This window comes from Maribacter sp. 6B07 (assembly GCF_002700155.1).
Taxonomy (GTDB): Bacteria; Bacteroidota; Bacteroidia; order Flavobacteriales; family Flavobacteriaceae; genus Maribacter; species Maribacter dokdonensis.
Genome location: NZ_PDUT01000001.1, coordinates 1 through 57,671, shown reverse-complemented (window position 1 = coordinate 57,671; position 57,671 = coordinate 1). Strand labels below are relative to the sequence as shown.

Here is a 57,671-nt window from a genome sequence, read left to right as displayed (position 1 = left end):
TTAATGACTTGGATAACAAGATTCAAGAATTAGGGGACATAAAAGATGCACAGGCCTATGAAGCTTTTATCATGTTTCAGAATTTTCTGGAGTACCAAGAAAAACAGTTCGATAAAATTAAAAGAATCAAGTGGTTATTAAGTGATCATGATGTTGCGTCTGAAGAGTTTATAGATAAAGAAATATTAAAACACTTTTTAATTTCCCAAGATTATAGTCCGCGTATTTTGTTGCGTAACCTAAGCTTTAGATCTACCATTTTTAGGCATTCGTTGCGCATGGCAATTACCTTAATGATCGGTTTTGTTTTGGGTAACCTATTTTCTTTTCAGAATGCGTATTGGATCTTATTGACCATTATTTTAATAATGAGACCTAATTACGGTTTAACCAAAGCACGCTCCAAAGATAGAACTGTAGGAACAATCATTGGCGGACTCATAGCCACTGTCATTGTGTTTTTGGTACAAGATGTTTATGTATATGCGATTTTGGCGCTCATCTCTTTTGTAATAGCCTTATCTATGCTTCAAAAGAATTATAAGGCATCGGCAATATACGTAACACTCAGTATTGTTTTTATTTACGGTATTCTTCAACCGGACGTAATGACCGTAATACAATACCGTATTTTAGATACCCTTTTGGGGGCTGTGCTCTCGTACCTAGGTTTTTTGTTTTTATGGCCTAGTTGGAGTTTTCAAGAGATACGTAAAGATGTTGTCAAAAGTGTGGAGGCGAATAGGACATATCTCTCTGAGATTGCAAATTTTTATATTCATAAAGGCAATGTACCTACAAGTTATAGATTGGCACGCAAAAATGCATTTTTAGAGACTTCCAATCTTAGTTCTGCTTTTCAAAGAATGACGCAAGAACCGCATTCCAAGCAGAAGAACTTAAATGAAATTTATCAATTGGTAGAGCTAAACCATAATTTCTTATCCTCTTTGGCATCATGGAGTATTTATATACAGCACCATACAACTACAGAGGCTTCTGAACGTTTAAACAATATTATTACTAAGATCGATGAGAACTTAGAATCGGTATTGAAAATGTTATCTATTGATGCTGCGGATAAACAAGTTATAAATTTAGATGAGGTAATATCGTTTGAGAAACAACTGCCCAAATTTCAATCTGAAGAGGTGAATTTAAGTGCAGACGATTCACATAAATACAAAAGAAACCACCAAGAAGAACAACTGATTTGGGAACAGTTACGATGGTTGTATTCTTTAAGTGTCAATATGATGAAATTGACTTCAAGTTTATAAACAGTGTATTTAGAAAATAGGTTTAATAATAATTATCAAAATCCATAAGTTCCTGTAGTTTTTCAAAGAATTGACCAACATGTAGACCATCTGCCAAACCATGATGAACATGAACCGATACGGGCATTTTTTGCATGCCATCTATTGTAGTCATTTTACCAAAACTAATTTTTGGGCAGCTGTCCGGAAAATCATAATGCCTGGCATGGGAAAGTGATGTGAAATCTATCCAAGGTAATGATGAAAAATGAATTACATTTTCTCCCGATAAAGCTGGCATTAAACTTTTGGAGTTTTTTACTTCTTCAATTCTAGGTGCTGCCAGTTCGCAAAAAGTATTAAAATCTTCATGATAATCAACGTAGGAAAACCCAAAAGTTCCATTTGATCTGTTAATAGTGGGCGATGCATTTATTACATCGTATTCATAAACCTTATCTCCCTCAATACGGTATTTAAATGCCGTAATACTATTTGCGGCTTTTAATGACTTATGCAAATAATACATGAAAAAGGAGTATCCGTTTTCTTTTGATTTTTTGTAGGCAGTTGAACAATCTATTTTAGCGGTAATGCCATAGAACGGTTCACTGAATTTTGAAAAAAAATTAAAGTGTTCTTTTCTAGACCATTCATGGATATTAAGTTCTTTTCGCATAGTATAATTTTTGCTCAATGAGATATTGAACTGCAAGATATTGGTTATTTTAAGTACTAAAATGTTTATTCTATGGTGTGTCTAACAAGAACTTCATTATCTAAAATGACATTGGTAGTCCAAATAAATTGGGCATCCATATTGGGGTCATCAAATAGCGTGGTGAAATTAGTATACGAAGGTTTATTGTCCACACCAATGGTCTCATTTGTGTATGTTGATGCATCTTGCCAATCAGAGTCATCGAAATTGGTATGCATCCATCCTTCTGGTATTTGCCAATGTAAGGCGTAAAATTTGCTGCCGTCATTTCCGCCATTGGTATTACAGTTTTTAGAATATCTATATGCACCATCTTCAGAAGTACAATTTAAATCTATGATAGGAGCCGTATAAAATGTTTGTGCTTTCCAGTCTTTGTTCGTAATGGCAATTGTTTCTTCTTTTTTATTTTTAATGACAGCCACCATACCGCCATCACCTGCATGAAAGGATTTTCCCCTATTTTCTTCACAACCAATACCAAGGTGCTCTTCCCAATCTACCAATTTCATGGCAACGGTAAATGGTCTATGTACTTTAAATTTAATAACGCTTGAATTGAATTGCGTGAACGGAACTTTATCCTTGCCTACGGGTTTACCATTGACATACATTTCAAAATAATTGTCGGCAAAGATATATGCGGTAAAAACTTCCCCATCATTATCTATTTCAACAATATCCAAATCATTGTAATGAGACATAGCTTCTTGAGCAGTATTATAATTTTTTCCTTCGCACGCGTTGTATAGATCTACGGCAAACGGAAAATTTTCATTAGTGTAGTTGGTTTCTGCTGGCACGGTCCATTTTTTTCCATCTATAGAAGTAATTTCACCAACATCTGTTTTTCTACCACGATCACATTCGTAAATATCTTCTAGCAGGGTAGTGGCAATACCCTGGGTAATGCTTGCGGTGCCCGTATATGCTTTCGCCGCTAAAACGGTTGTGCTTTCATCGGTTTTGTTTTTTGGTTTATTTTCTCCACAACTATAAACTGATAATAAAACTAGAAAAGGTAAGATAATTTTAAAAAGATTAATATTCATTTTTAATGTGTTGGTTATTTTAGCTTGTTTAAAGTTATCGGTATTTTTAGAAATATAGATTGATATTTAAGATTACTATAGCATTTTTCTAGCAGAAAATTCATTGTTTTTTATGGCAGATTCTAATTTTCGAATTCTTCTGTTGTTTTATAATCAATGCTTTTACCCTTTAAATATTCCCATATTTCAATGGTGTTACCTGCGTTTTTTAACTCTATAAAATCAGGTTGCGAAAGGCAATAGGTGAGAAAGCCTTCAATATTGCTTACCGGGATCTTAAAATTTACACTCATGATCTGTTTTGAAAATTTATCAATGATTTCCTTTTCAAATTGCTTTTTTTCATCACGTTCCACCATTTCTTCCAAAGACTTGGTTCTACCAGAAACCCTGTTCATGATTTTATGGGTGTTGATCTTTACAGTTATACCTACGTAACTCAATATCTCGTTTAATTTTCCATATTCATCCATTGTTTGTAGACTAACATATTTTCCTCTATCAGCTTCTTGTAACAGCCTTTCGCTTTGGGTCATTTTGGTGACATCCGCATTTTGTAATCCTAAAGTGTATGATGTTATTGTGGGCTTTACGTCAAGTCTATCTATATCACGATCCAATTCGCCCGTTAAATTATAGGGTGTAACCGTAACTTCTTTAAGGTCTATTATATTTTCAATTAGGTGAATAGTTACAAAACTGCTATTTAGGTAAGATTCATTGATGATAATTTCTTTGGGAAGATATTGTACGGCAGAAATACGCAGTGAATCTTTTAATCTAACTTCAATGCTGAAAAGACCAAAAGTGTCGGTAATGGTTGATTGTTGGGTGTTTAAATTAACGATAAGTACATTAGATACATCGTTTTTGGCATTGGACACCGTTCCTTTTAAAATTACAGTGTTATCTTGTCCATATCCGTAGAAAGAAGTTAGAGAAATAGCAATTAAGATGAATATATATTTAGGCAATGGTCTGGTTTGCTATAAATATAAAACGACGTTATTTATTAAATGAAAATATTAAGTTAAATGTAACTTGTTATTATTTAGTGTTTTAGTTTGTTCTAAACAGACCTTTAAAATTACTTTTTTAAAGTTTATGCTTCCATTGTTGATAAAAGTCTTCAATTTTTAATTTATCATCTGCGGACAATTCTTGTGTCTTTAAAAAGTAATACACCCTACGGGAAATTAAAAAATCATCTGCTCTCAAAAGTGCTGTTAACTGAGCAATGGTATTGGGTGTAGTTAGATTTTTTTCTTTTAGTATGTTCAAGAATATATCAATTTCTTGATAGCTGAATTTGGCAATCAAAGGGTTTGTTGCATTGATAAAAGCAGTGTTTAATTTTTGTTCAGTTTGCAAAATATCGGTTAGGTATAAGACACGATTGGTAGAGTTAACAGCAGGTAATAATTGTTGGGCACCGTATTGATAAATATCGCCGGGAGCACTATTCCAATACCGCATACTGGTTCTCAATAGCTGAGGGTTTGTTTTAATGGCATTTATTATGGCGTTGACCGTTTTCTTAGAAAAATCTTTCTTTCTGATCAATTGTTCTATTGCAAATAGTTGATAATTATCTTTTTGTAAGAAAGACTGCAATTTGCTTTTTGAATATGAATTTCCGGTAATATCCCTAATGTGCTGCTTTACATCTCCGTGTGCCCAATGCCATAGGGAGTAGCAGGTCCAGACCGCTCCTTTTACATAAGTCGATTTTTCTAGTAAAATAGTCTCACCAGACATTGCATCTACGCCCTCACTGCCCACCGTACCTACAATTTCATCTTTATATACATTTTTTAGGGCAGAGTTTTCATTCTTTAATATTTCATGTAGTTTTTTATAATCGGCATTGGTAAAGCTTTTTCCTTCGGATTTTTCCAATGAAACGTCATCAGGTAACACAAGCTTGTTAAAATGTCCTAATTCATCCCAATAAATGCGAACCACATCTATCTTACATTGATTATCGCCACATACTACAGATTCTACATCCATGTAAAACTCATGAGGTAATGCCTTTTCATTAGTTATTTCCACCAATGTGCAGGCTACCGGTTCGGTTAAACTGATGCCTTTATGTATAACATGTAATGTATGCTTTATTTCATCTGTAGAAATAAAGCTGACCCATGGAAAAAGGCAAAAAGATAAGGCGAAATAGATGATGTGCTTCATATGTTATATCCAAGTTAACTATAACATCTTACTTCAAATAATTTGGCATGATCTGCGCCATAGGTACTTTTTAAATTAATACGGACGGCAGTGGTTTCTATGGTTTCAAAATTAAATTTGATTAAACGGGTTTTGTTTTTATCTATACTGCCTATTTTAACCCAATTGCCATCCATGCGAGCTTCTATATCCAAGGATCGTAATAGTTCTTTAGGAACTTTTGTGGTATACACATCATTTTCTAAACTATCTCTGCGTAGCATCAAGTTTCGTTTTACATTGGTATCACATTTTAATTCAAGCTGAGAGATATTTATACGGTCATCCCATTCAATTTGAACATGCGCAGGCAGTCCGTCAGATTGCCAATGATGTGGATTGTCATTGTAATCTCTTGACCAACCATCGTTCAATAATTTTGCATCGCCAGAAGATGTACTAGAGCCAAATATCAATGCTGCTCGTTTAACCAGATCTGTGCTGTCATTTGCAGGTTTGTTTGGAATAAATGCATCGTCCCTAATTAATTGTTCTTGCAATTCTTCAATATACGTTTTTCCCAATTTACGTGGTAATACTTTCTTTTTTACACACAAGGCTGCCGCCGTACCTACTGCTTGCCCTTCAAGCGCACATGTAGCCATTATACGGGAAGATGATAAGGCTATATGTGTCTGACTTATATTTCTACCTGCAAATAAAAGATTAGGTACATTTTTAGAATACAGGGAACGAAATGGTATTTGGTACGGCTCTTCAAAATCTTCGTGAAAATAACTGGGCGGTTCGTTAAGGTTCTCAATTCCGCCAGGGTTGTGTTCATCTAAGGACCAACCGCCAAATGCCACTGCATCTTCAAATTGTTTGTTCTTTAATAAATCTGGTTCGCTAAGAATATAATCGCCAATAAATCTGCGGCTTTCTCTTTTGCCGGGTAATGAAGAAACCCAATCTAAAGCATAGTTTTCTGTTTCAGGAAATTTACCTGAGTTTTTCATATAGTCCCAAACGCCGTAGGCATATCCTAAAAGTTTATGTTTATTATCTTCGAATTCACCAATAATATCTTCATCACTACCTAACTCTACCCACCAAAAACCTAATTCAAAAGGTTTTAACTGTCTTCCTTTATGAGATTTTTCCGCGTCATATTTAAGGGTGAAATGTGGCGGTTCAAAAGGCATAGGTCTACCCATGTCTTTTGAACCTAAAAGCACGGTAGAGCCCATTTGCCAACCATCTGCCTCTTTGGGCGCATATTTCTCATTAAATTCAGAAGAAGCTTCCCTACCGGTTCTGTATAGTGCGCCAGCGGTAGCACCCAATAAGCCATCACCTGAGCAATCTATAAAGATAGATGCCTCTATGGTAAATTCAGTTTCAGTGGTCAATTGCCAACAATAAGCGGCTTCAATTTTTCCGTCGTCTGATATTATGGCTCTAATTGCCGTGGTATTCAGTTTTAGATCAAGGTTTTCTTCCTTGGTGATAAAGTCATACAAAATATGGTCCCAAACAGGGTAGGAGTCTTGTGGGTTATGAAAGCGATTGTGTAATAGTATTTCTTCAATGATACCGGTTTCTCGTTCAGGCAAACCGTTTCTTAAGTGATTTACCCCGTTGAGGTGAACACGGATTTCGCTTGAAGAGTTACCGCCTAATACAGGGCGGTCTTGAATTAAAACTACTTTAGAACCATTTCTTGCAGCTGCTATGGCGGCACACATGCCTGCAGCTCCGCCACCAATAACTGCAACGTCATAGGTTTCTGTTTTTCGTCTGTCCGGTCTTGGCTTTTTGCCGGTACCCATTTGGTGCCATTGATTGGGGTCCGTATTACCAAAAGGCTTTTCTGATGTTAGGTCTGTACTATTTGCTTTTTCTGGGTCGTTTGAATATCCGGTTAATGGTATAACACTTGCGCCTAGAGTTGCTTTCACAGATTTTTCAAAAAACTTTCTTCTTTTCATTTTGCGTTAAATGGTTGAGTTGATCTTAAGTTTGTTTTGATATTTTAAATCGCATTTATCTTTTTTAGTATAATTGATTAGCGAAAAGCAAAATTTTGACAATTAGCTGCACATCTTATAAAAAAAAATGAGATTGTTCAAAGCAAAAAACAGGTTTAGATAATACGAGAAAAACTATCTCTTTTCTGTTATTGTTAAATAGTAATAATATGAATTTTCACCTTATGAAGTAAGTGTAATCATTGGGTTTTAGATACCTGTCTAGTTTTTTATGAGTGTGTTTTATGTAAATTTCTTTTCTGTTAGATCATTATGGGTGTAGATGCTCTATCTAAACGGCCTTAGAATAGGTTGTTTAGGAGATTTACATTCATTTGAAAAAAGGAAAGTTTAATAGAATAGCAGATTGTAGAAACTGCTATTCTAATTTTCAAAAGTTTGTCTTTATGCCCTCTATGTTATTTCATGGAGTGCAACCCTATAGTATTACCATCTCTATCCATTAAAATGGATACAAAACCAAATTCGCCAATAGACATTTTTGGTCTTATAATTTTTCCGCCTGCTTGTGCTACTAAATTCTCTTCAGTAGTACAGTCTTTAGATTCAAAATAGACAACAGTATTGTTACTGCTTGCTATAAAATCTTCTTTTTCTACCAATGCCCCAGTAATATTTAAACCTTTTGGGTCAAATGGAAAACCAGATTGCTTGCCAAATTCAATAGGAAAATCAATAAGTTTAATATTAAAAACTGTTTCATAGAACTCTTTGGCACTTTGTAAGTTTGAAACATGGATATCAAACCAGTTTACAGGATTTACGTTTGTCATTTTAATTTCTTTTATATTTTGTTGCTTTATTGCACAACAAAAATGCCTTTACTTTAAAATATAAAATTGTAAAAATGGGACAAGCTTACTTTTTGTTGTCAAAAATCATGGACATTTTTAAATCATCCCCATAAAACTCTTTAGGGGTAAGCCCTGTAAATTCTTTAAAATCTTTAATGAAATGTGCTTGGTCAAAATATTCGTTTTCATAAGCCAAATCGGTAAGACTCGTAACTTCTTCAGTTAATAATTTTTTTAAAGTATTCTGAATTCTAATAGTTTTGGAAAGTTGTTTGGGACTCAACCCAATGGTAGATGAAAATTTTCTGACCAACTGTCTTCTATGAATGTTATTTTGTTTTGAAAGTTCATTCACAGAAAATTGTCCATTGGCCTCTAAAATGGTCTCAATAGTAGATTTTACAATATGGTCAATATTTTTTTTATCTATTAATCGGTCAAGTAAAAAGGTTTCTATTAGCGCTATTCGTTCTGCAGTAGAGTGGGCTTCTAGAATTTGGTTTCCAAGTATTTCGCCTTCCTTGTCAAACAATACATTTAACGGCACTGCAGTATTTTGTATTTCTTTAATATTGATGTCTGCAAAAGGGAAAAATCCGTTTGGCTGAAATCTAACTACAAAAGTACCGGTAACACCTAGTGGTTCTACAATATACGGTTGTGTTAATTGCCCAATTAAGAAACATTTAGGTAATATGAAACTTTCTTTTGAATTTGGGTGATGTCTATAGGTATCTCCGTAATGAAAAATTAGTTTCATTGTACCATCGGGTATTATAGTATTTTTTACAGGTGTGTCTTCAATAGCACTTTCTAATGTCCAGTAACATTGAACCCATTCCTTTAAATTCTGTTGTGGTTCAAATATTTTCGGATTCATTGCTAGCTATTATTTGTTTTGAGAAGTTTTAGAAAAAAAAAGAACGATTGATAAGTTACAACCATCCTAAGTTTATTTTTTGTTGCTTTTAATCTAATTAATAACACCGAGATTTCAATAATTAATCTGGTAAGAAAGATACTATAATCTTTGAAAATCAATAGCATAGATGAGATAAAAGTACGAAGCTATGGATCAGCGAAAATTAATTTTCAACGGCAGAAATAGAAACGGGAATTTCATAAACCTGTAAATGAAAATAGGGTAGTGCGGCCAGTAAATGGTCAAAGATATCTGCCATAACATACTCATAGTTTTCCCAACGTTTATCTGAGCTAAATGCATATATTTCTATGGGTATGCCTTGTGGCGTAGGTGGTAATTGACGAACCATTAAGGTCATTCCCTTATTTATGGCAGAGTGGGTTTCTAAATAATCGTTCACATATTTCCTGAACACTCCTATATTGGTCAAATTTCTACCGTTAATGGCAAGGTCTTTATTGATGTTGTTAGAGGTGTTGTAAGAATTGATCTGCTTGTTTCTGGTTTTAAGGTATGGCGCTATTAATTGTATTTTTTCAAATTCCTCCAGATCTGTTTCAGAAAGAAAACGTATACTTTTTTGACTTATGATCAATGCGCGCTTAATTCGTCTTCCGCCAGAATCTTGCATACCACGCCAGTTCTTGAAAGAATCTGATATCAAGGCATAGGTAGGAATGGTCGTAATTGTTTTATCAAAATTCTGAACCTTTACCGTCGCCAATGATATTTCTATAACATCGCCATCTGCACCAAACTTATCAAAACTGATCCAGTCGCCAATACGCACCATATCATTGATACTTACTTGTATACTGGCGACCAACCCCAGTATGGAATCTTTAAAAATAAGTAGAATAACGGCTGAGCCGGCACCCAGTGCGGTAAAGAACTTCCAAACTTGAATTTCGGTGATAATGGCGAAAATAGTGAAGATGCCTACGATCCAGGCAAAAATCATAAATACCTGTATGTAACTGCCCATAGGCTTATCTCTAAACCTTGGCTTGGTCTTTAAATAATCATTAATACTGGTAAAAACACTTTTAACTACATACAATGCAAGCACTACAAAAAGTACATGTAAAAACTTTAATACAATTTCTGCGGCATAGTCAAAACCAATAAAGGCAAAGGGTACAAATTCTATTAATATGCTTAACGGAACAATATGAGCCAAGTATCTGGGCACCCTATTGGCTACCAAAAAATTATCGAAATTGGTTTTTGATTTTCTTGCTAGCCTTAATGAAACTGAACGTAGAACTTTCCAGATCAAAAGATCCAAAAACCAAGCCAACACTAATGCAACAATTAATAATATGGCTAAATTCAGATATGATGCGGTAGTAGTGCTTAGTCCAGCTTCTGTAAGATAATTAAAGAGTATTTTATGAAAATCGTCGTTCATTTATCATGTTCTTTCAACCTTACAAAGGTACTATTTGTGAAAGCAACAAGTTAAACTGTTAAGGTAATTTTATTATTTACTATGTATGGCCAGTACGGGTACTTCTGCATAATAGCCCAGGTTGTTCAATGATAGTCTCCCAAAACTAAATCTTTCCCAAAATGACGGTTTTTTGTCTACATAACTGATCATATTTGAATGCCTTATAGCAACAAAACAATTTAATGCAATAGCCATTTTAACATTGCGCAAGGTGTTAAAGCTATGGGCTACGTCTTTTAGCTGATTACGTAATTTTACTTTGTTCCTCTTTTGACCAAAACTTAGGTTGCTCGGCTGTTCTAAACTAAGTACTTGTATGCTTGCGTTGCTTAGTTTGGCAATAGTAACCAAATATTCAATTTCAGATTTTTTAATGTTCGTATTAAAATTAGTGGTCAATACAATTTCTTTGGGTTGATTGAAATCTACATTGCCGGGAACAATTAATATTGGATTTTCCTTTACGTTCTTTAAAATTTCCAAGGTATGTTGACCATATGCTGCTTCGTTTTTGTTTGCCGAGCCTTTAGCTCCCAATACAAGTAAATCAAATTGTATCTTCTTGTTCAGGTTTTTGACTGCACTTAAAAGTGACATAGACTCAGATACGGCATAGAAACTATGCTTGGTATTTTTGTTTAAGCTATGTAATCTGGCAATGGTTTCTCTTAAACCTTTTTTAGAATTGTTTTCTGATGTTTTATTGAACGCTTCATCTGGATCAAGAAGGCTTAAACTATCAAGACCATATGTTTCTTTGGCATAGGCATGCAATATGTAAAAGCTACACTTTCTATCTTCAAACAGCTTTATGGCGTAAAGCATGGCATTCCATGAATTTTTTGAGAAATCTGTGGGTATTAATATACTACTTTCCATACTGTACGTTTTAGTTATTGTTAATATTTTTTTATTAAATTCAATACATGATTAGTATACTTGTCTTAGGCAATCATAATGTTTAAATTTTGTCTATCAACATAAAATGGTTTGTTGTAGTCATAATGCCATATTCAGGTTAATATGTTCGTTTTCTTGCTCCACTTTTTCAATAGTAAGTTTTTGTTCCCCGACTGGAAATTCCCATTGAACGGTATCACCTTCACTATATCCCATAACTGCTGCACCCATTGGTGTAAGAATTGAGATTTTATTGTGTTTAATATCGCTGTCCGTAGGCATTACCAGTTTAAACTTTTTGTTCCAACCGCTATCAGAAACTATGGTGACCATGGTATTTAGCCGTATTACATCTTCATGCATATCGTTAGCGTCTAAAATAATAGCAGTTTCTAGTTCTGATGCCAGCTTTTTAACAGATTTACGCAAGGTGTCATCTTTGTAATACCCAGATAGGTTCATTAATCTTTTAAGTACTACAAATTCTTTTTTTTCTATAACCAGATTTCCGTACTTCATATGCTGTGTTTTATGGTTGTACATTTAATTTTAATAGCTTGTCCATTGCCATTCTAAGCGCAGCCGAGAACATTGGCTAGCTTATTTCAAATAATTTCGACCACGCTCGTTGTGGCAGTAATACGTATTAAAATTTTTTATTGTTCGTTGATCAACTATGTATATCAAGGAAAAATACCTCGTTGTACATAAGCTTCTTCCAATCTTTCAATAGCAATGATGAATGCGGCGGTACGCATATCCACATTTCGCTTTTTAGAGGTCTCGACAACCGTGGTAAAAGAGGCTGACATTTTCTTTTCTAATTTCTCCATAACCTCGTCTAACGACCATATTTCGCCATTACGGTTCTGTAGCCACTCAAAATAACTACCTATTACACCGCCAGAATTGCAAAGTATATCAGGTATAATTTCAATCCCTTTTTTTAGTAGTATGTTTTCGGCGTCTACATCGGTCGGTCCATTTGCACCTTCAGCAATTAAATACGCTTTAATCTTATTGGCGTTCTTTGCCGTTATCTGGTTGCCCAATGCGGCAGGAATACATATATCACAATCTAACGAGAAAAAGTCTGCGCTATCAATGGTTCTTGCTTTAGAGAAACCTAAAATACTTCCCTTGTTACCTTGGCTATAGGCCAGCAATTGGTCTACGTTTATACCTTCTTCATTGGTAATACAGCCATATGCGTCTTGTACGGCAGTTAAGATAGCGCCTTCTTTTTCTAAGAAATACGCAGCCCAGTACCCTACGTTACCAAAACCTTGAACAATGAATTTTTTGTCCTTTAGGGCAATGTTGTTATTTTTTGCCCAGAATTTTATAGTTAGAAAAACACCGTAGCCCGTAGCTCTATCCCTTCCTTTAGAACCGCCTGCACCAATTGGTTTACCGGTAACTACATGCATATTGGTGGAGCGTTCCGCCGGTGATTTTGTAGACATGTAGGTATCAAGTATCCATGCCATGGTTTGCGAATTGGTATTCACGTCTGGAGCAGGAATATCTAACTCAGGTCCAATATTGTCGCCTAAGGCATAGGTGAATCTTCTGGTAATACGTTCCAATTCGGAATCTGTATATTTCGTGGGGTCTAACTGTATTCCTCCTTTGGCTCCACCATAAGGCAAACCTGCTAAAGAAGTTTTCCAGGTCATCCACATTGCTAAAGCCTTGGCAGCATCTATATCTACTGTTGGGTGGTAACGTAGCCCACCTTTGTATGGGCCAAGAGAGTTGTTATGTTGCACTCGGTAACCGGTAAAGATCTCAACTTCACCATTGTCCATTCGTACAGGAAAATGAACAACAAACTCATTGTTGGTAACCTCAAGAATTTTTCTAATGTTCTTATTAAGGTCAATAATGTCTGCGGCATTATCAAACTGTCGCATTACATTCTCTAGCATACCTTGTTTGGGTGCTTTTTTTGGAGCTACTTTTGCTATCATTATATGTAGTTTAATACTAATTCATTATTTAATTCACTGCTAGACATTTCATTGGATATCACGGTAATGGGTTTGTTGGTGAAATCCATAAAATGAACATATTCACTGCACGAATGAATGTTATATTTATCTTTTGTGATCGAACAATAAGAATGGTGTGTACAAGTGGAGCATATGCTGCGCATATAATTTTTCATCGAGCTCATATTATGATGTATTAAAGTGTTCTTACTGTTGTTTGTTATTCTAAAACCGTCTGAGGTTTAAAAGGATAAAAAATTAACGCCAAAAGGGTAATGCCAATAAGTACTAATAGGGCAAATGCCAGTTTGGACATTAGAATATTGTTGTCTAAAGTTTTATTGGAAAGTTGAGTGAGTTGTTTGCTTTCTTCTAATTGTATTTTTGCTAGTATATTTAAATTATCATCTATTTCGGAAAGAGTTTTTAATGAGGTTGACCTTATGCTGCTTTGAATACCGTTATTGGATTGTAGCTCTTTATCTTCCAATATTCTTAGCTTTTTAAATTTGTCGGTCAGGGTATTTAAGGTATTATATTCGGTAGCGGTCAGTTCTGTAAGTGCCACTTCATTCAATAGATTTTCTACTTTTTTATTTTCTTCTTGGTTTAAAATAAAATCATGAGCTGTAAGTCTTAGTTCTTTTTCATGGAAAATGTTATTTAGCTGATAAATAAAATCTTGAACCTTAACCCTATCTTCATACACAGTATTTACCGTTGTTTGCAACGTAGTAAAATGTCTTTGGTACAATCTATTTGAACCCAAAACCAACAAAAAAGTGATGCCTAAAATAAAGATGGCATGCATTCTTTGCTGTGTTTTTAATTTTGAGAACATAAGTTTTATAGAGTTTATATTATGATTGTACATTTTACGTTAATAGGAATCCACTTGGTGTTTTCTTAATAAATCAGCCAACCTATTTATAGAAGCCAAGTGGATTACATCAACCAACTAAAAAAAAAATTAAAGGACTTGTAATTCGCCTGAGTTGATAGCGTCTTTGTAGTCTGCAGTTACTACTGTATGACTACCAAAAAAACGACCACCATCATTTCTTTTAATTTTAATTTGTGTAGTACCATCCTTTTTTTCCTTAACTGAGGTAACTACAACTTTCTCGCCATGGGCCTGCCTATAATTGGCAATACCACCACGTTTGATTATAAAATTTTCTCTTGGAAAATCTATGTGTTTGTACTTGTGCGATTCGGGTTTTCCTATTTCAAAAACATCACCAACACGAACCTCTGGTTGTGTAGAAGTGTTGTCTTGAGCGGTTAACATACTTACTGAAAATAACAGGGCAATTGCATATTTTATCATAACTGAATAATTTTAGAATTAATTAATATTTGTTTTTAAATGGTTGAAACTTTAGGAGTGATTTTGTTGGCTTGGTTTGGTTGGATAACTTTTTCTATGACCAGGGACATCATTTCACCTGGTAGCCCAAATGAAATTCTATCACCGACGGCGCGACCTATTACCGATGCACCTAAACTGCTGATTACTGAAACTTTGTGCTGTTTAGCATTGCTTTGCTCAGGTGGTACTATGGTAAAAGTTTGATGTACGCCCGATGCTCCAGTAACTTTTATGGTTGAATTAATAGTTACTATGTCAAAAGGGATATCTGCAGTATTCAAAACCATGGCTATGGCCATATTTTGAGCTAGAAGTTCTAACGCGTTTTTATGCGCATAATCTTCTATAGAAAGATTATTCTCTAGATGATTTTTAATAGCGATGAATTCGCTCTCTTCCAAAACTAGACTACCGTATTTCATCTACTGCATTTTTAATTGTACTACGTATTACCAAACAAGTGGTAGTAGCTTTATTGTTCGCAATAGAAAATGCAAAGGGTATGCCCTTAAAGTGATTATTTGAAAATATGTAATGTAAATTATTGGTAATCAATAATTTATAATTTTAAAAATAATTTTTGATAAAACCTGAAGTGGGGAGTATTTACCCGATTGGGTAGAATTTCCCCGATTTTATTGGCGCCGCCAAAGGGTATAATACGCTGAGGCTTGCCTCGAATTTAAAAGTTTGTTTCCTTTTGAATGCCTCATGGGCATGCTCTGAGATGTTTTATTTTAGTTTTTCGCGTAAAGTTTTACGATCGATCTGAAGAATTTGGGCGGCTTTGGTTTTGTTTCCTTTCGTATGAACCAATACACGTTGTATGTATTCTTTTTCCATTTCATAAAGTGGACGTAACCCATTATCAGGAAAATCAATTTGATATTTTAAGGCTTCTGGCAAATCTTTTACTTTAATAATACCATCGGACATTATTACGGCACGTTGAATAATATTTTCAAGCTCCCTAATATTGCCGGGCCAATTATATCTTTCAAGAATTTGAAGCGCTTCAGGGGCAATACGCAGAAGGCGGTCCTTAAACTCTATGCCATATTTTCGTATAAACTTATCGGCTAAAATAGAAATATCGGATTTTCTTTCCCTAAGTGGTGGCACGTTGATTTCTACAACGGTTAACCTATAGTAAAGGTCTTCTCTAAATGAGCCGTTTTTTATTTCATCTTTTAAATTAGCATTCGTAGCGGCAATAATCCTTATATCTACTTTTTCAACTTTTTGAGATCCTACCCGTGTAATTTCCTTTTCCTGTAAGGCACGTAATAACTTGGTCTGTACTGCCAGTGAAGCAGTGCCTATTTCGTCTAAAAAGAGTGTACCGCCCTTGGCCGCTTGAAAAAATCCGTTTCTATTTTCATTTGCACCGGTAAAGGCACCTTTTATGTATCCAAACAGTTCTGCTTCTTGTAAGTTTTCTGGAATAGCCCCACAGTTTACTGCAATGAAAGGTTCTCTTGAGAATTTACCAGAATAATGTATGGCCCTTGCAACCAGTTCTTTTCCTGTTCCACTTTCACCGGTAATTATAATGGTAGCTTTGTTGTCTTTGACCCTTTCTATAATATTCGTCACTTTTTTAAAAGCGACTGATTCTCCTACCATATCTGAATATAGGTTAGGGGAGGCCGTGGCAACTTTGCTGTTTTTTCTATGGGCATTTTGTTCAAAGGCTTTCTCTATAGCTTCTTTAAGTTCGGATTTGGTAAAAGGTTTGGTCAAATAGTCTGTAGCACCAGATTTTATGACTTCTAAGGAGTCTTCTACAGAAGGGTAGCCGGTTACCACTAATTTAGGAATCTCCGGGTAATGTTCATTTGCAAACTTCAGTAATTGTAATCCATCAATTTCTGGCATTTGAATATCAGTAATAATAAGATCTATAAAAGTATCCTTTAAGATAAACAAGGCCTCTTTAACTGACACAGCCTTATAAGTATGGTATCCCATAGCTTGTAAATGCCTTTGCAAAAGCTCTAGAATATCTATATCATCATCTACTATGAGTATGTTCTCTTTGCGCAAATCCATAATTACAATTTAGGAAAGTTGACCGTAAAAATAGTTCCTTTAGGCGTATTCTGTTCATGCTCTATGGTACCTTTATGGCTCGTAATAATACCATGAACTACACTAAGGCCTAAACCAGTACCTTCACCAATAGGTTTGGTAGTGAAAAAGGGTTCAAAAACCTTATCTTCCAATTCTTTTGGTATACCTTCTCCTTGATCGGCAATTTTTAAAAGAATATGATTTTTTGTGTCTAGGACCTTTACTGAAATAATACCATTTTCTGGGGAATAATAAATGGCGTTCATAATTAGGTTGAACAATACTTGGGTCAATTGTACTGTATCTGCCTGTAAAACCAAGTCTACATTTTCATAAGTTGTTACTAGTTTAATTTTTTTATCACGTAATGATGGTGCTAGTAATTTTATAACGCTTGTTACAATAGGAATTAATTGAACCCTTTTCATTTCCTGCGGCATTTCGCAAGCAAAGAACATAAGTTTTTTAACGATTTCTCTACTAAAAATGGCACTGTCCATAATTTTTTCAAGATCTCTTACAGACTGCTTATCCGTCATTTTATCGGTAAGAAGTTCGGCAAAGCCAAGTATATTGGCCAATGGGGTATTTAATTCGTGAGCTATACCGGCTGTAATCTCACCTAATATGTGCAAACGATCGGTTCGCTCCATTTTTCGTCTTGTAAGAGCTTCACTGTCACGAATTTGTTTACGTTCTATAAGATTGCCAACATCTAATGCAACGTTGTTCAACAACGTTTGTTCCTCTATTAAAAAGTCATCAATACTATATTTTTCTGAAGGATAGCCAACCTTTACCTCGCCCTCTAACTTATTAAAGACTTTTATTTTTGAAGATAAGCAGACCATATTTGGCTTAAAGTCGTCTGTTTGTACAGTGTATTCACCAACTTTTAGAAAAACTTCGGTTACTTGCTCAAATTGCCATGCCCGTTTTAAGCAATAAACAATGGCTTCTAAAGATGCATCAATTTGATCATAATCTGCATTCACGATAATAGAAGTTACCTCATATAAACAGGTTAGTTCTTTTACGCGTTCCTTTAATTTTGCCTCTGCCGATGTCATATCTATTGTTGTTCAATTTGCTTTATAAAGGTCAACAATATTTGGCAGAAATGAAATGTGCAATAGGTTAAACCATGCTATTTTCATTAAAATTAGGGTAAACTGGATATTTAAAAATTTTAAAAGATCTGTGAAGGTTTATGAGGCTTTTACACCATTAAAAATGAAATCCATAAATTGCTTTTCAAGTTCAATAGGGTTAATACTTGTATTGCTATTGTCTACATACTTGTTATAAGACCATCTCAATGATGATACTATACTATTTGTGGCAATTTCAATGTTCATAGGTCTAAATTCTCCTTTCTCTACACCGTCTTCCAAAATAGAGGCAATTTTAGAAATATAGTCTGATCTTTTGGCTACATATTCACTAAGTGCAGGCTCCTTTAAATTTCTCCATTCATTTGCCATAAGTGCCAGCTGGTATGGTTTTTCAAATGTGAACTGTATGTGTTTGGAAATTACCATTCTCAGCTTATCCTTTGGTGAAAAAGTTGAATCTATGATATTATCCATATAGGTTTGAAATTCTTTGGTAATCCCAATCACATAATTTTCTAAAAGGGCATCTTTAGAGTCTATATAATTATAAATATTAGCCACCTCAAAGTTCATGCGTTCCGCAATATCTCTCATGGTGGTGGCTCTAAATCCTTTTTCATGAATCAATTTCAATGTTTCCTTGAAAAATAAATCCTTTTTCACACTCTTCGCCATCATAGTACAAACATTATAAAAGTAATTAACAAACGTTATTCTTTTAATTAACAGTGTAAATATAATTTTATTTCATTTTAACATTTAAATATGTAAGAAATTATTTGATTTTTATCCGTTTCATATGAAATGATCACTAAAACAATAATTATTGTCTGTATGCTTTTGTAGGAAAATACATTATATCTTAGATTCACATACAGAAAGGGCTATTTGACAACAAATAATAATACCCTTATAAAACCATTGTTATTTTTGATTTATCATTAATTTTTTAATGAACGCTTGTTCATGTAAAAATTAAGACAATAATCTTTTAAGTAAAGAATTCGCGGAATATGAAACTAATGCACGCTTACTTCACAAGACAGAGAAATTCACAGAAGACGAAAATGAACAGATTTAATTTTTTGTTTAGTAGACTTTTAAGTCTATGTGCTAATCTGTTAAAGATAAATACATATTCTAAATATAAAAGCCCTGCATACTTACAATCTTGTCTGGTTGCATTTGTGCTGTTTTTTGCAATTGATGCCAATGGACAGAATTTTGAAAGCGTATCTATAACGGGTGTTTCAAGTGGTACCGTTGAAGATGCCTATTTTAATGCTACTTCACCTACTATACCGGCATTGGCTTTTGTAAGAGTTCAAAAAATTGGCGGTGCGCCAGGTAATGGACAGATTGCATATTCTAATACTGTAGATAATTTCTTTTATTTGAATCCTTCGAACAGTAATACCAATGCACCTTCAAGAATAAGAATTAGTTTTTTACAAGCGGATCAGACGACCTTGATACCTGTAAATGATTTTAGGATAATTATAAATGATATAGATGGTACCCCAGCTCCTGCTGATCCTAATGTACCTATAGAAAATGAAGCGGTGGGTACAGACTGTAGTAACTCCGTACGTTTTACGGCTACTGATATTCCCACGAATATTGCAATAGATACAACGCCGCCAACACTTTTGTCTGCAGGTACGGAATCAGAAGCAAATGGTCCTGAAAGTAATTTAATGTTCGAGTTCAATGATGTAAATTTTATCGAATTTGATATTTACGCTAACCCTGGATTTATAAAAGAATTTGATCTCAACCAAAGTGAATATCAGATCAATACATTTTTATACTCTGTTTGTGTTGGTGATTCTGACGGTGATGGTGTGTTTGATAATGTTGATATTGATGATGATAATGACGGAATTTTGGATATTGTTGAATCTAATGGTAATGATCCCAATGGAGATGCTGATGGTGACGGCCTACCTAATTATCAAGATGTTTTAGATAATTCTGGGGATGGGGTTCCTACATATAATGCAAATGCTGATGGTAGTGTTACCAATTATACAGATGCAAATTCTGATGGTGTACCGGACGTTTATGAGGCTAGTCAAGATAATGATAGCTTTCCAAATCATTTAGATTTGGATTCTGACGATGATGGTATTCCAGATAATATTGAAGCTCAATCTACAGGTACTTATGTAGCACCGTCTGGTAACGATTCCGATGGCGATGGTTTAGATGATAATTATGAAGGAACAGGTAACCAAGGATTAATACCTGTTAATACAGATGCTGCTTTTGTAACATCGGATAATGTTCCAGATTTTTTAGATCCAGATAGTGATAATGACGGAATACCAGATACGGTAGAGGCATATGATACCAATGGAGATGATATTCCGGAGATAACATTGTCAGGTAATGATACAGATTTAGACGGTATTGATGATAATTTTGATCAGAATTCTGGTGGAATAGATGACCCAGATGCAGCAACGAACAATAACCAAACTCCAAATACTTTTCCAGATGATGACCCAGCTGGTGGAGAAAGAGATTGGAGAGATCCAAGAGATAGTGACGGTGATGGTACAACGGATAACAATGATACGGATGATGACAATGATACCATTTTAGATGTAGATGAATATGCGGGTCTTGATCCTTTTGGTGATGAAGACGGTGATGGAATCTTAAACTTTAAGGATGTAAGCCAAGATGTAGGAAATACCGGTGATGGTACCACTACAATATATACAGATGCAGATGGCAATGGAGTTCCTGACGCTTATGATGTAGATAATGATGGTTTGCCTAATCATTTAGATATAGATAGTGATGGTGATGGTCATTTAGATGCCACGGATCCAAATCCGTATGCACCAACGGCTCAAGATGAAAGTGCCAATGCTACCTTAGGCGTAGCTACAAATATTAATATTTTAAGTAATGATGATTATTTGCCAAATAATGACGCTAATAATCAAGGAACAACTGCAATAACCAGAGTTGGTGGTACTGCAGGCGGTACGGCAATTTTAGATGCTCTTACTGGTGAATTGGCATATACCCCTTTATTGACAGAGAATGGGTCAACAGTGACAGTAATTTACGAGGTATGTAATACCGATCCGGACCCAGATGTTTGTGAAACCGCAACGGTTAATATTACGGTAACCAATGATCCGGATACCGATGGTGATGGTTCGCCAGATTCTAGTGATGGCGATGATGATAACGATGGTGTCCTAGATGGTGATGATAATGCACCTTTTGATCCAAGTAGCTGTCAAGATTTGGATAACGATGGTTGTGATGATTGTTCTGCTACAGCTAATAATGATTTTTCTGTAGGCGCTAACTTTGATCCTGCAAATGACGGTATGGATACGGATGGTGATGGATTATGTGATGCTGGTGATCCAGATGATGATAATGACGGAGTTTTAGATGGTGATGATAATGCACCGTTAGATCCAAGTAGTTGTCAAGATTTGGATAGCGATGGCTGCGATGATTGTTCCGCTACCGCAAGTACGGATTTTTCTGCGGGTAATAATTTTGATCCGGCCAATGACGGAACGGATACCGATGGTGACGGATTGTGTGATAGCGGTGATGCAGATGATGATAATGACGGAGTTTTAGATGTAAATGATAATGCACCTTTAGATCCTAGTAGTTGTCAAGATGCGGATGGTGATGGTTGTGATGATTGTTCGGCAACGGCTAATACCGACTTTTCTGCAGGTGCTAATTTTGACCCTGCAAACGATGGACTTGATACAGATGGTGACGGAATTTGTGATACTGGTGATACAGATGATGATAATGACGGAGTATTAGATGTAAATGATAATGCGCCCTTAGACCCAAGTAGTTGTCAAGATGCAGACGGCGATGGTTGTGATGATTGTTCCGCTACGTCAAGTACTGACTTTTCTGCAGGTAATAATTTTGATCCATCAAATGACGGACTTGACACAGATGGAGATGGATTATGTGATGCTGGCGATTCTGATGATGACAATGACGGTGTTTTAGATGGGGCTGATAATGCACCTTTAGACCCAAGTGTTTGTCAAGATGCAGATGGTGACGGTTGTGATGATTGTTCCGCTACATCAAATACCGATTTTTCCGTAGGTAATAATTTTGATCCATCAAATGATGGTATAGATACTGATGGTGACGGAATTTGTGACTCTGGTGATGATGATGATGATAACGATGGCGTATTAGATGGAGCTGATAATGCACCTTTAGATCCTAGTAGTTGTCAAGACTTGGATAACGATGGTTGTGATGATTGTTCGGCTACGGCAAGCACTGATTTTACTGCAGGTGCTAATTTTGATCCTGCCAATGACGGTACCGATACTGATGGAGATGGTACTTGTGATTCTGGTGATGACGATGATGATAATGATGGTGTTCTTGATGTAAATGATAATGCCCCATTAGATCCTAGTAGTTGTCAAGATTTGGATAACGATGGTTGTGATGATTGTTCTGCCACGGCAAACAACAATTTTTCTGCAGGACCTAATTTTGATACTGCCAATGACGGTACGGATACTGATGGAGATGGAATTTGTGATTCTGGTGATGACGATGATGATAATGATGGCGTACTTGATGTAAATGACAATGCACCTTTAGATCCTAGTAGTTGTCAAGATTTGGACGGTGACGGTTGTGATGATTGTTCGGCAACGGCAAGTAATGATTTTTCTGTGGGCAATAATTTTGATCCATCAAATGACGGTATAGATACCGATGGTGACGGAATTTGTAATTCTGGTGATACTGATGATGACAATGATGGTGTTCTAGATGGTGATGATAATGCACCGTTAGATCCAAGCAGTTGTCAAGATTTGGACGGTGACGGTTGTGATGATTGTTCGGCAACGGCAAACAATGATTTTACTGCAGGAGCAAACTTTGACCCTGCCAATGATGGTGTAGATACTGATGGTGACGGAATTTGTGACTCTGGTGACCCTGATGATGATAATGACGGTGTAGAAGATGGTTCAGATACTGCACCTCTTGATCCTTCTATTTGTCAAGATTTGGACAGCGATGGTTGCGATGACTGTTCAGCTACCGCAAGTAATGATTTTGCTGCAGGTAATAATTTTGACCCTGCCAATGATGGTGTAGATACTGATGGCGATGGTATTTGTGACTCTTCGGATTTAGACGATGATAATGACGGTGTGGCAGATGGTTCAGATACTGCACCATTAAACCCATCGATCTGTCAAGATTTAGATAACGATGGTTGCGATGATTGTTCCGGCACCTCAAGTACCGATTTTTCTCCGGGAGCTAATTTTGACCCTGCCAATGATGGTACGGATACAGATGGTGATGGCTTATGTGATTCTGGTGATGACGATGATGATAATGATGGTGTTTTAGATGTTAATGATGATGAACCATTAAACCCATCAATTTGTCAAGATTTGGACGGTGATGGTTGTGATGATTGTTCCGCTACGGCAAGCAATGATTTTTCTGCGGGTGCTAATTTTGACCCTGCAAATGATGGTACTGATACTGATGGTGATGGTTTGTGTGATTCTGGTGATACCGACGATGATAATGATGGAGTTCTTGATGGCTCGGATACCGATCCATTAGATCCTTCGGTTTGTCAAGATTTGGATGGTGACGGTTGTGATGATTGTGGGGCAACGGCAAGCAATGATTTTTCTACAGGAGCTAATTTTGATCCGGCAAATGACGGTATTGATACTGATGGAGACGGAATATGTAACAGTAACGATGAAGATGATGATAATGACGGTATACTTGATGCTGTAGAAGGTACCGGTGATTTTGATGGTGATGGCATTCCTAATAATGAAGACCTGGACAGTGACAATGATGGTATACCTGACGTTGTGGAAACAGGCAATAGTAGTCTAGATCTTGACGGAAACGGATCTATAGATCCTGGTGAAAGTAATCATGGTTCTAATGGTATTCCAGATGTTGCTGAAGATGGTGGTACGGATGGAGCAGGTGTTTCTGGCACTCCTTTGAATAGCGATAATCAAGGCGGTCCAAACTTTTTGGACATAGATTCAGATAATGATGGTATAAAAGATTTAGTAGAATCACAGCCCGATGCTGGTTTGGTTCAAGCTTCTGGTGATGATACGGATAATGATGGTATTGATGATGCATTTGATGTAGATCAAGGAGGAAGTTTTACCAATTCACCGGTAAACACAGATGGAGATGTTCATCTGGATTATTTAGATTTAGATAGTGATAATGATGGTATTATAGATAATATTGAATGGCAATCCACTTCTGGTTACCAATCACCTGGTACAGATTCAGACGGAAATGGTTTAGCTGATAATTATGAAGTTCCGCCAGCCGGTTCTGGACAATCCATTAATGAACCTGAAAATTCCGATGGTCAAGGTAGTCCGGATTTTAGGGATACTGATTCAGATAATGATGGTGTTAGTGATACGGTTGAAGCATATGATATAGATGGAGATAATATTGCGGATACTACACCGTCAGGTACAGATGCTGACAATGATGGTCTAGATGATGCTTTTGATTTGGTTATTACGGGATCAAATGGTATTGAAGATACTAACGGGGCAACAAATAACAACCAAAATGTTAATGATTTTCCTAATGATCAAGATCCTTTTACGAGTGAAGTAGATTTTAGGGATGCCAATGTGCACTTGACTCCTATAGATACAGATGGTGATGGTGTTAATAATAGTGTAGATAAGGATAATGACAATGATGGTATTTTAGATTATGTGGAATCTTTAGGTTTTGAACCTACCGATACCAAAGGAGATGATTGTGGTATTCCCCCCGGTTCTTTTGTAGGTGGTTCTTATATATCTTCTACCGGTAGTGGTCCGGGTACTGTTGGTGCCGAGTATCGTTTCTCTACAGTGGTGACTTCATCTCTTGGGGTGTTAGATGCAATTGTAGCTATAACCGATATTGACAATGCAACCTTAACTTCTATTGATAATGGTGGTTTTGGCAGCAATGACGCTTGGCAACCTAGTTTTGATGTAGGTGGTGGTGTCGGTGATGTTGGTAGTATGACCTTTAATATTAGGTTGGTGGCTACGGGCTCGGATTTTCAGGTAAACCTTATTCGTTTCGGAGGTGTTATTTATGATATTGATGGAGCTAATACTGAAGAAAGCGTTACACTTGCTAGACCTGGTTTATATGCTGTTGATGGTAACACTTTGTTGAATATTTCAGAGAATTTAGCAACGGGTACCACAACATTTGAAGGACCACCACAAACATGGTCAGGTGTAGATTTTGGACCAAGATTGGCTGTATATTTCAATTATTATGAAACTACCAATTTCACAGTAACATTTTCGGGTGAACTACAACCAGGATTTTCATCAAATGATTATTTAGGTTCTATTTTGTTTCAAACTTGTGATATCAACGGTTTGTTCACTTCATCGAATAATACTATGGCTGCTAACTCTGCCGGTTCTCCTTCCGGAACGCAATCGGGTCCTGGGTCTGCACCGGTATATACTATAAATGAAGGTATAGATAGTGATCATGATGGTATAGAAGATCATTTGGATATTGACTCTGATAACGATGGTATTCCAGATAATGTAGAAGCACAAACTACAAGTGGTTACGTAGCTAGAAATGCAAATACAGATGGCAATGGCAATGATGATACTGATGGCGATGGTTTAGGTGACGAATATGAAGGAGCAGGGGATGAAGGTGTTTCCCCGGTAGATACAGACGGTGACGGAATTCCGGATTATCTGGATTTGGATACCGATGGCGACGGACTTTCGGATACTGAAGAAGCTGGTTTTACAACGGCGTCCAACAATTTGGATAATGATCATGATGGTTTGTTTGATGATTATGATGATGTAGATACTACAGGTTTACCGTTCGATTCTAATGATGATCAAGACAATGGGGCATCTGATCTACCGAACAACGCGGTGATTACCACTTCAGAAGTAGATTACAGAGAAGACGGTATAGATGATAATGATTTGGATGGCATTGCGGATTCTGTTGATTTAGATGATGATAATGATGGTATACTGGATACGGAAGAAAGTCCGTCCGGTTTAGATCCAAGTGCAGATGCAGATGCAGATGGGGTACTCAATTATCTTGATCCTGATTTAGGTGTAGATGATAATGGAGATGGTATTATTGATAATTTTGATACCGACGGTGACGGTGTTCCAAACCATTTTGATTTGGATGCTGATAATGATGGTATTTATGATGTTGTAGAATCTGGCAGTGGTCAACCCTTTACCAGTGGAAGGTTAGACGGAGCTGTGGGTACGGATGGTATTCCAGATTCTGTTCAGGCTAGTGGTCAACAAGATAGTGGTTCTGTGAACTATACAGTGCTGGATTCTGAGGCAACACCAGATGGTATTGCTGATTACTTAGAGTTGGATGCGGATGGAGATTTATGTAATGATGTTATAGAGGCAGGTTTTACAGATGATGATTCAGACGGAGTTTTAGGAGATGGTGCGCTTGTGGTAGATACTGATGGGGTTGTGACCGGAACCAATGTGGTTGACGGATATACTACGCCAAATAATGTGGATAGTGCTACTAATACCGATTTCGACTTTCAACAACCAGGGGAGACGCCTACAATTGCATCAAGTGCTGAACAACCACAAGATGTTTTAACCAATGGCAGTTCACCAGAAACATTTACCGTAACGGCATCTGGAATTTCCTTGGCATATCAATGGGAGGTAGATGATCAATCAGGTGGAGGTTTTGAAGCTATAGATGATGCAAATGGAACAGATATTTACACGGGTAGTACAACGGAGACATTAACCTTGACCGGTGCTACCGTAGCTCAAGACGGATTTGAGTATAGGGTGATAATTACAGATTTAACTTTTGTATGTTCTCCGTTAACGTCTGATGTTGCTTTATTGACTATTGATGTAACTGCACCGACTATTACTATAGATGTAGTATCTAACGATGATATTATCAATGCGGTTGAAGATGATAGTGACGTTACCATTAGTGGAACAACCACAGGGGCTGAAGACGGTCAGACGGTAACAGTAACCTTGAACGGACAAACATATACAACCACGGTAACGGGTGGTGTGTGGTCGCTGGATATTCCGGCAGTTGATGCACAGTCTTTAGATGCTACGGAAACAATCACTGCAGATGTTAGTGACCTGGCAGGAAACCCGGCAACACAGGCAACAAGAGATATTGAGCATGATGATACCGCACCTACAATAACCATAGACGTGGTATCTAACGATGATATCATTAATGCTCTTGAAGATGATAGTGATGTTACTATAAGTGGAACGACTACTGGAGCTGAGGATGGTCAAACGGTAACAGTAATTTTGAACGGAGAAACGTATACGACTACGGTAACTGGTGGTGTATGGTCTTTAGACGTGCCTGCAACTGATGCACAAGCACTGGATCCTACAGAAACCATTACTGCAGATGTAAGTGATTTTGCTGGTAATCCGGCAACTCAGGCTAATCATGATATTATTCATGATATTACGCCGCCAACCATTACAATTGGTGTAGTGGCTAATGATGATGTTATTAATGCTTTGGAAGATGATACCGATGTAACAATAAACGGTACAACAACTGCCGAGGACGGGCAAACCGTTACAGTAGTCTTGAACGGAGAAACATATACCACTACCGTAACTAGTGGAACATGGACTTTAGATGTGCCTGCGGCAGATGTACAGGCATTGGATCCTACGGAAACCATTACGGCAGATGTAAATGATGTAGCGGGTAATCCTGCTACACAGGCAACAAGAGATATTGAACATGATGTTACGGTACCAACGATAACAATTAATGTTGTAGCTGTAGATGACATCATAAATGCAGTAGAAGATGATAATGATGTTACCATAAACGGAACAACAACAGATGTTGAAGACGGGCAGACGGTAACTGTAGTGCTGAACGGGCAGACATATACAACTACGGTAGCTGGTGGTGTTTGGACATTAGATGTGCCTGCTGCGGATATTCAAGCATTGGGTACTACACATACAATAACGGCTGATGTGAGCAACGATGCTGGTAACCCTGCCATACAGGCGACCAGGGATATTGAGCATGATGCTATTGCCCCAACTATAGCTATAAATGTTGTTTCTGCAGATGATATTATTAATGCGGTAGAGGATGACAGTGATGTAACGATCAGTGGAACTACTACAGGTGCCGAGGATGGGCAGATCGTAACGGTAACCTTGAACGGTCAGACATACACGGCAAGTGTAACTAGTGGAACATGGAGCTTTGACCTACCTGCGGCGGATGCTCAGGCATTAGATCCAACCGAAACGATAACTGCAGATGTAAGCGATGTAGCAGGTAACCCTGCCACACAGGCAACTAGGGATATCGAGCATGATGTTACAGCGCCGACCATTACTATAGATGTAGTATCTACCGATGATATTATCAATGCTGTAGAAGATGATAGTGACGTGACTATAAGTGGTACGACCACTGGTGCCGAAAATGGTCAGACAGTAACCGTAATTTTGAACGTACAAACCTATACGTCTACTGTTACAGGAGGTACTTGGAGCTTTGATCTACCTGCAGCCGATGCCCAGGCATTGAATCCAACCGAAACGATAACTGCAGATGTAAGCGATGTAGCAGGTAACCCTGCCACACAGGCAACTAGGGATATCGAGCATGATGTAACTGCACCGACCATTACCATAGATGTGGTATCTACCGATGATATCATCAATGCATTGGAAGATGATAGTGACGTAACCATTAGTGGTACAACTACAGGGGCCGAGGATGGCCAGACGGTAACAGTAACTTTGAACGGACAAACCTATACAGCCGTTGTCTCGGGTGGTGCATGGAGCTTTGATCTTCCTGCTACAGATGCACAGGCATTGGGAGCTAATGAAACAATCACTGCAGATGTAAGCGATGTTGCGGGCAACCCTGCCACTCAGGCAACTAGGGATATTGAACATGATGTAACTGCACCTACCATTGCTATAGATGTGGTATCTGCCGATGATATCATCAATGCGGTTGAAGATGATAGCGATGTAACGATCAGTGGTACTACAGATGCAGAGGATGGTCAAACTGTGACGGTAACCTTGAACGGTCAGACATACACAGCAAGTGTAACTGGCGGTACTTGGAGCTTTGATCTTCCTGCGGCAGACGCACAGGCTTTAGACCCAACCGAAACAATCACTGCGGATGTAAACGATGTAGCTGGTAACCCTGCCACTCAGGCAACTAGAGATATAGAACATGACGTAACTGCACCTACCATTACTATTGATGTGGTTTCTACAGATGACATCATAAATGCGGTTGAAGATGATAGCGATGTGACCATTAGTGGAACTACAGATGCCGAGGACGGACAAATTGTGACAATAGTGTTGAACGGACAGACAAACACAGCAAGTGTAACTGGCGGTACTTGGAGTTTTGATCTACCTGCAGCAGACGCTCAGGCTTTAGATCCAACCGAAACCATTACGGCAGATGTAAGTGATGTAGCAGGTAATCCTGCCACACAGGCAACTAGGGATATCGAACATGATGTAACTGCACCTACAATTACTATAGATGTAGTATCTACCGATGATATTATCAATGCTGTAGAAGATGATAGTGACGTGACTATTAGTGGTACTACCACCGGAGCCGAGGACGGGCAAACCGTAACGGTAATCTTGAACGGACAAACCTATATTGCTGTTGTGACTAGCGGTACTTGGAGCTTTGATTTACCTGCGGCGGATGCTCAGGCATTGGATCCAACCGAAACCATTACGGCAGATGTAAGCGATGTAGCCGGTAACCCTGCCACTCAGGCATCTAGGGATATCGAGCACGACGTGGCTCCACCTACAATAGCTATAAATGTAGTGTCTACGGACGACATCATAAATGCATTCGAAGAGAATAGTGATGTAACGATTAACGGAACTACAGATGCGGAAGACGGACAGACCGTGACGGTAACCTTGAATGGACAGACATATACGACCACGGTAACGGGTGGTACTTGGAGTCTGAATGTACCAGTTGTAGATGTTCAGGCATTGGACCCAACGGAAATCATTACTGCTGACGTAATTGATGTTGCCGGTAACCCTGCCACACAGGCAACTAGGGAAATTCAACATGATGTTATTGCACCGATCATTACCATAGATGTGGTATCTACTGATGATATCATCAATGCGGTAGAGGATGATAGTGATGTAACGATCAGTGGTACTACCGATGCAGAGGACGGTCAAATTGTGACTGTAATCTTGAACGGTCAGACCTACACAGCAAGTGTAATTGGCGGTACTTGGAGTTTTGATCTACCTGCAACAGACGCTCAGTCATTGGATCTAACCGAAACCATTACGGCAGATGTAAGCGATGTAGCCGGTAACCCTGCCACTCAGGCATCTAGGGATATCGAACATGACATAACTGCACCGACGATAACCATAGATGTGGTTTCTACCGATGATATTATCAATGCAGTGGAAGATGATAGTGACGTTACTATAAATGGTACGACCACTGGAGCCGAGGACGGGCAAATTGTGACAGTAGTGTTGAACGGACAGACCTACACAGCAAGTGTAACTGGAGGTACATGGACCTTTGATCTACCTGCAGCAGATGCTCAGGCTTTAGATCCAACCGAAACGATAACTGCAGATGTAAGTGATGTAGCAGGTAACCCTGCCACACAGGCAACAAGGGACATTGAACATGATGTAACGGCACCTACTATTACTATAAATGTGGTATCTACCGATGATATTATCAATGCAGTTGAAGATGATACGGATGTAACGATCAGTGGTACTACGGATGCCGAGTACGGGCAGATCGCTACAATGACCTTGAACGGACAGTCGTACACTGCAATTGTAACAGGAGGTACCTGGAGTTTTGATCTACCTGCAGCAGATGCCCAGGCAATGGATGTAAATGAAACCATTACTGCTGATGTATTTAATATAGCAGGTAACCCTGCACCGCAAGCTACACGTGAAATAACGCATGATGTTACGGCACCTACCATTACTATAGATGTAGTATCTAACGATGACATCATAAATGCGGTTGAAGATGATAGCGATGTGACGATCAGCGGTACTACGGATGCGGAAGACGGACAGGTCGTAACAGTATCCTTGAACGGACAGTCGTACACCGCAGTCGTGACAGGAGGAACTTGGAGCTTGGATATTCCGGCAACAGATGCACAGGTATTGGATGTAAATGAGACTATTACAGCCAATGTGAGTGACTTAGCTGGTAATCCTGCAGTGGCGGTTACTAGAGACATCGTTCATGATGTAGTAATTGGAATCGATATTGATACACCTATAGAAATAGATGATATTGTTAATGCAGTTGAAGATAATGATGTTGTTATAACAGGTACAACCACCGGTGTTGAAGATAATCAGATTGTTACAATTACTTTTAGTGACGGTGTAAATACAGTTACATCAACCGCAACTGTAATATCTGGAGTATGGACTGCTAGCGATGCAGATATTTCGACATTGACAAATGAATCTATTTTAGTAAATGCAGAAGTGTCTGACATACCGGGCAATAATGCTGTTGATTCCGAAACTGTAATTCTTGATAACACAGCACCAGTAGCTGATAGCTTTAGTACATTCGATATTGATCCGGTATTAACAGGTAATGCAAGTGCCAATGAATCTCTTGTTATTGAACTAGATACGGATGGTGATGGATTAACGGATGTAACCTATAGCGTAATTGCGGATGCTAATGGCGAATGGAGTTTAGATACGGGTATGGCAACCCCTACATCTGGTAATTTCCCTGTTCTTACCGATGAGGATGTTATAGAAATAATTGTTACCGATGCTTCTGGTAATTCTGGTAATGGTACGGTTACGATATCTGAGGATTCTGATAATGACGGACTTACCAATAACGAGGAAAGTGATTTGGGAACAGATCCTAATAATCCTGACTCTGATGGTGATGGTATTGTTGATGGAGAAGAAGTTTTGGTTGATAATACCGATCCTTTAAATGATTGTGACCATGTTGATGGTATGCCTTTGGGAGCAAGTGATTGTGATAATGATGGATTGACCACAGAAGAGGAAGTGACATTAGGAACAGATCCTAATAACCCTGATACTGATAATGATGGTTTAACCGATGGTGAGGAAGTAGACTTGGGTACAGATATAAACAACCCCGATACCGATGGTGATGGAATTACAGATGGTCAAGAAGTTTTGGATAATACAGATCCTTTAGATGCTTGCGATTCTATAAATGGAACCCCTATTGGAACTTCTGATTGTGATAATGATGGATTGACTACCGATGAAGAAAATTCTTTGGGTACTGATCCTGAAAATGAGGATACTGATGGTGATGGCATCAATGATGGCCAAGAAATAGAGGACAGTACCGATCCACTTGATGGGTGTAGCTCTATTGGCGGTACTCCACCACAAGGTACAGCGTGTGATATTAGCATTGAAAGTGACCTTGTGAATCCAAACACTAACGGTGGTGTCTTTACAATCAATAATATAGAATCATTCCCAAATAATACAGTGAGAATATATAATAGATGGGGTGTGCTGGTTTTTGAAACTAACGGATATGATAACAATGGTAATGCATTTAGAGGTATTTCCAATGGTAGGGTAACGGTGAAAAAGAATGATGAATTACCAGTTGGTGTATACTACTATATAATTGATTACGCCAATGACCAACAGTCTAAATCAATGAACGGTTACTTATATATTAACAGATAAAAGAAAGAACCCCCAACAATAAATTAACTATGAAGAATCTATTTATAACTTTATTTTTACTTGTAGCATCCTTTTGGACGATAAGGGGGCAACAAGATGCCCAATATACACAGTACATGTATAATACCGTTGCTGTGAACCCGGCATATGCAGGGTCAAGAGGAGTTCTTAGTATTGCAGCCTTACATCGATCACAATGGGTAGGGTTAGACGGTGCACCAACAACGCAGACCTTGAATATAAATAGCCCTATTTCTGATAGGGTAGGACTTGGGCTGTCTATCGTAAACGATGAAATAGGAAACGGTACAAACCAAGATACTTATTTTGATGCGGTATTTTCTTATACCGTACCAACATCCGAAGAAGGTAAGCTATCTTTTGGGTTAAAGGCGGGCGGTCATTTTTTGAACATAGACTTTAATAGACTAAGAAATTATGATCCATCTAATGCGGCCGTTGGGCAAACCAATATAGATAACAAGTTCTCACCTAACTTTGGAGCCGGAGTTTATTACCATACGGAACAGTTTTATGCAGGACTTTCAATACCCAATTTTCTAGAAACGGAGCATTTTGATTCTGGTGGAAATAGTAATTCTTATATAGCTCAAGAAAGAATGAATTGGTATTTGATAACAGGCTATGTTTTTGATATTAATCCTGATTTAAAATTAAAACCGGCATTACTTTTTAAGGCTGTAGAAGGTGCGCCATTGCAAGCTGATCTTTCTGCAACCGTTTTACTTAATGATACATTCTCCTTGGGTGCGGCATATAGATGGGATGCAGCCATGAGTGCACTTGTAGGATTTCAGTTGAACGAAAAATTAATGTTAGGTCTTGCATATGACCGTGAAATTACCGAATTGGGAAGTACATCGTTTAACGATGGGTCATTTGAAATCTTTCTAAGATTTGAATTTTTAACCCGCTATAAAAATATATTGGCACCAAGATTCTTTTAAACCTATTAATTATGAAGTATAGAATAAATAATATAAAGTGTTTACTAGTCATAGCATTATCATTTGGCAGTATGCTTAATGCACAAGATAAGAAAACAAAAAGGGCCAAAGCGGATTTTAATAGTTATGCTTATGCAGAAGCCATTGAATCTTACGAGGAATTGGTAAAAGAAGGTTATACTTCAGAAGAGATTCATAAGAATTTGGGAGATGCGTATTATCAAAAAGGAGATTATAATGCCTCAGCATACTGGTATGAGCAATTATTTGCAGAGCCACAGATAAATGTGGATACTGAATATTTGTATAAATATGCTCAGACCTTAAAATCAAGTGGGAACTACGAACTATCTCACGTTTGGATGCAAAAGTTCGCAGAACAAAAAAAAGGAGATATAAGAGCTTTTAAATTCCAGGAAAATAAAGACTATTTAGATAAAATAAAGGAAAATAGTCAAAGATATGATATAAAGAATATTCCCGTGAATTCTGCTTCTGCTGATTTTGCCCCGTCCTTTTTCGGAGAGCAATTAATTTTTTCTACGGCGAGAGATACCGGTAGAATTTTAAAAAGTGTTCATAAATGGAATAATAAGCCATTTACAAATTTGTATACTACCAAAGTAACCGAGAATGGTGAATTTAGTGTTGCTGAAAGGTTGTCCAAAAAATTGAATAAAAAGACCCATGAGAGTTCTACTGCTTTTACAAAAGATGGTTCAACTGTTTACTTTACAAGAAACAATTCTAAAAATGGAAATTTTCTTAGGGATAAAGAAGGTCTAAGTAGATTAAAGATCTATAGGGCAACTTTAAATGATGGCGAATGGGAAGATATTATGGAACTTCCTTTCAACAGCGAGAATTATTCGGTAGCACACCCTACTTTAAGCAATGATGAGAGAAAACTTTACTTTGCTAGTGATATGCCAGGAACTTATGGGCAATCGGATATTTTTGTTATTGATATCAACGAGGACGGCACTTTTGGAACACCCAAAAATTTAGGCAATGAAATAAATACAGAAAGTCGAGAAACATTTCCTTTTATTACCGAAGATGAGGTACTATATTTTGCATCTGACGGGCATCCAGGACTAGGTGGTCTAGATATATTTGCCACCAAAATTGATGATATGGATGCCTTATATATTTTAAATGTTGGGGAACCTGTAAATAGTGTGCAAGATGATTTTTCGTTCATTATGGACCAAAAGTTAAAAAAAGGATATTTTGCATCTAGTAGAGAGGGTGGTGTTGGTAGTGATGATATTTATAGTTTTACAGAAACAAGACCTTTGGATCTACAATGTAGAACAGAACTTACAGGTGTGGTCAAAGATGGAAAAACAGGTGAACCTTTAAAAGATGCGGATATTAAGGTATACAATAGTAAGAATGAATTAGTATCTGGTTCAAATACCAATGGTACTGGAATGTTTACCACTGAAGGCAATTGTGCAAAAGGCAACTATAAGATTTTGGCTTTCAAAAAAGATTACGAAGAAGGCGAAAAAACCGTAGTTACGGAAAAAGGTAAAGATTTCAATGATATAGAAATTATTTTAACGCAGATTGACAAATCTGCACCAGTGGGCACAGACCTTGCTAAATACTTGAACATAGATCCAATTTACTTCGATTTTGACGAGTATTTTATACGAGAAGATGCAAGTGTCAGTATCAATAAGGTATTGGCTTATTTAAATGAATTTCCATCTGTTAAGGTAGAGGTACGCTCACATACAGATTCTCGTGCGAATGATGTGTACAATAAAAACCTTTCAACGAAGAGGGCTAAGGCAACTGCAGATTATTTAATTAAAAAAGGCATATCCAGTGACCGTATTACGTATGAAGGATATGGTGAGACAGCGTTGGTAAATAACTGTAGCAACAATGTGCCTTGTAGCAAAGAAAGCCATCAACTAAATAGGCGATCAGAGTTTATAGTTGTAGAATAAACATTAAATAAAAAAAATAAAAAAGTGGAAAAGAACTCAGTTCTTTTCCACTTTTTTTTAATTAAAATTTTTGCTGTTAGCAAACCTTCTTAAATTATATATTTTTAGTATCGACTTTAAACAAAAAAAACCTTTCAATAGAAAATTGAAAGGTTTTTTGTGACCTGGCTGGGGCTCGAACCCAGGACCCTCTCCTTAAAAGGGAGATGCTCTACCAACTGAGCTACCAGGTCAAATTTTAAAAGAACGTACTAGGTCAATGAGAGATTAAATCAACTCAAAGGTTTAAATAAAAAAGCCTCTTTTTTTTGAAGAGGCTAATATTTAGTTGTGACCTGGCTGGGGCTCGAACCCAGGACCCTCTCCTTAAAAGGGAGATGCTCTACCAACTGAGCTACCAGGTCAATAAGTCATTTTAGAAATTTGATTCCCTCAATGCGGGTGCAAATATACGTCGATAACTTTATTTTGCAAGTCATTTTAGAGATAAATTTATTTTTTTTTGAAAACCCTATTATTTAGTCCAATTTTGTACAAATGAAAGAAGTGAAAATAGTTTTGGTAGGTTACATGGGAAGTGGTAAAACCACTGTGGGTAGAATAGTTGCTAACCATTTGAATATTAATTTTTTAGATTTAGATGCTTTTATAGAGGAAGGTGAGAAAATGAACATAGCATCTATTTTTAAAGAAAAAGGAGAGATCTATTTCAGAAAAAAAGAAATAGAATATCTCAATAAAGTATTTTTAAAAGATGAGAGTTTTGTGCTGTCATTAGGTGGAGGTACGCCTTGTTTTGGAAATAATATGGAGTTCATAAATAGTAAGACACCTAATTCTTTTTATTTAAACGTTGGCATAAATGAGCTTGAAGAGCGTTTGGCAAAGGAAAAAGAGCATAGACCTATGATTTCTCATTTAGAAGATGACAAGTTAACTGAGTTTATTGGCATGCACTTATTTGAAAGAAGTTACTTTTATAACAAAGCGCACCATAAAATTAAAAGTAATAGGAATACCCCAACAGAAATCGCGGAGATGATCGTAAATAAATTAGTCTAAATACACCCTATCATTTTTGGTTTCAAAATGAACGTTTACATGCTCCTGTAATGAGGTGGATAGTGAAATTCCTTTATAATCCGCTTTTACAGGGTATTTTTTATGGTTTCTATTTACCAAGACTGCAGTTTTAAGCTGTTTTAAAGGTGTTTTAAGAAAATGATGAACTCCATATATCAATGTTGTACCAGAATTGAGGACATCATCTACTAAAACAACGGATTTATTCACGAATTCCTCTTCGGCAATTGAGGTACGTACACCGCTTGTTAGGGGGTCTTTTTTATCCATTGACAACTTGCAAAGTACAATTTTTGCTTCAGTAATCTTCTTAAGTTTTGCCACGATTTTTTTTGCAAACTGCAGTCCGCCACCTTCTATACCCGCTATTATAATTTCTTCTTCATAAACGTTGGCTTCATAAATTTGATAGGCTATACGTTCAATTTTATGTTGAATCTGTTGATGTGAAAGTATATTTTGTTGCATGGGTTTTTCTTAAAACAATAAAGATAGTTATGTTTTTAAAAGTATTTGCTAATCGTGAGATTCTTTACTTGAATTATCAGGCGTTTGGTTTTCTTCTTTATTTTCGTTTGAGGGAGTGTCTAAAAAGTCGTCAATATCACGACGGTCTTTTTTTGTAGGTCTTCCAATGCCTTTTTTACGATAATAATCTTTAGAATATTGCAAAAGCTCATTATGTTCAAAGGCTTCTTTTGGTGTGGTATCTTTTCTATAAATATTCACCAATTTAGCACCTACACGACTGGGAGGAATGTCAAGTACCGTTAATTTGTAATCAATTTGATTTTTTCGTGCTACAATTTCATCCATTGGATAAACTTCCCTACCTGGTTTGGCGGTAATACCATTTATTTTTACGTGACCTTTCTTACAGGCATTGGTGGCAATGTTTCTGGTTTTAAAATAGCGTGTACTCCACAAGAATTTGTCTATGCGCATTATGACCGGCATTTCTTTGTTAACTTCCAAACAAAAATAAGGGAAAATTGTATCTTGCGCGTTTAAAATAAATTATTGATGAAATTGAGAAATGCTTATTTGTTAATAGCTGGTTTACTAATACTGGGATCATGTAAAAATGATGATGATGCTATTGGTGAAATTGTGCCGCCAAGGTTATTAAGTGAGGTTACCGAAGAGGATGATGCCGAGATAATTGAGTTTTTAAAAACGCATTTCTACAATGAAGATGAGTTTGAGACTCCACCTGAAGGTTTTGATTTTAAAATAAGGTTTGATACTATTGCTGGTGAAAATAGCACTAAACGATCAATTTATGATAGTCCCAATTTAATTACACAAACAATTACGGTTGATTCTGAAGACTTGGGAAGAGAAGATGATAATGAAGTTATTGATCAAACACTGTATACGTTAGTAGCTAGACAAGGTGTTGTGGAAGGGAAACCCACCATTGGTGATTTTTCTGTTTTAAGATATGAGGGGCTTTTGCTAGATGGCACTCTTTTTGACGCCTCTACAAATCAACCTATTCGTTTTAACCTATCTTCGGTTGTGCAAGGTTTTGGTAATGGAATGAAAAATTTTCAGACAGGAAATGGTCCAATTGAAAACGGTGATGGCACGGTAAGTTATGAAGGCTATGGCATAGGTGCTATTTTTATGCCTGCGGCATTGGCTTATTTTGATTCGTCTCCAAATTCAGACGTGCCAACATATTCACCATTGATTTTTAAGGTAGATGCCTTTTCTTATGAACCAGATTCAGATTTAGATGGTGATGGTATTCCTTCGATTCTAGAGGATTTAAATGGAAATGGGAACCTTAATGATGATAATACAGATATTGATCTAGAGTCTATTTTTGCCAGATCAGCTAACCATAATGATGTTGATGATGACGGTGATGGTATATTGACTATTGATGAAATTGAGTTGGATGCCGATGGTAATTTTGTTGGCTTCCTAGATACGGATGGTGATGGTATTCCTGATCACCTGGATAATGATTTGTAGAAAAATCATTTAAAACATAAAAAAAACCTCTTAAGTACACTTAAGAGGTTTTTTGTTATTTATTGTTTTCTTTATAACATTAAAGACAAACTCAAAATTAGCTGGTCTGGTCTGGTGTCTATTCTACTTGGACCTACATTTGTAATATTTGTATTGATAAAAGAAGCTTCGTTATCGTTAAACCCTCTTTCATAACGTAAATCAATTCCAAGTTTTCCTAAACTTACCCCAGCACCAATATTCATTCCAACTGAAAAATCGTTTTCTACATCATCAATGGTTATTCCGTCAAATTCAGTGTCTAAAATGTACTGAAAAGCTGGTCCGGCAAAAACGTGTAAAGGGCCTACAACGTTAATTCCTAAAAGTACCGGAACATCTAATTTGCTCATATCAAAATCTGCTCCATCATAATCAGATTTTGTTTTGGTATATACCAATTCTGGTCTCAAGTATACTTTTGATGCTCCGATTTTCCCAAAAACACCAAGATGGTATCCTATGTTTCTATCCGGGTTTCTTGCTGCATCTCCAACAGATTCAAAATAATCTCCGTTCGCACTGTAATTTAATCCCCCTTTAATTCCAAATCCAGAATCGCTTTGGGCAATCCCATAAAATCCAGAAAGAGCTAAAAAAGCTGCTAAAATTGTTTTTTTCATATCGTTGTTGTTTTATGTGAAACTCGTATCAAATACAATACCAGAAGTTTCATTTCTCGTTATACCATGAGAACGGAGGTAAAATATCTTTATTGTTTTGCTATTCAATTGGGTCAATTTCAATTCATTTAAAGCAAAAATGAGGGTAATGTAATTTAATTTGTTGATGAACATCTTTGCTTTTTATTAAGTTTTTACCACCAACAGTTCATTATATTTGTAGCTAGAATTAGAAAGTTTGAAATTTACATTACATACTACAGATACACAATCAAAAGCTAGGGCAGGAACTGTCGTTACTGATCATGGCGTAATTGAAACCCCAATTTTTATGCCTGTGGGTACGGTTGCCTCGGTTAAAGGTGTGCACCAAAAAGAATTGAAAGAAGAAATAAACCCAGATATTATTTTGGGCAACACCTATCATTTATTTCTACGTCCTAAAACAGAGATTTTAAAAAAAGCGGGCGGATTACATAAATTTATGGGCTGGGATAGAAATATTCTTACCGATAGCGGAGGGTATCAAGTATATTCTTTATCAGGCAATAGAAAGATAAAGGAGGAAGGGGTAAAATTTAAATCGCATATAGATGGATCTATGCATTTGTTTACACCTGAGAATGTCATGGAAATTCAGCGAGTGATAGGTGCAGATATTATCATGGCTTTTGATGAATGTACACCTTATCCTTGTGAGTATAATTATGCCAAGCGTTCTATGCACATGACGCATAGGTGGTTAGATAGATGTATAAATCATTTGGAGAAAACTCCATTTGAATATGATTATGCACAAACTTTTTTTCCTATTGTGCAAGGGTCAACTTTTAAAGACCTTAGAAGACAATCTGCTGAATATATTGCAAATGCAGGCGCTGAGGGTAATGCAATTGGAGGACTGTCCGTTGGTGAACCAGCGGAGGAAATGTATGGTATGACAGAGGTAGTCTGTGAAATTTTACCAGAAGACAAACCAAGGTATCTAATGGGAGTAGGTACCCCTATTAATATATTGGAGAATATTGCCTTGGGTATAGATATGTTCGATTGTGTAATGCCTACAAGAAACGCTAGAAACGGAATGTTGTTCACAGCGCATGGTACGATCAACATAAAGAACAAAAAATGGGAAGATGACTTTTCCCCAATTGATGAAATGGGCACTACATTTGTGGATCATGAGTATTCTAAGGCATATTTAAGACATTTGTTTGCCGCCAATGAGTATTTAGGTAAGCAAATAGCAACAATTCATAACTTAGGGTTTTATATGTGGTTGGTGCGCGAAGCTCGTAAACATATTATAGCTGGTGATTTTAGAACTTGGAAAGATATGATGGTAAAACAAATGGATAAAAGGCTATAATGCTATCAATAATAGATAAATACATTCTAAAGCGGTATCTGGCAACTTTTTCGTTGATGCTTTTGTTGTTCATTCCCATTGGTATAATGGTGAATTTAGCAGAGCAGATCGGTAAAATGATCGATAATGAAGCCCCGCTGGATGAAATTGTTATGTACTATGTGAACTTTACCATTTACATAGGCAATCTATTATTTCCTATTTTCCTGTTTCTTTCGGTTATATTTTTTACTTCTAAACTTGCTAATAACACAGAAATTGTTGCCATATTAAGTTCCGGGGTGTCTTACGGTCGGTTTTTAAGACCTTATATTATAGGGGCTTCTATAATTGCGGTACTCATGTTCTTTATGACCATGTTCATTGTACCCAATGCCAGTGTAGGTTTCAATGAATTTAAATACAAATACTTAAAGAAGGGAAAACAAGATAGGGTAACCAACAACATATTTAATCAGTTGAACGAAACGGATTTTATATATGTGAGTAGTTTTGATCCGGCACGTCAATTGGGGCACAACTTTACTTTTGAACGTTTTAAGGAGAATAATGAACTGGATTTTAAGATTTCTGCAGCCAATATTCGTTGGGTGGACAAAGATTCTAGCTATCGCTTAACATCGTACAAAAAACGAACTGTTTTAGGTGATACGGCAATTATAGAAAGTAAACGTAGGTTAGATACCATATTTGCTTTTGATATAGGCGACCTTACGCCTGTTTCTTATGTGGCCGAGACAAAAAATCTTTTTGAACTGGATACTTTTATCAAGGATCAGAGAAGAAAAGGGGCTTCTAATATAAATACATATGTACTGGTTAAATATAAAAGATGGGCATTGCCTTTAACTGCTTTTATTTTAACGATAATAGCCGTATCGGTTTCATCTGTAAAAAGACGTGGTGGTATGGGAGCAAACTTAGCCTTTGGTATTTTAATTGCTTTTATATTTATCTTTTTTGATAAGGTATTTGGGACTTTGGCAGAGCAGTCTGGTTTTTCTCCATTGCTCGCCGTAATAATCCCTAATGTAGTATTTGGATGTTTGGCTTTTTATCTACTTCAAAATGCAAAAAGATAGAATATTAAATCTACTGCATTTACATTTCATTGTCTTTATTTGGGGCTTTACCGCTATTTTAGGTAAGTTGATTACAATTGATTCTTTACCATTGGTTTGGATCAGAATGGGGTTGGCAACACTTTTTATTGCGATTTATTTATTGTTTACAAAGTTTAGTATAAAAATTTCAAGAAAAACATTTTGGTGGTTGCTGGGTGGTGGCGTTGTGGTAGCATTACATTGGGTAACTTTCTTCTTGGCAATAAAGGTTTCTACGGTATCGGTTGCTCTTGCCATGATGTCTACAGGTGCTTTTTTTACGGCATTAATGGAGCCCTTTTGGTATAAACGTAAAATTATAGGGTACGAAATTTTTTTCGGGCTGTTGGTGGTAGTAGGGCTTTATTTAATATTTAAAGTTGAGGCGCAATATGTATTTGGTATGACCATAGCATTGATATCTGCTTTTTTGGCCGCAGTGTTTTCGTTGATCAATGGTAAATTGGTTCAAAACCATAGACCCTCTGTTATTTCATTCTATGAATTGGGAGTAGGGGTTTTGTTTTTGTCCATTGTTTTAATTGTTAAAGGAGATTGGAATATGTCCTTGGTTGTTTTACCTACTTCAGATTGGATCTATTTGTCCATTTTAGCTGTTGTATGTACTGCCTATGCGTTCATAGCTTCGGTCAAGGTGATGAAGATTTTAACGCCATATACAGTTATGCTTACCACAAATTTAGAACCTGTGTACGGTATTTTGCTAGCATGGTTTATATTTGGCTCAGAAGAAAAAATGAAACCTATGTTTTATGTGGGAGCCTTAATTATACTCAGTACCGTCATTGCGAACGGTATTTTGAAACAAAGAGCAAATATTAAAAAAAGGGTACCCAAGATTTAGGTATTAAAGTTTTATCTTTGAGCCGCAACTAAAGAAACTTTATTGAAATATGGAATATTTGGATTTTGAACTTCCTATTAAAGAATTGGAAGAGCAATTGGACAAGTGCATGGTAATTGGTGAAGAAAGTGATGTAGATGTTACTGAAACCTGTAAGCAGATAGAAAAAAAACTTTCTAATACCAGAAAGGAGATTTATAAGAACTTAACTGCTTGGCAGCGCGTACAGTTGTCAAGACACCCAAATAGACCTTACACTTTAGATTATATCAAAGCTATATGTGGCGATACCTTCTTAGAGCTGCACGGTGACCGTACCGTAAAAGATGATAAGGCCATGATCGGTGGTTTAGGTAAAATTGGTGATCAGAGTTATATGTTCGTTGGTCAGCAAAAAGGGTATAATACCAAAACTCGTCAGTACAGAAATTTTGGTATGGCCAACCCAGAAGGGTATAGAAAGGCATTGCGTTTAATGAAATCTGCTGAAAAATTTCAGGTTCCTGTGGTTTGTTTGGTAGATACTCCGGGTGCATACCCAGGTATTGAGGCAGAAGAAAGAGGACAAGGTGAAGCCATTGCAAGAAATATTCTTGAAATGACACGTTTAAAAGTGCCTGTTATAGTTGTTATTATCGGTGAAGGTGCATCTGGTGGAGCTTTGGGAATAGGTGTTGGAGATAAGGTGTTAATGTTAGAGAATACTTGGTATTCGGTAATTTCACCAGAGTCTTGCTCTTCTATTTTATGGAGAAGCTGGGAGTATAAGGAAAGAGCTGCAGAAGCTTTGAAATTGACTGCTACCGATATGAAAAAATTAAAGCTAATTGATGAAATTATTCGCGAACCTGCAGGTGGGGCGCATGCCAATAGAGAAAAAACTTTTGATACGGTAAAAAATAAAATTTCTGCCCATTTTGAAGAATTGCAAAAGTTATCACCAAAAGAATTGGTAAATCAGCGTATGGAAAAATATGCCCAAATGGGTGTTTTCAACGGCTAATCTGCATTTTAGGCTTCAAAAAAATATACCGAGGATTTTATTCCTCGGTTTTTTTATGTTATCAACAGAAAATCGTAATTTATTAACAGTCAATTGTTAGTCAACTGTGAACATCGAAATTTATGTTTTTCACGTTAACTAAAGGTTAATTGTATACTTTCGCATTATGGAGAACACAAAACCTTTTGTTGGTCGTAAGATCGACAAATCTACTATTATAAACCTTGAGAAAGGTAAAATACCACCACAAGCCGTTGATTTAGAGGAGGTTGTGCTTGGCGCTATGATGATAGATAAAAAGGGTGTCGATGAAGTTATCGATATTTTGCATCCCGATGTTTTCTATAAAGACGCTCATAGGTTCATTTATGAAGCCATCTTTATTTTGTTTGAAGAATCACAACCTGTAGATTTATTAACCGTTTCTTCCCAATTGAAGAAATCTGGCAAATTAGAAGTTTGTGGAGGTGATTTTTACCTTATAAAACTGACCCAAAAAGTAGCATCTTCGGCGCATATTGAGTTTCATGCCCGTATTATACTTCAAAAATATATTCAACGTAGTCTTATTAAGATATCCGGTGAGATAATTGAAGAGGCCTACGATGAAGCTACAGATGTTTTTGACTTATTGGATACTGCTGAAGCTAAACTTTATGATGTTACCCAAGGTAACTTAAAACGATCTGCAGAGACCGCTCAGGATTTGGTGATCCAAGCAAAAAAGCGAATAGAGGAGATTGCTGGTAAAGAGGGTATGAGTGGTATACCTTCTGGTTTTGACAAACTAGATAAACTTACCTCAGGATGGCAGCCAAGTGATTTGATCATTGTAGCGGCAAGACCTGGTATGGGTAAAACGGCATTAACCTTGTCTATGGCAAGAAATATGGCGGTAAACTCAAATATGCCGGTAGCCTTCTTTTCACTGGAAATGTCATCGGTACAGCTTATTACCAGGTTAATTTCATCTGAAACAGGGTTGTCTTCAGAAAAATTGAGAACCGGTAAACTAGAAAAACACGAGTGGGAGCAGTTGAACGTAAAAGTGAAATCATTGGAAAAGGCACCTTTGTTTATTGATGATACCCCGTCACTTTCTATTTTCGATTTACGTGCCAAAGCAAGAAGATTGGCTTCTCAGCATGGTATTAAAATGATCATGATCGATTACTTGCAATTAATGACAGCTGGTGGTAGTCAAAAAGGAGGAAACAGGGAACAAGAAATTTCTACTATTTCTAGAAACTTAAAAGCCCTTGCAAAGGAATTGAACGTTCCGGTAATTGCACTATCCCAATTATCTCGTGCGGTAGAAACACGTGGAGGTAGTAAAAGACCGGTATTATCAGATTTGAGGGAATCTGGTGCAATTGAGCAAGATGCGGATATTGTATCATTTATTTATAGACCAGAATACTATAAGATTGAAGAGTGGGATGATGAGGAGCATACTCCAACTCAAGGTCAGGCAGAATTTATTGTAGCCAAACACCGTAATGGTGGACTAGAGAATATTAGACTTAAGTTTATCGGTAATCAAGGTAAGTTTGACAACCTTGATGATTTTGACTCTCCTTTTGAATTTCAATCGAAAATGAACGCAAACGAAGAGAATCCGTTCGCAACTAAAAATTTACCAAGTGCAGATGACGCTTTTGGCAGTAGTATGAACAATAGTCCAGATTTTGAAGAGGATAATGATGTACCGTTCTAAGTTTGGGTTCAATTAATATTTTTAAAAAAGTCCTCGTTTAGAGGACTTTTTTTATTTTGTTGCAATTGTTTTTCATTACTGTTCATTATCTTAACTATAATGGCTTTAACAAGTTCTTGGTTATTCTACCTTATTATTTGCTCTATCTTTGAGTGAATGAAATTAATAATATGTCTAAAATTGTAAGTTCAATTTTCTTTCTTTTACTATCGGTACAAGTATTTGCTTCATCAATTTTAATACCTATGGATGCCGATACTCAAAAAAATCATTTAAAAGCATACGGCATAACTTATTGGGTTTTGTCCAAACAGCAAAAAGTACAATGGTTACTGAATTACAGAGGCGGTTCTTTTTTATTGCCAGATGGGGAAAGTATTAGAAAAGAATGTCAAATAAGGGGAGTAAGCTTTGAAATAATTTCTGATGGACAGGCTAATGCTATTTTGGATGAAATTAGTAGCCCATCAAAAAATCAAGATGCTGTTATATTAGAAAAAGCTCCGCGTATTGCGGTGTATTCCCCTAAGGATAAACAACCTTGGGATGATGCTGTAACAATGGCTTTGACCTATGCAGAAATACCTTATACCACCATTTATGACGAAGAGGTACTTGGGGATAAACTAGCTTTGTATGATTGGTTGCATTTGCATCATGAGGATTTTACCGGTCAGTATGGTAAATTTTATGGTGCGTATAGAGCAACCCCATGGTATATAGAAGGTAAAAAAAATGCCGAAAAATTGGCTAAAAAGTTAGGTTACGATAAGGTTTCAGAAGAAAAAAGAGCTGTAGCATTAAAGATTAGAAATTATGTGATCGGCGGTGGTTTTATGTTTGCCATGTGCTCCGCCACAGATAGTTTTGATATTGCTTTGGCGGCAGATGGTATAGATATAGTTGAACCTATGTTCGATGGCGATGCGTCTGATCCAAATTACCAGGCTAATTTAGATTATGGTAAAACCTTTGCGTTCACAGATTTTATATTGGAGCGTAGCCCTCTTAAATATGAATTTTCTACTATTGATATGACCAGTAAAAGGGGAAATGTGCCTAAGGAGTCGGATTATTTTTCTTTGATGGATTTTTCTGCAAAATGGGACCCTGTGCCTACTATGTTATGTCAAAACCATACTTCTTTGGTAAAAGGGTTCATGGGGCAAACAACTGCCTTTACACGCTCTGAAATAAAGCCGACTGTTTTAGTGTTAGGTGAGAATAAGATAAACGAAGAAGCAAGATATATTCACGGCATTAAAGGAAAGGGATTCTTTACTTTTTATGGCGGACACGATCCAGAAGATTATCAACATAGGGTAGGGGATCCAAAAACGGAATTGGAGTTGCACCCAACTTCGCCAGGATATCGTTTAATATTGAATAACGTTTTGTTTCCTGCAGCAAAAAAGAAAAAACAAAAGACCTAATTTTTATTTTAAGAGGTATCCAAAAAAAATACCATTACCGGTAATAGCCGATAATGGTATTTTAAAACTGTTAATTTTAAAGATTACCAAGCGCCAATGAAATGACTACCTGTGGAATTGATTAATTCCGCACCTTTGGTTACTTCACCGGTCTCAGTTTCTACAATGTAAATGTTTCCATTTTGACCAACTGGAGCTTGAGTAAGATAGATTTCTGTTCCATCAACAGCATACCCTTGGTATTGAAACAATTCAAAATCTACTTCATAAGGAATATCATTGATTAAGGTTGCTGTCTTTGCGTTCAAATCAACTAAGGCAAAAAAGCTTTCCCCTCTACCGGAAATACCTTCTGCAGACCCATCATGACGGTAAGCTAAAACAGCTTTACCATTGGCAGCAGGTCTCCAAGCTAAAACATAAGCACCGGTAACACCTAAAGCAGCATCTAGATTAAAATCATAAGAATCATCATATAAATTGTCTGCTCCAATTTTTAGGATATGAGAACCTTCTGGGTCACTTTGATTGGCTTGATAAACACTTCCATTGTATTCAAAAGCGTTAATGCTACGGTAACCATTAGTGTTTCCATGTCCTACTGTAGAAGTGATTATTGTAGGGTTTTCCAAAGAAGGATAATCTACTACTATCGTTTTAGAACCTAAAATCTCATAATCGCTATCACTTTCAAGATCAGCTGCATTTTCTTCATCTCTAGTTAAAGTTGCAGGATCAACTTTATTCATACGAGCTCCAATGTATAATTTGTCTCCGGCGGCATTTAATGTTGGCATATCAATTCTGCCAATGTAATACCCTTGAGATTCTAATTCTTCGCCTATAGATAAATCAATTTGTTGGAAGTTGTTGATTTGGGAATCTACCAAATCTAATGTCACTATACCTACGGTTTGGCTTGTACGAACATAAGAATCGTCTGTTACATCATCAGGAGTACCATTATCATCAACTATATGTTCAATATCTACTCTTACTGCGCAGCCAGTTTTATCACCATCAAATAATTTAATCCATCTAGGAGCAGTACCTACATATTCTGCAATACTAATTTCTGATCCTGTTTGTTCAAAATCTTGTCCTCCATTTACAATGTATTTGGTGTAATTACCACCGGTATCACCAGCGTAACTAATGTTGAATATGGTATTGCCATCTTCTGAAGCTTGTAATCTTGCAGTTCTGTTAGATGGTGCTATAAAACCATTATTAAATGGGTCTATTTGTACCGTTGGGTCTTTGGCATCTTCACTAGTAACAGAATAAATTAATGTTCCACCGTTACCATCTCCAGGTTCTTCACCCATTTTAGCTCCGGCAATAGTTATCCATCTTGAAGCTACTTCTGCTTCTTCCTCTATCTCTTCTTGCTCTTCCTCTTCTTGTTCAGTTTCTGGAGTTACAGTGTCGTCATCGCTACTACAAGAAGCCATAAACCCTACTGCAGCTATAGCAATGGCAAATGATTTTAAATTTAATAATGGTCGTTTCATAATATATTCTATTTAGATATTTAAAAATTATTGATTATGTAATTCAGTTTTAGATAAAATGCTCTTCCTGGTTTTTGCACCCGTAAATTGTCATAGGCAACTTCATCAAATACGTTTTTGACATCAAGGCTTATAGAAACCCTTTTATTTGGAAACACGTAACTACATCCAAAATCTTGAATAAATTGGGTTGGAATTAAAAACTCTTCTAAACCTGCCACATTAGTACCTTGTTCCTCTTTATAGGAGAATTCATCTGTGAAGTAAGCATTGTAAAAAAGATTAAAACGTGCTGTATTTTGAATAAAATTATTGAATGAATACCGTAGCGAAGTGTTCATTGTAAACAAGGGAACATTTGGAGAGTTTACAATATTATCTTGAAGATTTTTTCTTTGAAGCGTTAGTTTGGACAGGTTGAAATTAAATCCAAAGTTGTCCTTAAAGTTATAGCTGATTTCTGCTTCTACCCCTTTAGAAGTGGTTTCCCTATCAAAATTTCCATATTGAATAGTTTCTCCTAATTCTTGATTATCCTGAGCATCACCGGGAAAGCCAATTAAATTTTGAATTTTTCGGGAAAATAGATTGGTAGAGACGGTAAGTGCGTGATTTTTTATGTTGAACCTTCCGAATCTAAAACCGAGGTTATAATTATTGCTGGTTTCTGGTTCAATGGTAAGATTGGGTTCAATATTTTCTCCAGCATCACCAAATACTTCGTTCTCATTTGGTAGACGAATAGCTTTTTCAGCAGAGGTGAGAATATTAAGATTTTTTATAAGCAGATAAGAAATTGCATACCCGTAACCATTATAGTCTTTATTGCTTTGGTAAACTTCATCAATAACCTCTGTGGCGTTGCTGTTGAACCTAGGAAATGTATTTAATACCTTTTGTCTATAGTGCTTACCGAACAGATTCACTTTTAATTTATCATCAATAGCATTTAGCTCATAACTTAAGGAGTATATATTTTTGTAGATATCACTGGTTTGTTGAAAGGTGTTTTCTAAAAGTGATATCATTTCATCACTATCTTCCCGGTCAAGTCCGCTGTAGACGTGGTTAAGAAATACTTTATGGTTTTTATTTATTTCATAAGAAATTCCTGTTCTTATAGAAGCAACTTTCCTGTTGATGTTTAGTAGTGTTGGACCGCCTTCTTGTTGGGATCCCCAAGAATATTCAAATTCATCGCCTTTGTAATCTATAGCTCTATTTCCGGTCCAGCTATATGCCTCGGCTGTGGTGTCATTCAAAATACGGTTTCTCTCCCCAACTAATCCGGTAACATTTACATCTAAACCTTTAAAAAAGATATCTTTTTTAAGATATGTCAAATTAGCCAACAACGCATCGGACTCTAAAAATCTGCCTTTATACGGTATTTTAGTAACAAAAGCACCGTGTTGCACTTCTTTGTAATCATCGGAACCTGTAACACCAATAAAAAACTGATCCGCCCACTTTACGTCAGTATAACCTGCCTGTATTGTTCCTCCGGTAGACCTATAAGCATCATTAAATCTTTTTGCTGTAATAAGTGTTTCAACACCTCCTAGACCTTTATCTACAATATTTCTTCCGCTAATTTCATAATCATTGTCAGAATAATTATGAAAACCAGAGGCTTTGACGGTAAAACCAGATTTATCAAAACGATACAAACCGTTAATGTTGGCTTGTAATGTATTAAATGATCCATATGATACGGAAGCATTTAAATTATTACGTGCGCCTTTTTTCATTACAATGTTTATTGCTCCACCTAGTGCATCATCAGCCAAATGTCCGGGAATCACTCCCTTGTAAACTTCAATGTTTTCTATCATTGAAGGAGGAATACTGTTCAAACTAAAAGAAGAACCGTACATAGAAATGGGTATGCCGTCAATAAAAATACTAACCGAGTTTCCTGATAAACCATTTAAAGAGTATTCTACATTAGAACCAAGTCCGCCGTTTTGTCTAATTTTTACACCAACAGTAGTGTTTAATAATTCGTTGGTCTGAATATTTCTAATACTGGCTTCTTCAGTTTTTATGGCATTAACAGCAAAACCTTTGGTTTCTATCTCCGTCTCTTTAGATTTGCCATTAACATTGACTTCGTCTAGGTTTTCAACACTTTCCGTTAACTTATAATTGACTGTAATTTTCTTTTTACTACTGGTAATTTCAACGGTTTTAAAAAGTGTTCTATAACCAATAAAAGAAACAACAACATTGTGTTTTCCTTGTGGTACATTTTCAATGAGGAAGCTTCCGTTGGCGTCTGTTAAAACGCCTAGTTTAAGACCCTCTATCATCACAGTTGCAAAAGCTAAAGGATTGTTGTAATCGTCTTTAACAGTTCCTGAAATAGAACTAAGTAACTCTTGAGAATGAGCAGATGCAAAGAGTAATATAAAAATGACGGTAAAATGGTTTTTCATTTGATTTAAAAAAGGTTACTATCTTTATTAAGATTTAGTCTAAATAAATTAGTTTTGCAAATCTAAAGAAGGAATGAAAAGACAAGTGCCGAGAAAGGAATTTAAACATACGCAAAAGGAAGTATTGGTTTGCGGTAGTCAATGTATATGAAGAAGGAATTGTTAAGGAAAGAAATAAAGGTAGAAGAACTGTTTGATAATAGTTTTCTAAACAATTCGGTACAGTTTAATGAGGTAGAGGTGACTACTAAGAACAATAGTTCTTTTATTAAGGGAGTGGAGTTTTCTAATGATGAAGTATTACGGGAATTTGATTCGGAGATTTGTGTTTCTAGCGATGAACATCTAATAAAATTACACTTCTCATTAGAAGGTGCTTATGGTTATCAGCCGCTTAAACACATAAAGTATTTGGTGCAAATTCCAGAAAATCATTGTAATATGTTCTATTATCCAATTACAGTGGGTAGAGATATGTTTTTTAAGGGAAATGCAAAATCTTTTGAGATATACCTTAAACCTAGTTTGCTAAAGAATTTGTTAGGTAAAGAATTTGAAAAATCTTTTAAGAAGTTGAAGAATGCTATCCAAAATTCCAATTCATTTGTACTATGGGATAAGAGTAAATTTATTCCACCAAATATTCGTAGTAAAATAAATGAGATCATTCAATGTCCTTATACAGGTGATTTAAGAAAAAAATATCTGGAAAGTAAGCTTACGGTATTGTTGATAGATTTTCTTTTAGGAAGACAAACTTCAAGAGTTTCTAAGAATAATGTAAAACTTTTAAATTCCGATTATTTGGCCTTAGTGAGAGTTGAGGATTATATCAGAAAAAATTTGAAAGAGCCATTAAAAATAATTGATTTGGCAGATTTAGCTGGGTTTAATCCTACTAAGTTGAAAAGGGATTTCAAAAAGTTGTACGGGGTTACCGTATTTAAATATATCACTGCGTTAAGAATGGAAGTTGCCAAAAGTTTAATTACTCAAGACGGGGCTACAATTGCACATGCTGCTTATGAGGTTGGTTATGCTAATCCACAACATTTTACTACAGCTTTTAAAAGAACCATGGGGTATGTGCCTAGTGAGTTGAAACCTGCGGTAAAATAGCATAGATATCGTGTTTAAACGTTAAGTTGGCTACTCTTTATTTTACCAGCATTTTAAGTATATGTTCAACCCCATTATCATCATTGCTCAATGTGCTGTATTTGGCAACCTTTTTTACGTTTGGATGCGCATTTGCCATTGCAAAACCGTAATCTGATAGTGCAAGCATTTCTAGGTCATTATTATAATCTCCAAATACCATTATTTCATTAGATTTAAGATTATAGCTGTCCATGACTTTTGACAACGCATAACCTTTATGAGCGTTCATGTTAGATATATCTAACCAGTTCTCGCCGGAGACTTTAACTTTTAAATCTTTTTCAAAATGTTTTACAAATGGGTATATAAATTGTTCTGAACTTTCAAAATGATAAATGGCAATTTTTATTACTTCGGAAGTAAACGTATTTAAGTTATCTATGATTTCAAACTCTGTATAATATTCTGCCAATTTATTTACAAATTCATTCGATTTATTGGTTAAATAGGCTTGATGCTTACCGCAAAGAACAGGGTGTATATTGGGGATTTTATTTAAAGTAGCTAAGATTTCTGCTACTCGTTGTTGGTCTAATGGCGTAACTAGAATTTCGGTATCCTGCTTTTTGGCAAATCCACCGTTCTCGGCAATAACAATTATTTCGTCTTTTATGGGAGCAAGCTTATCAATTATACTATTGTATTGTCTGCCACTGGCAGCAACAAATGTGATGTCTCTAGATTGTAATTCTTTAAAGAGCTCAAAGAATTGTTCACTGACTTGGTGGTTAGAGTTAAGTAAGGTGCCATCCATGTCTGAAACAACCATTTTAATCTTTGATAAATCCATAAATTATTTAATTTATGGTAAAGATATTTGAATGGAAGTTAACATGTACTTTAAAGATCAAAGTTTTACCTTTAATTAATAATTACCAGGTATGAAGTTATTTCAAAGACAGTTTAGTTTACCGCCTTACCAAAGAGGTTTTCATATTATCACCAGCCTAATCTTAGAACATTTACCAGAGATTCAAGAAATTGATGTTGGTATGCTACAGGTATTTATTAAACACACATCTGCTAGTTTAACCATTAATGAAAACGCTGATCCCACGGTCAGAGAAGATTTTGAGTCCTATATAAATAGATTTGTGCCTGAAAATGAACCTTATTATAAACATAAATATGAAGGCTCGGATGATATGCCTGCACACATAAAGGCTTCATTAATGGGCTCGTCTGTTCAAGTTCCGGTATCCAATGGTAAGTTAAATATGGGAATATGGCAAGGAATATATTTATGTGAACATAGAAATTATGCTTCCGGCAGAAACATTGTCTTGACCTTGTGGGGAAGTTGATATTTATTTAAATTAAAAGAAAAACATAGTTTATGACTACTGAAGAATCTATTCTGAACAAAATTCAAATACTGATTACAAATCATTTTGAAACACCAGAAATGGCATTTAATTTTTTTGATGAGGATAATGATCAAAAGTTGACCAAATCTGAAATTGTAAAATTGTTGAAACAAGCAGAAATAAGTGGATTTATTAGAGGTATTGTTTCGTCAAAATTGATTGAAGGTTATGATAAGAATGGTGATGAGCTAATTGATTGGCAAGAATTTAAAGCGGCTATCGCTAAAATCAAAAAATCCGATTCGTAAGAATCGGATTTTTCAAAAGTGAGATTGTTATTAATTTATTTTACCTGATCTACAACTGCCTTAAAGGCATCTGGGTGGTTCATTGCTAAATCTGCAAGAACTTTTCTGTTAAGTTCAATGTTATTAGCATTTACTTTTCCCATAAATTGAGAGTAAGACATTCCATGCTGTCTGGCACCTGCATTAATACGGGTAATCCATAATGAACGAAAAGTTCTTTTCTTGTTTCTACGGTCTCTGTAAGCATATAACATTGCTTTTTCAACCGCGTTTTTGGCTACTGTCCAAACGTTTTTACGTCTTCCAAAGTAACCTTTGGCTTGCTTCATTACCTTTTTTCTTCTGGCTCTTGAAGCTACTGCATTTACTGATCTTGGCATTTCTTTCTAATTTTTTGTAGTAGGCGTCCTTTTTATTTTAAGGAACTTTGATTGCCTAACTCCATGGTTAATAATTTTACCTTTTTAAAGAACTAAAATTACTTTAAACGTAATTGTTCTTTAATGCTGTTAACATCATGTTGGTGAACCAATGTATCATGAGTTAAAGCAAGCTTACGCTTTTTAGACTTTTTCGTAAGAATGTGACTCTTAAAGGCGTGCTTTCTTTTAATTTTACCGGTACCCGTTAGCTTAAAACGCTTCTTAGCACTGGATTTTGTTTTTTGTTTAGGCATTTTCTCCTAGTTTATATATTAATCTCACTTGTTTATGCTGAACTGTCCACCAATGGCGGACAGCATTCAGTATTCTAATATTCGATTTTAAAAAACCGAAATTTTATTTTCCTTTTGTCTTAGGAGCTATGAACATTGTCATACGCTTTCCTTCTAGTTTAGGCATCTGTTCAACTTTTCCTAATTCTTCTAATTCAGATGCTAACCTCAATAATAAAATCTCACCTTGGTCTTTATAGACAATTGATCGTCCTTTAAAAAAGACATATGCTTTTAATTTTGCTCCTTCTTTAAGGAACTTTTCGGCATGTTTCTTTTTAAATTCATAATCGTGGTCATCAGTATTGGGACCAAATCTTATTTCTTTAACAACAACCTTTGAAGCTTTCGCTTTCATGGCTTTATCCCTTTTCTTCTGTTCGTATAAAAACTTTTTATACTCCATAATCTTACAAACAGGAGGGTCTGCCTTTGGTGAAATTTCCACCAAATCCAAACCTAATTCTTCTGCTTTTTCAAGAGCCTGAGGAAAAGGATATACACCTACTTCAACATTGTCACCAACTAACCTAACTTTAGGGGCCGTAATCTTCTCATTAATATTATGAGGATTCTTATTTTCCCTTCTAGGTTGCGGTCTAAATCTTTTACGTATTGCTATGACTAATTCTTTTTAATTAAACTTTTATTTAAAACGTCTTTAAGGTACTATTTATTTCTGTGTTAACCAAGTCTGTGAACGTTGCAATGCTTATTGCTCCTAAATCTTCACCTCCATGTTTACGAACAGATATAGTGTTGTCAGCCTCATCGTTTTCTCCCACGATCAGCATAAAAGGTATCTTAGCCATTTCTGCTTCACGTATTTTCTTGCCTACAGTCTCATTTCTACTGTCTACAAGGGCGCGAATTTCGTTATTTTCTAGGGATTTTAAAACTTTTTCGGCATATTTTTCATGTTTTTCGCTTACAGGTAAAATTATAGCTTGTTCTGGGGTAAGCCACAATGGGAAATTACCTCCAGTATGTTCCAATAATAAAGCTATAAAACGCTCCATGCTACCAAATGGGGCACGGTGTATCATCACGGGTCTATGTAGCTCGTTATCACTGCCTTTGTAGCTTAAGTCGAATCTTTCAGGTAAGTTGTAATCTACCTGAATAGTACCTAGTTGCCATTGTCTTCCAAGCGCGTCTTTCACCATGAAATCTAGTTTAGGACCATAGAAGGCTGCTTCACCGGCTTCAATCACAAAATTCAATCCTTTCTCTTTAGCGGCATTGATGATAGCTTGTTCTGCTTTTTCCCAATTTTCCACTGAGCCAATGTACTTTTCCGGATTGTCCAGATCACGTACAGAGACCTGTGCGGTAAAATTTTCAAATCCAAGGGATCCCAGTACATATAAGGATAGGTCTATTACATTTTTAAATTCCTCGTCCAGTTGATCTGGTGTACAGAAAATATGTGCATCATCTTGAGTAAATCCGCGTACTCTTGTTAATCCGTGTAATTCACCGCTTTGTTCATATCTATATACTGTTCCAAATTCGGCAAATCTTTTAGGTAGTTCCTTATAGCTATATGGTTTTGTATTGTAGATTTCACAGTGGTGAGGGCAATTCATCGGTTTTAAAAGAAATTCCTCACCTTCCTTGGGTGTATGTATAGGTTGAAAGCTGTCTTCACCATATTTTTCATAATGTCCAGAGGTGACATATAATTCTTTTTGACCAATATGTGGTGTAACCACCATTTCATATCCGGCTTTCTTTTGGGCTTTCTTTAAAAAGTTTTCAAGGCGTTCACGTAAGGCAGCACCTTTAGGTAGCCATAATGGTAGTCCTTGACCTACTTTTTGCGAAAAAGTAAATAGTTCTAGTTCTTTACCTAGCTTTCTGTGATCTCTCTTTTTTGCTTCTTCTAAAAGTGCCAAATATTCGGTAAGCTCTTTTTGTTTTGGAAATGAGATACCATATATACGTGTAAGTTGTGTGTTGTTTTCGTTACCTCTCCAGTATGCACCTGCTACACTTAATATTTTTATAGCCTTTACAATACCGGTATTAGGAATGTGTCCACCTCTACATAAATCTGTAAATGTATCGTGATCACAAAACGTAATGGTGCCATCCTCAAGGTTTTCAATCAACTCTACCTTGTATTCGTTGCCTTGCTTTTTATAGAATGCAAGTGCATCGGCTTTTGATACCGCTCTCATTTTATAGTCGTGTTTTCCACGGGCAATCTCTAAAGCCTTCTTTTCTATAGCGGTAAAATCTTTTTCTGAAATAGAGCCATTTGGTAATTCTACGTCGTAATAGAAGCCGTTTTCTATGGCGGGTCCTATAGTTAGTTTAACTCCAGGGTACAATTCCTCAATAGCTTGCGCTACAATATGTGAAGTTGAATGCCAAAAAGCTGTTTTTCCTTCTTTATCGTTCCAGGTGAATAGTACTAAGCTGCCGTCTGTTTCTAGCGGGGTAGTGGTTTCAACAATAGTTTCGTTGAATTTTGCCGAAATAACATTGCGGGCTAATCCTTCGCTTATACTTTTTGCAACCTCTAATGGCGTAGTTGCTTTTTCAAATTCCTTGACCGATCCGTCGGGAAGTGTAATTTTAATCATTTCTTGTACATATTATAGGGTGTCAAAGATAATATGAACTATTCATGTCCGCAATAGAATAGTGTTATGTTTTGCTGTAGTCTTAAAGAAGGGCTATGAGGCTTATGGTTGTTATACGATTGTTTTAGTTGGTATGGTGTTAGTTTGCCTGTAAGATTTTAATATAATCAACTATAATATGTATTGATTTTTTTATTAAATTTAATACCGCTTTTTTTTATTTTGAGTGTAAAGTGCTGTAAATAAATTGGTTGTCGTCACACGTGAAAAAACCTTGTATTTATTTTGCAAAAAAGTCTTGTTCATTAGAAAATAGGTTGTAGATTTGCACCCCGCTAGCGAGGAAGACGAGTTCTGAATCGGGGGCGGAAAAAGGTTCATTTATATGTTGGTTGGTCTGGGAAAAAAAAGAAAGAATATTTTTTTTCGAAATAAGTTGCCAGGTTAAAAAACAGTTGTATATTTGCAGCCGCTTAGGGAAACACCTAAGGGAAACGAAGCCGGGAGGGTCGCAGGGTCCAAGGGCGGAGTGGATGGAAGTTCATTGAAATATTGTGGAGATTATAAGAATCGAGAACGGGTGAGGACCTGTTCGAGAGGAACACGAATTAAGAAACATACCATATAATATGCCTTGTGCATATTTGGATATATTGAATCGAGAGTCGGGGCCGGGATGGATTTGGTTTCGTTGGGACGAATATTTACAAAACCACGATGAAGAGTTTGCTCCTGGCTCAGG

Annotated in this window: 43 protein-coding genes and 2 tRNA genes (1 of these 45 running past the window's edge); 15 read left to right on the top strand and 30 right to left on the bottom strand. The window is 36.4% G+C overall.

Translation table 11 applies throughout. The features are described from left to right. Window positions 1–1,280: the 3' portion of an FUSC family membrane protein gene (locus CSC80_RS00225; RefSeq protein ID WP_236973288.1), read on the top strand. 892 nt of this gene lie to the left of the window's left edge; the window shows 1,280 of its 2,172 coding nt (coding positions 893–2,172); its start codon lies beyond the left edge, outside the window; it ends in the stop codon at window positions 1,278–1,280. Between the two features lie 22 nt (window positions 1,281–1,302). Here the strand turns inward: CSC80_RS00225 and CSC80_RS00220 are convergent, their stop codons facing one another. The 17 genes from CSC80_RS00220 to CSC80_RS00135 form a co-directional block, all read right to left on the bottom strand. After that, the gene (locus tag CSC80_RS00220; RefSeq protein ID WP_099188942.1) at window positions 1,303–1,938 is read right to left on the bottom strand and encodes a chloramphenicol acetyltransferase; all 636 of its coding nucleotides are present in this window, start codon (window positions 1,936–1,938) and stop codon (window positions 1,303–1,305) included. 65 nt (window positions 1,939–2,003) lie between these two features. Then, entirely contained in the window at window positions 2,004–3,032 is a 1,029-nt protein-coding gene (locus CSC80_RS00215; RefSeq protein WP_180268560.1) for a hypothetical protein, read from the bottom strand. A 122-nt stretch (window positions 3,033–3,154) separates the two neighbouring features. After that, the gene (locus tag CSC80_RS00210; protein WP_099188940.1) at window positions 3,155–4,006 is read right to left on the bottom strand and encodes a hypothetical protein; all 852 of its coding nucleotides are present in this window, start codon (window positions 4,004–4,006) and stop codon (window positions 3,155–3,157) included. Between the two features lie 121 nt (window positions 4,007–4,127). Beyond that, window positions 4,128–5,225, bottom strand: a complete 1,098-nt coding sequence (locus CSC80_RS00205; protein ID WP_099188938.1) for a hypothetical protein — start codon at window positions 5,223–5,225, stop codon at window positions 4,128–4,130. Window positions 5,226–5,239: 14 nt separating this feature from the next. Further along, the gene (locus CSC80_RS00200; RefSeq protein WP_099188936.1) at window positions 5,240–7,195 is read right to left on the bottom strand and encodes an FAD-dependent oxidoreductase; all 1,956 of its coding nucleotides are present in this window, start codon (window positions 7,193–7,195) and stop codon (window positions 5,240–5,242) included. 458 nt (window positions 7,196–7,653) lie between these two features. After that, a complete protein-coding gene (locus tag CSC80_RS00195; RefSeq protein WP_099188934.1) occupies window positions 7,654–8,028 on the bottom strand; it encodes a lactoylglutathione lyase in 375 nt (124 codons plus the stop codon). A gap of 85 nt (window positions 8,029–8,113) precedes the next feature. Then, window positions 8,114–8,929, bottom strand: a complete 816-nt coding sequence (locus CSC80_RS00190) for a helix-turn-helix transcriptional regulator (RefSeq protein WP_099188932.1) — start codon at window positions 8,927–8,929, stop codon at window positions 8,114–8,116. A gap of 205 nt (window positions 8,930–9,134) precedes the next feature. Beyond that, the gene (locus CSC80_RS00185) at window positions 9,135–10,385 is read right to left on the bottom strand and encodes a mechanosensitive ion channel domain-containing protein (RefSeq protein ID WP_099188930.1); all 1,251 of its coding nucleotides are present in this window, start codon (window positions 10,383–10,385) and stop codon (window positions 9,135–9,137) included. Window positions 10,386–10,457: 72 nt separating this feature from the next. Further along, a complete protein-coding gene (locus CSC80_RS00180; protein ID WP_071341698.1) occupies window positions 10,458–11,306 on the bottom strand; it encodes a universal stress protein in 849 nt (282 codons plus the stop codon). Window positions 11,307–11,426: 120 nt separating this feature from the next. Continuing rightward, window positions 11,427–11,846, bottom strand: a complete 420-nt coding sequence (locus CSC80_RS00175) for a GreA/GreB family elongation factor (protein ID WP_099191344.1) — start codon at window positions 11,844–11,846, stop codon at window positions 11,427–11,429. Window positions 11,847–12,010: 164 nt separating this feature from the next. Next, window positions 12,011–13,300, bottom strand: a complete 1,290-nt coding sequence (locus tag CSC80_RS00170; RefSeq protein WP_091605625.1) for a Glu/Leu/Phe/Val dehydrogenase — start codon at window positions 13,298–13,300, stop codon at window positions 12,011–12,013. A gap of 241 nt (window positions 13,301–13,541) precedes the next feature. Then, entirely contained in the window at window positions 13,542–14,162 is a 621-nt protein-coding gene (locus CSC80_RS00160) for a hypothetical protein (RefSeq protein WP_143751702.1), read from the bottom strand. Window positions 14,163–14,291: 129 nt separating this feature from the next. Further along, on the bottom strand, window positions 14,292–14,651 hold the full coding sequence (locus CSC80_RS00155) for a hypothetical protein (protein ID WP_058103413.1): 360 nt from the start codon (window positions 14,649–14,651) through the stop codon (window positions 14,292–14,294). A 35-nt stretch (window positions 14,652–14,686) separates the two neighbouring features. Next, entirely contained in the window at window positions 14,687–15,115 is a 429-nt protein-coding gene (locus CSC80_RS00150) for a GreA/GreB family elongation factor (RefSeq protein WP_099188926.1), read from the bottom strand. A 310-nt stretch (window positions 15,116–15,425) separates the two neighbouring features. Continuing rightward, window positions 15,426–16,745: a sigma-54 dependent transcriptional regulator gene (locus tag CSC80_RS00145; RefSeq protein ID WP_099188924.1), complete on the bottom strand. Its 1,320-nt coding sequence runs from the start codon at window positions 16,743–16,745 to the stop codon at window positions 15,426–15,428. Between the two features lie 2 nt (window positions 16,746–16,747). Then, complete coding sequence (locus tag CSC80_RS00140; RefSeq protein ID WP_099188922.1) at window positions 16,748–17,836, bottom strand: HAMP domain-containing sensor histidine kinase; 1,089 nt, start codon at window positions 17,834–17,836, stop codon at window positions 16,748–16,750. A gap of 138 nt (window positions 17,837–17,974) precedes the next feature. Next, a complete protein-coding gene (locus tag CSC80_RS00135; RefSeq protein WP_058103409.1) occupies window positions 17,975–18,559 on the bottom strand; it encodes a TetR/AcrR family transcriptional regulator in 585 nt (194 codons plus the stop codon). Between the two features lie 389 nt (window positions 18,560–18,948). Between CSC80_RS00135 and CSC80_RS00130 the strand changes: the two genes are divergently transcribed. Genes CSC80_RS00130 through CSC80_RS00120 form a run of 3 tightly spaced genes read left to right on the top strand, consistent with a single transcriptional unit; the run spans window position 18,949 to window position 35,677 of the window. Next, window positions 18,949–32,745 (top strand): Ig-like domain-containing protein, encoded by a 13,797-nt coding sequence (locus CSC80_RS00130; RefSeq protein ID WP_099188920.1) that lies wholly within the window; start codon window positions 18,949–18,951, stop codon window positions 32,743–32,745. A gap of 29 nt (window positions 32,746–32,774) precedes the next feature. Continuing rightward, window positions 32,775–33,713 (top strand): type IX secretion system membrane protein PorP/SprF, encoded by a 939-nt coding sequence (locus CSC80_RS00125; protein WP_058103407.1) that lies wholly within the window; start codon window positions 32,775–32,777, stop codon window positions 33,711–33,713. Window positions 33,714–33,724: 11 nt separating this feature from the next. Beyond that, window positions 33,725–35,677: an OmpA family protein gene (locus CSC80_RS00120; protein ID WP_099188918.1), complete on the top strand. Its 1,953-nt coding sequence runs from the start codon at window positions 33,725–33,727 to the stop codon at window positions 35,675–35,677. Window positions 35,678–35,837: 160 nt separating this feature from the next. On the opposite strand, the gene CSC80_RS00115 is transcribed toward CSC80_RS00120, so the two are convergent. Beyond that, a tRNA-Lys gene (locus tag CSC80_RS00115) sits at window positions 35,838–35,910 on the bottom strand. A 98-nt stretch (window positions 35,911–36,008) separates the two neighbouring features. Further along, window positions 36,009–36,081: transfer RNA gene (locus tag CSC80_RS00110), tRNA-Lys, on the bottom strand. Window positions 36,082–36,214: 133 nt separating this feature from the next. On the opposite strand from CSC80_RS00110, the gene CSC80_RS00105 reads away from it, so the two are divergent. After that, window positions 36,215–36,739, top strand: coding sequence for a shikimate kinase (locus CSC80_RS00105; protein WP_343224323.1), 525 nt, complete (start codon window positions 36,215–36,217; stop codon window positions 36,737–36,739). On the opposite strand, the gene CSC80_RS00100 is transcribed toward CSC80_RS00105, so the two are convergent. Together CSC80_RS00100 and CSC80_RS00095 are read right to left on the bottom strand one after the other, a co-directional pair. Next, on the bottom strand, window positions 36,731–37,228 hold the full coding sequence (locus CSC80_RS00100; protein WP_058103403.1) for a phosphoribosyltransferase family protein: 498 nt from the start codon (window positions 37,226–37,228) through the stop codon (window positions 36,731–36,733). The genes CSC80_RS00105 and CSC80_RS00100 overlap by 9 nt on opposite strands. Before the next feature lie 48 nt (window positions 37,229–37,276). Beyond that, a complete protein-coding gene (locus CSC80_RS00095) occupies window positions 37,277–37,705 on the bottom strand; it encodes an RNA-binding S4 domain-containing protein (RefSeq protein ID WP_074674750.1) in 429 nt (142 codons plus the stop codon). A gap of 78 nt (window positions 37,706–37,783) precedes the next feature. Between CSC80_RS00095 and CSC80_RS00090 the strand changes: the two genes are divergently transcribed. Beyond that, complete coding sequence (locus CSC80_RS00090; protein ID WP_099188916.1) at window positions 37,784–38,743, top strand: FKBP-type peptidyl-prolyl cis-trans isomerase; 960 nt, start codon at window positions 37,784–37,786, stop codon at window positions 38,741–38,743. Between the two features lie 71 nt (window positions 38,744–38,814). Here the strand turns inward: CSC80_RS00090 and CSC80_RS00085 are convergent, their stop codons facing one another. After that, window positions 38,815–39,405 carry a porin family protein gene (locus CSC80_RS00085; RefSeq protein WP_058103400.1) on the bottom strand — a complete coding sequence of 197 codons (591 nt, stop codon included), beginning with the start codon at window positions 39,403–39,405 and terminating at the stop codon, window positions 38,815–38,817. Window positions 39,406–39,643: 238 nt separating this feature from the next. Here CSC80_RS00085 and tgt point away from each other — a divergent pair, with 238 nt between their 5' ends. The 6 genes from tgt (at window position 39,644) to CSC80_RS00055 (ending at window position 46,895) form a co-directional block, all read left to right on the top strand. Continuing rightward, window positions 39,644–40,774: a tRNA guanosine(34) transglycosylase Tgt gene (tgt, locus tag CSC80_RS00080; RefSeq protein WP_099188914.1), complete on the top strand. Its 1,131-nt coding sequence runs from the start codon at window positions 39,644–39,646 to the stop codon at window positions 40,772–40,774. Next, a complete protein-coding gene (locus CSC80_RS00075; protein WP_099188912.1) occupies window positions 40,774–41,856 on the top strand; it encodes an LptF/LptG family permease in 1,083 nt (360 codons plus the stop codon). Before tgt ends, CSC80_RS00075 begins: the two co-directional genes overlap by 1 nt. Next, a complete protein-coding gene (locus tag CSC80_RS00070) occupies window positions 41,843–42,742 on the top strand; it encodes a DMT family transporter (protein ID WP_091605603.1) in 900 nt (299 codons plus the stop codon). The genes CSC80_RS00075 and CSC80_RS00070 overlap by 14 nt, the downstream gene beginning before the upstream one ends. Before the next feature lie 49 nt (window positions 42,743–42,791). Further along, window positions 42,792–43,745, top strand: a complete 954-nt coding sequence (locus tag CSC80_RS00065; protein ID WP_099188910.1) for an acetyl-CoA carboxylase carboxyltransferase subunit alpha — start codon at window positions 42,792–42,794, stop codon at window positions 43,743–43,745. Window positions 43,746–43,911: 166 nt separating this feature from the next. Continuing rightward, complete coding sequence (dnaB, locus tag CSC80_RS00060) at window positions 43,912–45,462, top strand: replicative DNA helicase (RefSeq protein ID WP_058103396.1); 1,551 nt, start codon at window positions 43,912–43,914, stop codon at window positions 45,460–45,462. A 170-nt stretch (window positions 45,463–45,632) separates the two neighbouring features. Beyond that, complete coding sequence (locus CSC80_RS00055) at window positions 45,633–46,895, top strand: asparagine synthetase B (RefSeq protein ID WP_071341715.1); 1,263 nt, start codon at window positions 45,633–45,635, stop codon at window positions 46,893–46,895. A gap of 83 nt (window positions 46,896–46,978) precedes the next feature. On the opposite strand, the gene CSC80_RS00050 is transcribed toward CSC80_RS00055, so the two are convergent. Continuing rightward, entirely contained in the window at window positions 46,979–48,409 is a 1,431-nt protein-coding gene (locus CSC80_RS00050; RefSeq protein WP_091605600.1) for a hypothetical protein, read from the bottom strand. Window positions 48,410–48,429: 20 nt separating this feature from the next. Continuing rightward, window positions 48,430–50,847: a TonB-dependent receptor gene (locus CSC80_RS00045; RefSeq protein WP_099188908.1), complete on the bottom strand. Its 2,418-nt coding sequence runs from the start codon at window positions 50,845–50,847 to the stop codon at window positions 48,430–48,432. Between the two features lie 147 nt (window positions 50,848–50,994). Between CSC80_RS00045 and CSC80_RS00040 the strand changes: the two genes are divergently transcribed. Continuing rightward, window positions 50,995–51,966: an AraC family transcriptional regulator gene (locus CSC80_RS00040; RefSeq protein ID WP_180268559.1), complete on the top strand. Its 972-nt coding sequence runs from the start codon at window positions 50,995–50,997 to the stop codon at window positions 51,964–51,966. A gap of 37 nt (window positions 51,967–52,003) precedes the next feature. Here the strand turns inward: CSC80_RS00040 and CSC80_RS00035 are convergent, their stop codons facing one another. Next, entirely contained in the window at window positions 52,004–52,798 is a 795-nt protein-coding gene (locus CSC80_RS00035) for an HAD family hydrolase (RefSeq protein WP_099188904.1), read from the bottom strand. A 91-nt stretch (window positions 52,799–52,889) separates the two neighbouring features. Between CSC80_RS00035 and CSC80_RS00030 the strand changes: the two genes are divergently transcribed. Together CSC80_RS00030 and CSC80_RS00025 are read left to right on the top strand one after the other, a co-directional pair. Further along, window positions 52,890–53,312: a secondary thiamine-phosphate synthase enzyme YjbQ gene (locus CSC80_RS00030; protein WP_099188879.1), complete on the top strand. Its 423-nt coding sequence runs from the start codon at window positions 52,890–52,892 to the stop codon at window positions 53,310–53,312. A gap of 32 nt (window positions 53,313–53,344) precedes the next feature. Next, the gene (locus CSC80_RS00025) at window positions 53,345–53,623 is read left to right on the top strand and encodes an EF-hand domain-containing protein (RefSeq protein WP_071341720.1); all 279 of its coding nucleotides are present in this window, start codon (window positions 53,345–53,347) and stop codon (window positions 53,621–53,623) included. A 35-nt stretch (window positions 53,624–53,658) separates the two neighbouring features. Here CSC80_RS00025 and rplT read toward each other — a convergent pair whose 3' ends face one another. The 5 genes from rplT to CSC80_RS19620 form a co-directional block, all read right to left on the bottom strand. Continuing rightward, window positions 53,659–54,003 carry a 50S ribosomal protein L20 gene (gene rplT / locus CSC80_RS00020; RefSeq protein WP_099188877.1) on the bottom strand — a complete coding sequence of 115 codons (345 nt, stop codon included), beginning with the start codon at window positions 54,001–54,003 and terminating at the stop codon, window positions 53,659–53,661. Window positions 54,004–54,101: 98 nt separating this feature from the next. Beyond that, window positions 54,102–54,299, bottom strand: a complete 198-nt coding sequence (rpmI, locus tag CSC80_RS00015; RefSeq protein WP_047245905.1) for a 50S ribosomal protein L35 — start codon at window positions 54,297–54,299, stop codon at window positions 54,102–54,104. Window positions 54,300–54,402: 103 nt separating this feature from the next. Continuing rightward, on the bottom strand, window positions 54,403–54,954 hold the full coding sequence (infC, locus tag CSC80_RS00010) for a translation initiation factor IF-3 (protein WP_074672980.1): 552 nt from the start codon (window positions 54,952–54,954) through the stop codon (window positions 54,403–54,405). Window positions 54,955–54,988: 34 nt separating this feature from the next. Then, window positions 54,989–56,929, bottom strand: coding sequence for a threonine--tRNA ligase (gene thrS / locus CSC80_RS00005; RefSeq protein WP_099188875.1), 1,941 nt, complete (start codon window positions 56,927–56,929; stop codon window positions 54,989–54,991). A 561-nt stretch (window positions 56,930–57,490) separates the two neighbouring features. Next, window positions 57,491–57,671: hypothetical protein (locus tag CSC80_RS19620; protein ID WP_236973287.1), on the bottom strand; the 181-nt coding region annotated here is incomplete at its 5' end.

What these genes read in the sequence shown, in the direction of transcription:
- CSC80_RS00025 (WP_071341720.1), top strand. Translation starts at nt 53,345, where the DNA reads ATGACTACTGAAGAATCTATTCTGAACAAAATTCAAATACTGATTACA.
- CSC80_RS00045 (WP_099188908.1), bottom strand. Translation starts at nt 50,847, where the DNA reads ATGAAAAACCATTTTACCGTCATTTTTATATTACTCTTTGCATCTGCT.
- CSC80_RS00095 (WP_074674750.1), bottom strand. Translation starts at nt 37,705, where the DNA reads ATGCGCATAGACAAATTCTTGTGGAGTACACGCTATTTTAAAACCAGA.
- CSC80_RS00055 (WP_071341715.1), top strand. Translation starts at nt 45,633, where the DNA reads ATGTCTAAAATTGTAAGTTCAATTTTCTTTCTTTTACTATCGGTACAA.
- rplT (WP_099188877.1), bottom strand. Translation starts at nt 54,003, where the DNA reads ATGCCAAGATCAGTAAATGCAGTAGCTTCAAGAGCCAGAAGAAAAAAG.
- CSC80_RS00185 (WP_099188930.1), bottom strand. Translation starts at nt 10,385, where the DNA reads ATGAACGACGATTTTCATAAAATACTCTTTAATTATCTTACAGAAGCT.
- CSC80_RS00155 (WP_058103413.1), bottom strand. Translation starts at nt 14,651, where the DNA reads ATGATAAAATATGCAATTGCCCTGTTATTTTCAGTAAGTATGTTAACC.
- CSC80_RS00200 (WP_099188936.1), bottom strand. Translation starts at nt 7,195, where the DNA reads ATGAAAAGAAGAAAGTTTTTTGAAAAATCTGTGAAAGCAACTCTAGGC.
- CSC80_RS00120 (WP_099188918.1), top strand. Translation starts at nt 33,725, where the DNA reads ATGAAGTATAGAATAAATAATATAAAGTGTTTACTAGTCATAGCATTA.
- CSC80_RS00075 (WP_099188912.1), top strand. Translation starts at nt 40,774, where the DNA reads ATGCTATCAATAATAGATAAATACATTCTAAAGCGGTATCTGGCAACT.
- CSC80_RS00205 (WP_099188938.1), bottom strand. Translation starts at nt 5,225, where the DNA reads ATGAAGCACATCATCTATTTCGCCTTATCTTTTTGCCTTTTTCCATGG.
- CSC80_RS00175 (WP_099191344.1), bottom strand. Translation starts at nt 11,846, where the DNA reads ATGAAGTACGGAAATCTGGTTATAGAAAAAAAAGAATTTGTAGTACTT.
- CSC80_RS00170 (WP_091605625.1), bottom strand. Translation starts at nt 13,300, where the DNA reads ATGATAGCAAAAGTAGCTCCAAAAAAAGCACCCAAACAAGGTATGCTA.
- CSC80_RS00040 (WP_180268559.1), top strand. Translation starts at nt 50,995, where the DNA reads ATGAAGAAGGAATTGTTAAGGAAAGAAATAAAGGTAGAAGAACTGTTT.
- CSC80_RS00030 (WP_099188879.1), top strand. Translation starts at nt 52,890, where the DNA reads ATGAAGTTATTTCAAAGACAGTTTAGTTTACCGCCTTACCAAAGAGGT.
- CSC80_RS00180 (WP_071341698.1), bottom strand. Translation starts at nt 11,306, where the DNA reads ATGGAAAGTAGTATATTAATACCCACAGATTTCTCAAAAAATTCATGG.
- CSC80_RS00220 (WP_099188942.1), bottom strand. Translation starts at nt 1,938, where the DNA reads ATGCGAAAAGAACTTAATATCCATGAATGGTCTAGAAAAGAACACTTT.
- CSC80_RS00050 (WP_091605600.1), bottom strand. Translation starts at nt 48,409, where the DNA reads ATGAAACGACCATTATTAAATTTAAAATCATTTGCCATTGCTATAGCT.
- CSC80_RS00190 (WP_099188932.1), bottom strand. Translation starts at nt 8,929, where the DNA reads ATGAATCCGAAAATATTTGAACCACAACAGAATTTAAAGGAATGGGTT.
- CSC80_RS00085 (WP_058103400.1), bottom strand. Translation starts at nt 39,405, where the DNA reads ATGAAAAAAACAATTTTAGCAGCTTTTTTAGCTCTTTCTGGATTTTAT.
- CSC80_RS00195 (WP_099188934.1), bottom strand. Translation starts at nt 8,028, where the DNA reads ATGACAAACGTAAATCCTGTAAACTGGTTTGATATCCATGTTTCAAAC.
- CSC80_RS00090 (WP_099188916.1), top strand. Translation starts at nt 37,784, where the DNA reads ATGAAATTGAGAAATGCTTATTTGTTAATAGCTGGTTTACTAATACTG.
- CSC80_RS00125 (WP_058103407.1), top strand. Translation starts at nt 32,775, where the DNA reads ATGAAGAATCTATTTATAACTTTATTTTTACTTGTAGCATCCTTTTGG.
- CSC80_RS00100 (WP_058103403.1), bottom strand. Translation starts at nt 37,228, where the DNA reads ATGCAACAAAATATACTTTCACATCAACAGATTCAACATAAAATTGAA.
- CSC80_RS00140 (WP_099188922.1), bottom strand. Translation starts at nt 17,836, where the DNA reads ATGACATCGGCAGAGGCAAAATTAAAGGAACGCGTAAAAGAACTAACC.
- CSC80_RS00145 (WP_099188924.1), bottom strand. Translation starts at nt 16,745, where the DNA reads ATGGATTTGCGCAAAGAGAACATACTCATAGTAGATGATGATATAGAT.
- CSC80_RS00215 (WP_180268560.1), bottom strand. Translation starts at nt 3,032, where the DNA reads ATGAATATTAATCTTTTTAAAATTATCTTACCTTTTCTAGTTTTATTA.
- CSC80_RS00130 (WP_099188920.1), top strand. Translation starts at nt 18,949, where the DNA reads ATGAACAGATTTAATTTTTTGTTTAGTAGACTTTTAAGTCTATGTGCT.
- CSC80_RS00065 (WP_099188910.1), top strand. Translation starts at nt 42,792, where the DNA reads ATGGAATATTTGGATTTTGAACTTCCTATTAAAGAATTGGAAGAGCAA.
- CSC80_RS00150 (WP_099188926.1), bottom strand. Translation starts at nt 15,115, where the DNA reads ATGAAATACGGTAGTCTAGTTTTGGAAGAGAGCGAATTCATCGCTATT.
- dnaB (WP_058103396.1), top strand. Translation starts at nt 43,912, where the DNA reads ATGGAGAACACAAAACCTTTTGTTGGTCGTAAGATCGACAAATCTACT.
- CSC80_RS00035 (WP_099188904.1), bottom strand. Translation starts at nt 52,798, where the DNA reads ATGGATTTATCAAAGATTAAAATGGTTGTTTCAGACATGGATGGCACC.
- CSC80_RS00135 (WP_058103409.1), bottom strand. Translation starts at nt 18,559, where the DNA reads ATGATGGCGAAGAGTGTGAAAAAGGATTTATTTTTCAAGGAAACATTG.
- CSC80_RS00070 (WP_091605603.1), top strand. Translation starts at nt 41,843, where the DNA reads ATGCAAAAAGATAGAATATTAAATCTACTGCATTTACATTTCATTGTC.
- thrS (WP_099188875.1), bottom strand. Translation starts at nt 56,929, where the DNA reads ATGATTAAAATTACACTTCCCGACGGATCGGTCAAGGAATTTGAAAAA.
- rpmI (WP_047245905.1), bottom strand. Translation starts at nt 54,299, where the DNA reads ATGCCTAAACAAAAAACAAAATCCAGTGCTAAGAAGCGTTTTAAGCTA.
- CSC80_RS00160 (WP_143751702.1), bottom strand. Translation starts at nt 14,162, where the DNA reads ATGTTCTCAAAATTAAAAACACAGCAAAGAATGCATGCCATCTTTATT.
- CSC80_RS00105 (WP_343224323.1), top strand. Translation starts at nt 36,215, where the DNA reads ATGAAAGAAGTGAAAATAGTTTTGGTAGGTTACATGGGAAGTGGTAAA.